The sequence below is a fragment of the Bartonella sp. LB28NMGDW genome, from assembly GCF_042194435.1.
GTDB lineage: Bacteria > Pseudomonadota > Alphaproteobacteria > Rhizobiales > Rhizobiaceae > Bartonella > Bartonella grahamii.
Window position 1 is genome coordinate 57,672 of sequence record NZ_JBHIMX010000006.1, and the last position, 57,671, is coordinate 115,342.

Annotated in this window: 45 protein-coding genes, 1 tRNA gene and 1 other RNA gene (1 of these 47 only partly in view); 12 read left to right on the forward strand and 35 right to left on the reverse strand. The window is 38.3% G+C overall.

What is annotated here, in order from left to right; translation table 11 throughout:
* Positions 1-1,325, forward strand: the 3' portion of a protein-coding gene (locus ACFIKG_RS05120) for an ATP-dependent helicase (protein ID WP_375651862.1). Its footprint begins 1,015 nt before the window's first position; 1,325 of the gene's 2,340 nt are visible here — the last part of the coding sequence; its start codon lies off the left edge, out of view; its stop codon occupies positions 1,323-1,325.
* Between the two features lie 55 nt (positions 1,326-1,380).
* Here ACFIKG_RS05120 and ACFIKG_RS05125 read toward each other — a convergent pair whose 3' ends face one another.
* Entirely contained in the window at positions 1,381-2,010 is a 630-nt protein-coding gene (locus ACFIKG_RS05125) for a DapH/DapD/GlmU-related protein (protein WP_375626101.1), read from the reverse strand.
* A gap of 136 nt (positions 2,011-2,146) precedes the next feature.
* Here ACFIKG_RS05125 and ACFIKG_RS05130 point away from each other — a divergent pair, with 136 nt between their 5' ends.
* Genes ACFIKG_RS05130 through ACFIKG_RS05140 form a run of 3 tightly spaced genes read left to right on the forward strand, consistent with a single transcriptional unit; the run spans position 2,147 to position 5,468 of the window.
* Positions 2,147-2,728, forward strand: coding sequence for an SCO family protein (locus ACFIKG_RS05130; protein ID WP_375626103.1), 582 nt, complete (start codon positions 2,147-2,149; stop codon positions 2,726-2,728).
* 26 nt (positions 2,729-2,754) lie between these two features.
* Positions 2,755-3,624, forward strand: coding sequence for a 50S ribosomal protein L11 methyltransferase (locus ACFIKG_RS05135; protein WP_375651863.1), 870 nt, complete (start codon positions 2,755-2,757; stop codon positions 3,622-3,624).
* 17 nt (positions 3,625-3,641) lie between these two features.
* Positions 3,642-5,468, forward strand: a complete 1,827-nt coding sequence (locus ACFIKG_RS05140) for an aminopeptidase P family protein (RefSeq protein WP_375651864.1) — start codon at positions 3,642-3,644, stop codon at positions 5,466-5,468.
* Positions 5,469-6,078: 610 nt separating this feature from the next.
* On the opposite strand, the gene ligA is transcribed toward ACFIKG_RS05140, so the two are convergent.
* From ligA to ettA, 24 genes are all read right to left on the reverse strand, one after another.
* On the reverse strand, positions 6,079-8,238 hold the full coding sequence (gene ligA, locus ACFIKG_RS05145; RefSeq protein ID WP_375651865.1) for an NAD-dependent DNA ligase LigA: 2,160 nt from the start codon (positions 8,236-8,238) through the stop codon (positions 6,079-6,081).
* A 113-nt stretch (positions 8,239-8,351) separates the two neighbouring features.
* Positions 8,352-10,013, reverse strand: coding sequence for a DNA repair protein RecN (recN, locus tag ACFIKG_RS05150; RefSeq protein ID WP_375651866.1), 1,662 nt, complete (start codon positions 10,011-10,013; stop codon positions 8,352-8,354).
* Between the two features lie 6 nt (positions 10,014-10,019).
* A complete protein-coding gene (locus ACFIKG_RS05155; protein ID WP_375619631.1) occupies positions 10,020-10,913 on the reverse strand; it encodes an outer membrane protein assembly factor BamD in 894 nt (297 codons plus the stop codon).
* Between the two features lie 158 nt (positions 10,914-11,071).
* Positions 11,072-11,956, reverse strand: a complete 885-nt coding sequence (gene lpxC, locus ACFIKG_RS05160; RefSeq protein ID WP_375651867.1) for a UDP-3-O-acyl-N-acetylglucosamine deacetylase — start codon at positions 11,954-11,956, stop codon at positions 11,072-11,074.
* 213 nt (positions 11,957-12,169) lie between these two features.
* Positions 12,170-13,942: a cell division protein FtsZ gene (gene ftsZ / locus ACFIKG_RS05165; protein WP_375627080.1), complete on the reverse strand. Its 1,773-nt coding sequence runs from the start codon at positions 13,940-13,942 to the stop codon at positions 12,170-12,172.
* Positions 13,943-14,005: 63 nt separating this feature from the next.
* Positions 14,006-15,307: a cell division protein FtsA gene (gene ftsA / locus ACFIKG_RS05170; protein ID WP_375627078.1), complete on the reverse strand. Its 1,302-nt coding sequence runs from the start codon at positions 15,305-15,307 to the stop codon at positions 14,006-14,008.
* The gene (locus ACFIKG_RS05175) at positions 15,304-16,215 is read right to left on the reverse strand and encodes a cell division protein FtsQ/DivIB (RefSeq protein WP_375651868.1); all 912 of its coding nucleotides are present in this window, start codon (positions 16,213-16,215) and stop codon (positions 15,304-15,306) included. Before ACFIKG_RS05175 ends, ftsA begins: the two co-directional genes overlap by 4 nt.
* A complete protein-coding gene (locus tag ACFIKG_RS05180; protein ID WP_375627075.1) occupies positions 16,203-17,123 on the reverse strand; it encodes a D-alanine--D-alanine ligase in 921 nt (306 codons plus the stop codon). Before ACFIKG_RS05180 ends, ACFIKG_RS05175 begins: the two co-directional genes overlap by 13 nt.
* Positions 17,124-17,361: 238 nt before the next feature.
* Entirely contained in the window at positions 17,362-18,339 is a 978-nt protein-coding gene (murB, locus tag ACFIKG_RS05185; RefSeq protein WP_375627073.1) for a UDP-N-acetylmuramate dehydrogenase, read from the reverse strand.
* On the reverse strand, positions 18,317-19,744 hold the full coding sequence (gene murC, locus ACFIKG_RS05190; RefSeq protein WP_375627071.1) for a UDP-N-acetylmuramate--L-alanine ligase: 1,428 nt from the start codon (positions 19,742-19,744) through the stop codon (positions 18,317-18,319). Before murC ends, murB begins: the two co-directional genes overlap by 23 nt.
* Positions 19,728-20,864 (reverse strand): undecaprenyldiphospho-muramoylpentapeptide beta-N-acetylglucosaminyltransferase, encoded by a 1,137-nt coding sequence (gene murG, locus ACFIKG_RS05195; RefSeq protein ID WP_375626126.1) that lies wholly within the window; start codon positions 20,862-20,864, stop codon positions 19,728-19,730. Before murG ends, murC begins: the two co-directional genes overlap by 17 nt.
* A complete protein-coding gene (locus tag ACFIKG_RS05200; RefSeq protein WP_375626128.1) occupies positions 20,857-22,011 on the reverse strand; it encodes an FtsW/RodA/SpoVE family cell cycle protein in 1,155 nt (384 codons plus the stop codon). The genes murG and ACFIKG_RS05200 overlap by 8 nt, the downstream gene beginning before the upstream one ends.
* 143 nt (positions 22,012-22,154) lie before the next feature.
* Positions 22,155-23,549, reverse strand: a complete 1,395-nt coding sequence (murD, locus tag ACFIKG_RS05205) for a UDP-N-acetylmuramoyl-L-alanine--D-glutamate ligase (protein ID WP_375648149.1) — start codon at positions 23,547-23,549, stop codon at positions 22,155-22,157.
* A 4-nt stretch (positions 23,550-23,553) separates the two neighbouring features.
* The gene (gene mraY / locus ACFIKG_RS05210; RefSeq protein ID WP_015856644.1) at positions 23,554-24,624 is read right to left on the reverse strand and encodes a phospho-N-acetylmuramoyl-pentapeptide-transferase; all 1,071 of its coding nucleotides are present in this window, start codon (positions 24,622-24,624) and stop codon (positions 23,554-23,556) included.
* A gap of 21 nt (positions 24,625-24,645) precedes the next feature.
* Entirely contained in the window at positions 24,646-26,067 is a 1,422-nt protein-coding gene (gene murF / locus ACFIKG_RS05215) for a UDP-N-acetylmuramoyl-tripeptide--D-alanyl-D-alanine ligase (protein ID WP_375651869.1), read from the reverse strand.
* A complete protein-coding gene (locus tag ACFIKG_RS05220; RefSeq protein ID WP_375651870.1) occupies positions 26,064-27,515 on the reverse strand; it encodes a UDP-N-acetylmuramoyl-L-alanyl-D-glutamate--2,6-diaminopimelate ligase in 1,452 nt (483 codons plus the stop codon). Before ACFIKG_RS05220 ends, murF begins: the two co-directional genes overlap by 4 nt.
* A gap of 23 nt (positions 27,516-27,538) precedes the next feature.
* Positions 27,539-29,281, reverse strand: coding sequence for a peptidoglycan D,D-transpeptidase FtsI family protein (locus ACFIKG_RS05225; protein ID WP_375651871.1), 1,743 nt, complete (start codon positions 29,279-29,281; stop codon positions 27,539-27,541).
* The gene (locus ACFIKG_RS05230) at positions 29,281-29,685 is read right to left on the reverse strand and encodes a hypothetical protein (protein ID WP_375626139.1); all 405 of its coding nucleotides are present in this window, start codon (positions 29,683-29,685) and stop codon (positions 29,281-29,283) included. The genes ACFIKG_RS05225 and ACFIKG_RS05230 overlap by 1 nt, the downstream gene beginning before the upstream one ends.
* Positions 29,682-30,680: a 16S rRNA (cytosine(1402)-N(4))-methyltransferase RsmH gene (gene rsmH / locus ACFIKG_RS05235; RefSeq protein ID WP_375651872.1), complete on the reverse strand. Its 999-nt coding sequence runs from the start codon at positions 30,678-30,680 to the stop codon at positions 29,682-29,684. The genes ACFIKG_RS05230 and rsmH overlap by 4 nt, the downstream gene beginning before the upstream one ends.
* Positions 30,681-30,944: 264 nt before the next feature.
* Positions 30,945-31,335, reverse strand: an RNA gene (gene rnpB, locus ACFIKG_RS05240) — RNase P RNA component class A.
* An 83-nt stretch (positions 31,336-31,418) separates the two neighbouring features.
* Positions 31,419-31,928, reverse strand: coding sequence for a lytic transglycosylase domain-containing protein (locus tag ACFIKG_RS05245; RefSeq protein ID WP_375651873.1), 510 nt, complete (start codon positions 31,926-31,928; stop codon positions 31,419-31,421).
* A gap of 1,315 nt (positions 31,929-33,243) precedes the next feature.
* Positions 33,244-33,621: a hypothetical protein gene (locus ACFIKG_RS05250; RefSeq protein ID WP_375651874.1), complete on the reverse strand. Its 378-nt coding sequence runs from the start codon at positions 33,619-33,621 to the stop codon at positions 33,244-33,246.
* A gap of 1,962 nt (positions 33,622-35,583) precedes the next feature.
* Entirely contained in the window at positions 35,584-36,522 is a 939-nt protein-coding gene (locus ACFIKG_RS05255; protein ID WP_375627052.1) for an ArsR/SmtB family transcription factor, read from the reverse strand.
* Positions 36,523-37,195: 673 nt separating this feature from the next.
* Entirely contained in the window at positions 37,196-38,845 is a 1,650-nt protein-coding gene (gene ettA, locus ACFIKG_RS05260) for an energy-dependent translational throttle protein EttA (protein WP_375636151.1), read from the reverse strand.
* Between the two features lie 162 nt (positions 38,846-39,007).
* On the opposite strand from ettA, the gene ACFIKG_RS05265 reads away from it, so the two are divergent.
* Positions 39,008-39,544: a hypothetical protein gene (locus ACFIKG_RS05265; protein ID WP_375627048.1), complete on the forward strand. Its 537-nt coding sequence runs from the start codon at positions 39,008-39,010 to the stop codon at positions 39,542-39,544.
* 46 nt (positions 39,545-39,590) lie between these two features.
* Positions 39,591-40,199: a bifunctional nicotinamidase/pyrazinamidase gene (gene pncA / locus ACFIKG_RS05270; protein WP_375627046.1), complete on the forward strand. Its 609-nt coding sequence runs from the start codon at positions 39,591-39,593 to the stop codon at positions 40,197-40,199.
* 455 nt (positions 40,200-40,654) lie between these two features.
* Here pncA and ACFIKG_RS05275 read toward each other — a convergent pair whose 3' ends face one another.
* Positions 40,655-41,707 (reverse strand): DUF475 domain-containing protein, encoded by a 1,053-nt coding sequence (locus ACFIKG_RS05275; protein WP_375627044.1) that lies wholly within the window; start codon positions 41,705-41,707, stop codon positions 40,655-40,657.
* Between the two features lie 362 nt (positions 41,708-42,069).
* On the opposite strand from ACFIKG_RS05275, the gene ACFIKG_RS05280 reads away from it, so the two are divergent.
* Both ACFIKG_RS05280 and ACFIKG_RS05285 read left to right on the forward strand, forming a co-directional pair.
* Complete coding sequence (locus ACFIKG_RS05280) at positions 42,070-42,609, forward strand: helix-turn-helix domain-containing protein (protein ID WP_375626155.1); 540 nt, start codon at positions 42,070-42,072, stop codon at positions 42,607-42,609.
* A gap of 389 nt (positions 42,610-42,998) precedes the next feature.
* Entirely contained in the window at positions 42,999-43,178 is a 180-nt protein-coding gene (locus ACFIKG_RS05285) for a YegP family protein (protein ID WP_375626157.1), read from the forward strand.
* Between the two features lie 509 nt (positions 43,179-43,687).
* On the opposite strand, the gene ACFIKG_RS05290 is transcribed toward ACFIKG_RS05285, so the two are convergent.
* The 4 genes from ACFIKG_RS05290 to ACFIKG_RS05305 all read right to left on the reverse strand — a co-directional run bounded on the left by ACFIKG_RS05290 (position 43,688) and on the right by ACFIKG_RS05305 (position 44,939).
* A complete protein-coding gene (locus tag ACFIKG_RS05290; protein ID WP_375626159.1) occupies positions 43,688-43,870 on the reverse strand; it encodes a hypothetical protein in 183 nt (60 codons plus the stop codon).
* Positions 43,871-43,922: 52 nt separating this feature from the next.
* Entirely contained in the window at positions 43,923-44,234 is a 312-nt protein-coding gene (locus ACFIKG_RS05295; protein WP_375626160.1) for a hypothetical protein, read from the reverse strand.
* Between the two features lie 309 nt (positions 44,235-44,543).
* A complete protein-coding gene (locus tag ACFIKG_RS05300) occupies positions 44,544-44,792 on the reverse strand; it encodes a hypothetical protein (RefSeq protein WP_375626162.1) in 249 nt (82 codons plus the stop codon).
* A gap of 21 nt (positions 44,793-44,813) precedes the next feature.
* A complete protein-coding gene (locus ACFIKG_RS05305; protein WP_375626164.1) occupies positions 44,814-44,939 on the reverse strand; it encodes a hypothetical protein in 126 nt (41 codons plus the stop codon).
* Positions 44,940-45,552: 613 nt separating this feature from the next.
* On the opposite strand from ACFIKG_RS05305, the gene ACFIKG_RS05310 reads away from it, so the two are divergent.
* Positions 45,553-45,867 (forward strand): helix-turn-helix domain-containing protein, encoded by a 315-nt coding sequence (locus ACFIKG_RS05310; protein ID WP_007347852.1) that lies wholly within the window; start codon positions 45,553-45,555, stop codon positions 45,865-45,867.
* On the opposite strand, the gene ACFIKG_RS05315 is transcribed toward ACFIKG_RS05310, so the two are convergent.
* On the reverse strand, positions 45,791-45,973 hold the full coding sequence (locus ACFIKG_RS05315) for a hypothetical protein (protein ID WP_015856659.1): 183 nt from the start codon (positions 45,971-45,973) through the stop codon (positions 45,791-45,793). The two genes, ACFIKG_RS05310 and ACFIKG_RS05315, sit on opposite strands and share 77 nt — an antisense overlap.
* Before the next feature lie 1,684 nt (positions 45,974-47,657).
* Positions 47,658-47,734, reverse strand: a tRNA-Ile gene (locus ACFIKG_RS05320).
* Between the two features lie 172 nt (positions 47,735-47,906).
* Here ACFIKG_RS05320 and ACFIKG_RS05325 point away from each other — a divergent pair.
* A complete protein-coding gene (locus ACFIKG_RS05325) occupies positions 47,907-48,650 on the forward strand; it encodes an SIMPL domain-containing protein (protein ID WP_375651875.1) in 744 nt (247 codons plus the stop codon).
* Between the two features lie 28 nt (positions 48,651-48,678).
* Here ACFIKG_RS05325 and ACFIKG_RS05330 read toward each other — a convergent pair whose 3' ends face one another.
* The 3 genes from ACFIKG_RS05330 to dnaG all read right to left on the reverse strand — a co-directional run bounded on the left by ACFIKG_RS05330 (position 48,679) and on the right by dnaG (position 54,074).
* Positions 48,679-49,140, reverse strand: a complete 462-nt coding sequence (locus ACFIKG_RS05330) for a YcgN family cysteine cluster protein (RefSeq protein WP_375651876.1) — start codon at positions 49,138-49,140, stop codon at positions 48,679-48,681.
* A 591-nt stretch (positions 49,141-49,731) separates the two neighbouring features.
* Complete coding sequence (rpoD, locus tag ACFIKG_RS05335) at positions 49,732-51,747, reverse strand: RNA polymerase sigma factor RpoD (RefSeq protein WP_273788086.1); 2,016 nt, start codon at positions 51,745-51,747, stop codon at positions 49,732-49,734.
* A gap of 389 nt (positions 51,748-52,136) precedes the next feature.
* Complete coding sequence (gene dnaG / locus ACFIKG_RS05340; RefSeq protein ID WP_375651877.1) at positions 52,137-54,074, reverse strand: DNA primase; 1,938 nt, start codon at positions 54,072-54,074, stop codon at positions 52,137-52,139.
* Positions 54,075-54,209: 135 nt separating this feature from the next.
* On the opposite strand from dnaG, the gene ACFIKG_RS05345 reads away from it, so the two are divergent.
* Together ACFIKG_RS05345 and ACFIKG_RS05350 are read left to right on the forward strand one after the other, a co-directional pair.
* Positions 54,210-55,427, forward strand: coding sequence for a mechanosensitive ion channel family protein (locus ACFIKG_RS05345; RefSeq protein ID WP_375651878.1), 1,218 nt, complete (start codon positions 54,210-54,212; stop codon positions 55,425-55,427).
* 70 nt (positions 55,428-55,497) lie between these two features.
* Positions 55,498-57,189 (forward strand): Na/Pi cotransporter family protein, encoded by a 1,692-nt coding sequence (locus tag ACFIKG_RS05350; RefSeq protein ID WP_375627032.1) that lies wholly within the window; start codon positions 55,498-55,500, stop codon positions 57,187-57,189.
* Positions 57,190-57,671 lie beyond the last annotated feature (482 nt).

The following is a 57,671-nucleotide window of genomic DNA, read 5'->3' on the forward strand; positions in this document are numbered from 1 at the left end:
TCATTGCTCATAATGAAGAAAGACTGGGCAAAGTCCTTTTTTCTGCACAAATAAAGAATGAGGAAGAAAAAGTAAAAGTTCATTCAGCATGGGATTCGCAAGAAGAGGCCCGAGCCATCGGAGAAGAAATTGAACAAGCACAACAAACAGGTCATGCATTAAATCATATGGCTATATTGGTGCGTGCATCATTCCAAATGCGTGAATTTGAAGATCGCTTTGTAACGCTTGGTCTTAACTACCGCGTCATTGGTGGTCCTCGTTTTTATGAACGAATGGAAATACGTGATGCTATGGCTTATTTACGCGTTGTTGTCCAACCTGCTGATGATTTAGCTTTTGAGCGTGTTATTAATACACCGAAACGCGGCATAGGCGATGCAACCCTGCGCATTCTTTATGAGAGTGCGCGAGCACGTGCTGTTCCTCTCTTTTCCGCGGCCGCTGACATCATTGAAACAGATGAGTTAAAGCCTAAGGCACGCAGTGCGTTACGAAGCCTTATTGAAAACTTCCGCCGCTGGCAAAATATGCTTCAAGACACTCCTCATAAAGAACTTGCCGAGATTATCCTTGATGATTCTGGTTATACAACCATGTGGTTAGAAGATCGCTCACCAGAGGCTCCTACACGTCTAGAAAATCTTAAAGAAATGATCCGTTCCATGGAACAATTTGAAAATCTTCAAAGTTTTTTGGAACATGTTGCACTGGTTATGGATGCTGAAAACAATGAAAATACCGATGCGGTCAACATCATGACACTTCATTCAGCCAAAGGGCTTGAATTTGAAACAGTTTTTCTTCCTGGCTGGGAAGAAGGACTTTTTCCCCATCAGCGCTCATTAGATGAAGGTGGACGTTCAGGATTAGAAGAAGAACGGCGTCTTGCTTATGTTGGACTTACAAGAGCAAAAAAACACCTGCATATATGGTTTGTATCTAATCGTAGAATTCATGGACTTTGGCAACCTGCTCTCCCCTCCCGTTTTCTAGATGAATTACCAGCAAAACATATAGAAGTTGTAGAAATGGAAACATCCTATGGTGGTTATGGAAAATCTTCCTTTCAACATCACGATTTCTGTTATACTGACTATGCAACAGCAAGACAAAAGCGTGCACAAAAAAACAAAACGGTTGAAGGGAAAATTATCACTCAATCAATCTCTCATGAATCATCAGATTTTTCTATCAATGATCGGATTTTTCACATAAAATTTGGTTATGGTCATATTACAGCAATAGACGATCATAAATTGACAATAATGTTTGAAAAAGCCGGAGAAAAGCGTGTACTGGATAATTTTGTAAACAAAGCTTGACTAAAAGCAAACTACATCAGTTTTTTCAAGAGACCATTTTGTTTTATTCTGATTATCATTTCCATTTGCGAACAAAGACTTCAATGGGTAAATTTTGCATATCAGGCAATGCGTCGTAAATTTTATCAAGCGACCAATCCCACCAAGCCATCTCTAAAAGGCACTCAATCACATGATCGGGAAAACGCATCCGCAAGCGTTTAGCAGGAACACCAGCGACAACCGCATAAGGCATAACATCTTTCGTTATAACAGCGTTAGCACCAATAATTGCTCCATGTCCAACTTTCACCCCAGGCATAATAACCGCGCCATGTCCAATCCACACATCATGCCCGATAATAACACGTTTTGCACAACGCCTTTCGCGAAAAGAACGATCAAGTGCCATATAACGAAAATATTCATTAGGACGATAGGTTATTTTATGCGTTGAAACGCGTTCCATAGGATGCTCCAACGCATTCATCCGTACATGAGATGCAATAGAACAAAAACGCCCAATATTGCTATAAATAGCCTCACTATTACGTTCTAAATAAGAAAAATCTCCAACGGTTACATCCCGTAAACTCACCCGTTCATTAATTTCCACATAGCGCCCTAATTTACAACCATGCAGCCGTGCTGTCGTATGGATACGAGGCTCACTTTCATGAAATCGAAGATCGTTCTCAATATTCATGCATCCCTCACCAATGTTTCATCAATAGATATGGAAAGACATACCAATCAAGCCAATAAAATCAACCATGAAACAGAGATTGCAAAACAAACCTGCCGATGTTACAATTTCGTGATCTATCTAAGAGAGTCAAACTATGAAAAATGTAATACGCATCTTGGGGCTGACAATCATATTTCTTGCAGGTATTTTTATTTATGATGCGCTGACAAATAAGCCTTTAGGTGATAATTTTACACTCACTGATTCTAATGGAAGAAATATCACTGAGGCTGATATTCGAAGCAAGCCCTCAATAGTTTTTTTCGGCTTCACTATGTGTCCTGAAATCTGCCCTACGACATTGATGAATCTTGATCGATGGCTTACAGCCCTTGGACCCAATGCCGATAAATTAGGCATATGGTTTGTTACTGTTGACCCTGAACGTGATACACCAGAAGTGCTCCATGAATATCTCAGTAATTTTAACAATAAAATCATTGGGATCAGTGGAGATCCTGATAAAGTTCATAAAATGGTCAATTCCTTTAACATCGTTGCTGAAAAAGTCCCTGGAACAGATGGAAACTATACATATAACCATACAGCAGCAATTTTTTTACTCAAAAAAGGTGGAAAATTAGCTGGCGTTATCCGTTATGACACGAAAGAAAGCGATAGCGAATTAAAAGATGAAATCGCCATTGAACGGTTAAAAAAACTCATCTTAAACTAAAAAAACCGATCAAAAGAAAGAACAGTATGTCGCAACAAATTCGCCTCTATTATACTGCTTCTAAAAATGAAGCAGAACGGTTCTATACCCTTATAGACACAGCCTTTGACGAAGAAAGTTATCCTCTTGCTCTTACAGAGATAGATGAACAAAATGCTGTATATGAACTTTCACTCTATGTAGACCAAGAAAACTACGAGCATATTTCGAAACATTTTGCTCAAATCCTTTCTATAGATCCTGATAAAATTAATATGGAAGTTTTACCCAACATTGATTGGGTACAAAAAAGCCTTGAAGGACTAAAACCTGTGCATGCTGGACCTTTTTTTCTTCATGGAAGCCATAATAGAGGCGACATTCCAGCCAATGTTTTGCCTATTGAAATTGAAGCAAATCAAGCCTTCGGTACAGGACATCATGGAACAACAGCTGGTTGTTTAGAAATGATTGCCAAAGTGATGAAACACGAAAATCCCCAAAATGCACTTGATCTTGGTACTGGGAGCGGTGTACTAGCCATTGGCATAGCAATGCTCAAACCAATTACTGTTCTTGCATCCGATATTGATCCTGTCGCTATTCAAGTTGCACAACACAATATCGAATTCAATGGCGTAAAAAAATATATCACAGCTATTACAGCAACAGGTTTTGCCCATGATGCAATTGCATCACGAGCCCCTTTTGATCTCATCGTTGCCAATATCCTTGCTAATCCGCTTATTGAACTTGCGCAAGAAGTGGTAAAAGCACTTCAAAAAGGGGGATCACTTATACTCTCTGGAATTCTTGAGGAACAACATGCCCATGTTTTGGAGACTTATATAAAACAAGGACTGAAGCACATCGAAACATACCACCGGCAAGGATGGGTTACGATACATCTGAAATAAAAGAAAAGGACGTCGTTATGTATCAATCTTTTGAGGCAACAACAAATCCTGCTTATGCTCTAGAGCGCATTGCCTCTCTTCGTAAAGAACTAGACCGCCTTGGACTCGATGGTTTTCTTGTTCCGCGGTGCGATGAACATCAAGGAGAGTATGTCCCTCCTCATGCTCAACGCCTTAGCTGGCTAACCGGCTTTACTGGATCAGCTGGGATTGCACTGATTTTAAAAAACAAAGCCATCATATTTACAGACGGGCGATATAAGCTCCAAGTTCGCCAACAAACTGATCCTGATATTTTTGATTATGAAGATCTCATAACTTGCCCTCCCTCACAATGGCTTGAAAAAAATGGTCAAAAACTTTCTATTGGTTTTGATCCATGGCTCCACACGATTGCCGCTACAGCAACGTTGAAAAAATCTTTAGAGATAGAAGCCGGTGGAAAACTTGTAGCAGTTCAACATAATCCCATTGACCTGCTCTGGCATGATCAGCCACCATTTCCACAATCTGCCTTATCAATTCACCCTCTCAAATATGCTGGGTGCGATACGGATGAAAAACTCGCTTTGATTTACAAAGATATACAGAAAACTCATGCAAATGCCTTTATTTTTACAGATCCCTCCTCTATTGCATGGATATTCAATATACGGGGCAGTGATGTTTCCAATACACCTTTTATCTTGTGTTTTGCTCTCATTCCACTTAACGAAACACCAGCCTTATTCATTAGCAGCAAAAAACTTGGTGTAGAACAGAAACAATATCTGGAACGTTATGCAAAATTATATGAACCAGAACAGCTTATTCCAAAGATCAAAGAGTATATTCAAAAAGGGACAGTGTTTGCATTAGATCCACAGCTAACATGCGAAAAATTACGAACTGTTATTGAAGAAAACAATAGCTCTTTCATCACACTTACCGATCCTGCCGCTCTACCACGTGCCATTAAAAATGACACAGAACTCAATGGTGCACGCAAAGCGCATCTACGCGATGGTGTTGCCCTAACCCGTTTTTTTTCCTGGTTAGATAAACAAACACCAGGGTCAATAAGTGAAATTTCTGCTGCGCAAAAATTAGAAGAATTTCGCATAAATACAGCAAAAGAAATGGGAGAAGAACTCAAAGATCTTTCTTTTGATACAATTTCAGCAGCAGGAGAAAATGGCGCCATTATTCATTATCGTGTAACGACACAAACAAATAAACAACTCAATGCGGGTGAACTTTATCTTGTTGATTCAGGCGGACAATATCGTGATGGAACGACAGATATCACACGTACAGTAGCAATTGGGAATATTGGAGAAGAAGAAAAGCGCTGTTTCACGCTTGTCCTCAAAGGTATGATTGCTCTTTCAACGGCTTACTTTCCAAAAGGAACCCGCGGACAAGACATTGATATTCTAGCGCGCATTGCATTGTGGAAGGCTGGTTTTGATTATGCTCATGGCACCGGTCATGGTGTTGGGTCTTATCTTTCTGTTCATGAAGGACCACAAAATATTTCCCGCAAAGGATGCCAAGAACTCATCTCCGGTATGATTCTTTCAAACGAACCAGGATATTATCGCGAAGGTGCTTTTGGTATTCGTCTTGAAAATTTGATAATTGTAAATCCAGCACAAAAAATTGATGGCGGGGATATAGAAATGCTTTCGTTTGAGACGCTTACACTTTGCCCTATTGATCGAAAACTCATTCTCCCAGAGCTTTTGACACAAGAAGAACGGCAATGGCTCAATGATTACCATGCGCGCGTTTATCAGATGAATGCACCTTACTTAAATGAAGAAGATAAAAAATGGGCAAAAGAGGCAACACTACCCCTTTAAATGAGGCAACACAAATATCTTCTAACGCTTCTTATAAAAACACCACACCCTTCTCTTTTAAAGAGAGAAGTGCGTATTTACCATCAGCAATCACAAAAAATGCTTCTATAAAATACTTCAAGTTTTTTTGCCGATAGGATAAAAGCTCTTCCCAAACTGAAACAGAGCGGAATACACTTGTAACAGATAATGCTTATCAACTATCCTCCACCATCTTCACATGAGTTATAGCCTTATTCTGCTATATAGAAATTTTCATTATATTTTGTAATCCTCCGCGTCTCATTTCTAAAATGCCTATTATAACCAGCTTATTACGCCGTTTAAATTCAAAAGTTCTGCATATTTAGTTACAATTTTTACCTTGCTTCACAGTGATAACGTATATCTTTTACTAATAATAACCTTGTATATTCTTAATCATAAGAGTTTAAGTTTAATATTTAATTTCAACGTTAATCATTTTTAATAACTTAATAAATATCAAAGTATATGGCGCTCTATTTTTGCAAAAAAAACACCCCCTATTATCCCCTTTTTGATTCCAGCCCCCAAAAATGTAAGAGAGCTAACCATACAAACAGCATACGCATCTTCTAGAAAACGCCCTCTAAACATTATGTTCCTCAATCAACTGTAGCCAAATCTCTTCATCAATAACCTCAACACCTAATTCTTCAGCTTTAGCCAATTTGGAGCCCGCTCCAGGTCCTGCAACAAGAAGATCTGTTTTTTTAGAAAGTGAACCAGATGTTTTGGCCCCTAATCGCTCTGCCAATGCTTTTGCTTCATCGCGTGACATATGCGCCAAAGTTCCTGTAAAAACAATTGTCTTCTCTGCTATTGGGGAAGAAGCTGTCATGATAGGCTCCTCATCAAGAGGGGTTACTTCTTCAAGTAAAACAGACAAAACCTCACGATTATGCGCTTCTTGATAAAAATCAACAATTGCGCTCCCTACCTGTGGTCCAATTCCTTCGATATTGGTAAGCTCTATCCAAGCCTCATTTCTTTCTGTATTAATCTCATCACATGGCATAAGTGCTTCCATAGCCGCGGTCTCAAAAGCTGTATAATTTTTATAAGTACGTGCAAGGCGGCGTGCATTCACTTCGCCAACATGGCGAATCCCCAATGCAAACAAAAAACGGCTTAAAGGAATTTCTCGGCGCGCATTAATGGCATCATACAGTTTCCGCACTGAAACAGTACCAAAACCTTCCATATTTTCTAAACGTATCAAAGATTTTTCTTGGCGACGTTCTAAAGTAAAAATATCAGCTGGTGTATGAATACAAAGCGCTTCATCTTGAGCATAGAAAAAAAACTCTACCTGTTTTTTACCCAAGCCCTCAATATCAAAAGCATTGCGCGCAACAAAATGACGAATACGCTCAATCGCCTGTGCAGGACAAATAAGCCCCCCTGTACAGCGACGCACAGCTTCTCCCACTTCACGAACAGCATGACTCCCACAAGCTGGACACAAATGAGGAAAAATAAAGACAGCAGCATCTTTCGGGCGTTTTTCAATAATAACATCAATAACTTGAGGGATCACATCACCAGCACGTTGTACAATCACGCTATCGCCTACACGGATATCACGTCCTTCACGAATAGGCTCTCCTTTATGACCAATTCCCTTAATATAATCCTCATTATGCAAACTAGCATTGGTCACCACCACTCCACCAACAGTAATAGGCGTAAGACGTGCAACAGGTGTCAAAGCTCCCGTGCGACCAACTTGAATGTCAATATCTTTCAAAAGCGCTATCGCCTTTTCTGCTGGAAATTTATGCGCGATTGCCCAACGCGGCGAACGAGAAACAAACCCCAAGCGCTTTTGGAGCATCAAATCATTAACCTTATAAACAATACCATCAATATCATAGCTTAAAGAATGACGGCATTCTTCGATATCGTGATAATAAGAAATAATTTCTTCTAACGTTTTAAAGGCTTTTGTTAATGGATTGATAACAAAGCCATATTCTTTTAGCTTTTTCATCATCTCCATTTGACTTTCTGCCAATATTTCACTCACCTCACCACAAGCATAAGCAAAAAACTGAAGCTTTCTGCTAGCGGTTATCCGTGAATCAAGCTGACGGAGTGAACCAGCTGCCGCATTTCGAGGATTGGCAAAGGTTAACTTGCCCTTCTCTTGTTGGCTGATATTTAATGCTTGGAAATCTTCCCGCCCCATATAAACTTCACCACGCACCTCAATTATATTAGGAAAATCACCTTGCAAAACTTGTGGAATATCAGCAATGGTTCGGGCATTTGCCGTCACATTTTCACCGACAGTTCCATCCCCACGCGTTGCCGCCCCCACAAGCCGCCCCTTTTCATAGCGTAAAGACAAAGATAAACCATCAATTTTTGGCTCCGCTGTTATTTCCAACACCTGTGTTTCTGGAAGCCGTAAAAAACGACGAATACGCTCAACAAATTCAGTAACATCTTCAGAGCTAAACGCATTATCCAGTGAAAGCATTGGCTGTGCATGAACAGATTTTTCAAACTTTTCAGAAATTGGTGCCCCAATTTTATGTGAAGGAGAATCAACACGAATAAGCTCTGGAAAAAGAGCTTCAATTTCTGCATTACGGCGGCGCAAAGCATCATATTCTGCATCAGAAATTTCAGGCTGATCATCACGATTATAAAGCACATCATGACGTGCAATCTCTTTTGCCAACCACTCTAATTCACTTTCTGCTTCAACAGCTGTGAGATTTTTATCTGCATCTTTGTTCATAAAATCTATTCCAAATTACGAGCACTGCCACAAGGATGATCTCCGCGCCTCCTCATAAAGTGAATCTCAGTAAATACAAGCTTTCCAGTATTTTTATCGCTGACTAATTACCTTCATGCTAGAAGCTTTTGAGCCGCTGCACGCGCTTCTTCAGTAATCTGTTCTCCTGCCAACATACGAGCAATTTCTTCTGCACGCTCATGCTCTTCCATTTTATGAATAGCAGTAACAAAGCGTCCTTTATCATGACTCTCAATTTTTGAAATAAGAAAATGACCATGCGCTTTCGATGCAACCTGTGGAGCATGCGTAATAGCGAAAACCTGAACATGTTCTGATAAGCGTTGCAACCGTTGCCCAATAGCCGCTGCAACAGCACCCCCAACGCCTGTATCAATTTCATCAAAGATCAGCGTCGGAGCTGATCCTCGATCAGATAAAACAACTTTTAATGCCAACAAAAAACGAGACAATTCACCGCCAGAAGCCACACTAAGCATCGGTCCAGCACGTGTTCCAGGATTTGTTCGCACCCAATATTCAATGCGATCACATCCCTCTGCACTCCGCTTTTCGATATCACTTTGCATTTCAACAATAAACTCAGCCCTCTCTAATTTCAATGCCGGTAACTCAGTCATCACGCTTTCAGACAAGCGCTTTGCAACCTCTTGACGTTTTACTGACAACGCTTGTGCTAACATATCATAATTTTTTTGTGCTTGTTTTGCCTCATTTTCAAAACGTGTCAATATAATCTGAGCCTCTTCAAAATCAACCAATTCAGCATCCATCTTATCGCGTAACTGAACCAATTCATCCGCAGAAACTTGATATTTACGAGCAAAACCCCGAAGAGAAAAAAGACGCTCTTCTATTCGTTCTAATTCATCAGGTTCAAAATCTAATGCTCGTATTGCCGTCTCAATACCTTCTTGTGCTGTTGCAAGTGCATGCAATGCCTCATCAATAGATTTCACCACTGGTGCAATAAGCTCTTGTGCTTCAGGAATTTTCCGCTCCAAACGCCTCACCAAATTAGAAAGCACTGGGATTGGTGATTTTTGACCCGTTAAAAGATCATCCGCTTCTTTAATATCCGTCGCTATTTTTTCTAATTTAAGCATATCGGCACGACGAAGAGAAAGAGCCTCCTCTTCACCAACTTTAAAATCAAGCTTTTCAAGCTCTTCTATACACGCACGAAGATAATCAACCTCACGTACAGCGCTCTCTACTTTAAGACGCTGCCGTTGCAAACGCTCCTCAAATTCACGCCATGTGTAATAACACTGACGCAAATTTTCCACTTCATCCTCAAGACCACCAAAGGCATCTAATAATTGGCGATGTGTAGCAACATCAACAAGCGCACGATCATCATGTTGTCCATGAATTTCAACCAGCAAACGGCCAACACTCCGCATCAATGCAACACTAGACACCTGATCATTAATAAAAACACGGCTACGTCCATCACTTGATTGCACACGTCGTAAAATAATATCACCCTCATCATCAAGACCATTCTCACGAATAAGTTGACGTGCAGGATGTGAAACAGACACATCAAAAACAGCTGTGACCTGCCCGCGCTCAGCACCATGACGCACAAGCGAAGCATCACCCCGCCCCCCTAGAGCAAGTGATAAAGCATCAAGGAGAATGGACTTCCCCGCACCTGTTTCTCCAGTTAAAACAGTCAACCCCGCCGTAAAATGAATATCGAGCGTTTCGATCAAAACAATATTATGAATCGAAAGCTGTACCAGCATAGAGAATCAACGTACCCTCTTCTTATCACCACCTAAAGCATTTGAGATCCAAGAAGATTTATGCTCGCGTGGCGATATTTTATTCTTCTGCAAGAGATTATAAGAAAATTTATACCACTCACTTTTGGGATAATTACGTCCTAAAATAGCTGCTGCCGTCTGTGCTTCCGCCGTTAAGCCGAGAGCAAGATTAACCTCAGTCAAGCGGAAAAGCGCTTCTTCAATTTGATTTGTATCGGAATACTCTTCAACCACGGTACGAAACCGTCTACTTGCCGCAAGGTAGCGCCGCCCCTCTTCATAATAACGACCAATCTGCATTTCTTTGCCAGCCAGCTGCTCGCGCCCAAAACGTATTTTATCCTTAGCATCCTTGACATATTCAGAATTAGGATAACGCTCTATAAGGAGCTGCATAGCAGCAATAGCGCGTTTCGTATCACGTTGATCACGCGTAACATCAGGAATCCGACGGAAAGAAGAAAGACCAATAATATAGTACGCATAAGCCGAGTCAGTCGACCCTGGATAAAGAGTAATATAGCGTTGAGCCATACTAATTGAATCATCATACTTTCCGAGTCGATAATTAGTAAAAGCCCCCATGACCAAAGATTTACGCCCCCAGTCTGTATAAGCATACTGCTTTTCAATCTTCAAAAACTTCTTCGATGCATCCCCAAGCTTCCCACTCTCAAGGCTAGCAAGAGCCTGATTATATAAAACATCTGGTGGCTCTATTTTCAAAACATAAGCAGATGGATCAAGAGTATTTTTCTCTTTAAAGAGGCATCCCGCCAACATACAGGTGCTTCCCAAAAGCACCACCCCCAATATCTTGCGTACAATGTTAGATTTTCTATATGTCATATTTCCAATGCACACATGAGATTTTTTCATAGTTTTCCCGGCCTCCACAGAATATCACCTTGTAGCAAAAACAAGTTATAAAAGGTCTTATACCATATCACTTTAAAATCCACATAACCAATTTAGCAGTTTAGGTCAATCATCCCCTTAAAAATCAAATAAACGATAAAAAAATCTTGTCAATTTTTTTACTCTTTCTCTAAAAAGCTTTTTTCGTAATGTGATTCGTCTGCCAAAACAGCCTTCACCAATTGCGCATTAATTCTATGTCCACTACAATAAGAACGAAATAATCCAATAAAAGGCGCCCCAAGCAAAGCAGTATCACCAATCGCATCAAGCATCTTGTGCCGAACACATTCATTCTCCCAATAAGGACCATCGGGATTTAAAATTTTATCATTAAGGTCAATAACAAGAGAATTTTCCAAAGAAGCGCCTCTCGCCTTTCCAGAAAGCCTTAATTTTTCCACGTCTTTGATAAAACCAAAAGTGCGCGCACGTGACAAATCATCTCTAAACCCTCGTGTGGTAAGGTCAAAACTGAAATGTTGCTTACCAATAGCAGAAGAAGGAAAAGAGATCGTTATATCAAAACGACGTCCATCGAATGGCAAAAGCTCTGCAACACCATGAGCTCCTTCAACCCGCAACGGTTTTTTTATAATGAAATAAGAACGTAACGCATTTTGCTGTACAATGCCGACATCTTCAAAAGCTTGGCAATATAGCCACGCTGAACCATCCAAAATAGGAATCTCATTATATGACACTTCAATAATAAGATTATCCAAATTATAAGCAGTAATTGCTGCCATCAAATGTTCAATTGTTTCAACCCTTATATCTCCATCTCCAAGTACCGTTGATAATTCAGTTTCTCCTGTTTGCGATGCATGGGCTTGAAATATTTTCTCTGTTCCGTCTAATCCACAACGCTTAAAAATAATACCACACCCAACATCCGCTGGACAAACCTTTACCACTGACAAACAACCACTGTGAACGCCAATCCCCTTAAATGTTACTGCTTTTTTAAGAGTCGACTGATATTTTGGCACCAAATTCATCATATTGTTTTATTAAATTACTTTTACATCTTTTAACAAAATTTATAAAACTATAAAAAATATTCATAGTAAATAATAAAAAAAACCGCTTATTATAAGCGGTTTTTTAAAAACAAAGTATTTTATCCAAAAAACAGCAATATATTTTACTGTATAATTTTTGACTGATCATCAAAGAGGTAATAATTTTTCTTACTTTGCCTCATTTTTCATCAATTAATTTGCCTGACGACGTAAAAATGCTGGTATTTCCAACTGATCTTCTTCACTTATAAAAGTACGCTGATCTTGTGGTACCTGAGGGTGCAGCTCACCAGAACGACGTGGAACATAAACAGAAGCATCTTGAGAAAGCGCCTGAGAATTTTTATTGTAAACACGAGACTCTTCCTGCTGAGACGATCTGACAGCAGGCTCCAGCCTCGCTTCTGGCTCGGCTTCTTCACGATTCGTCAAACTCTGTTTCAAACGCTGCCAAAGATTACGAGGACCTTGATCAGTCACAGATGTTCTTTGACTTTGTCCATGAGCAACAGGAGGAAAATCCTTTAACTCAGGCATACGCATTGGAGCGCGTGCTTGCATTTGTTGCATTTGTTTTGGTTGCACTAGCTTTTCTTTTTGCTTCACAACCCCTGTCATCTCATCAAGAACATGCGCTGTTGCCTCCATACTCACGGGAGCTGTCATAGCCGGTTGAGAACCACGACCTACTTGCATACGGGGCACATTTGATCTCTGTTCCTGAACAGCATTTGAACCATACGCAACAGCATTCGTCGCACTTCGTGTCGTCATTGCTTCTGCAGGATGTGCAAAAATTTGACTTTTTGGACGGAACTGTTCTCCGGTTGGTTTACCCTTCTCTATTTCAAGTGATTCGATCACTTCTACCATTGACTCAGAACGCAGAGGCGATGACTGAACATGAAAAGAACTGTGTGACGTTCCAGGATCGCTCTTGCGCATTGAAGAAGCAGGCCTTTGAAGCTGAGGATGAGACGACTGAACCACATCACTAACTTCACGATCAATACCGGTGGCAACCACAGAAACACGAATAACACCTTCCAATGACTCATCATCAATAGCACCAAAAATCACATTCGCATCAGCATCCACTTCTTCACGAATACGATTAGCAGCTTCATCAACCTCAAAAAGAGTCATATCACGACCACCCGTAATAGAAATCAGTAAACCACGCGCCCCACGCATAGAGGTATCATCCAACAATGGGTTTGCAATAGCAGCTTCAGCTGCAGCCAAAGCACGTCCTTCACCAGATGCCTCACCCGTTCCCATCATAGCTCGACCCATTTCGTGCATAACAGAGCGAACATCAGCGAAATCAAGGTTAATCAAACCCTCTTTAATCATCAAATCCGTAATGGAAGCAACACCAGAATAAAGCACTTGGTCAGCCATAGCAAAAGCATCAGCAAACGTTGTCTTATCATTTGCAATACGGAAAAGATTTTGATTGGGAATAACAATCAATGTATCGACAGACTTTTGTAATTCTTCAATACCAGCCTCTGCCGTTTTCATACGACGTGCGCCTTCAAACTGAAACGGCTTTGTCACAACACCAACAGTCAAAATACCTTTTTCACGTGCTGCGCGAGCAACAACAGGAGCAGCCCCTGTTCCAGTTCCTCCCCCCATACCAGCAGTAATGAAAACCATATGAGAGTCTGCAAGATGATCAATAATTTCATCAATACATTCCTCTGCCGCCGCTTGTCCAACTTCCGGTAAAGCACCAGCACCCAAACCCTCTGTCACAGCTGCTCCAAGTTGGATAACACGTTCAGCCTTTGACATAGCCAAAGCCTGTGCATCCGTATTTGCAACAACAAAATCAACTCCCTGAAGACCAGCATTTATCATATTATTCACGGCATTCCCGCCACCACCTCCAACACCAAAAACGGTAATGCGTGGCTTCAATTCCGCGATATCTGGCCGATGCAGATTAATCGTCATTTTCTTTTCCTTCTCATAAGACACCGCAAGCCAAAGCGATGAAATTTATCCAACTAGACTTAACTAAAAACTCTCACGCAACCACTGACCAACACGCTGAAAATACCCACGCGTGCCCATCGATAAATGATTTCCTGCCGCCTGCATTGTTTTTTCTTCAAAACCCACCAATTGCGGATAAATTAACAACCCAACAGCAGATGTAAACGCCGCCCCTTTTGCAAGAGAAGGAAGCCTCGAAATACCTAAAGGCCGCCCGATACGAACATTTCTTCCTAATATAGTACGTGCCATTTCTGGCAATCCTGTTAACTGGCTTGCTCCCCCAGTCAAAATAACACGTTTACCAATGATGTGACCAAAACCAGAACGATTTAAACAATCACGGACCATTTCTAAAATTTCTTCAACACGCGCACGAATAATACGCCCAAGAACCGCGCGAGGATATTGAGTTTCACGCTGTTCATTCCCAATTTCTGCTACATTAATCATTTGCCGCTCATCAGCGCTTGTTAGAAGTGCTGAACCATAAACAACTTTTAAACGTTCCGCCTCTGTTAAAGACATAGAAAATCCGCGCGCAACATCAAGAGTGACATGATGCCCCCCAACAGCAAGAGCATCCGCATGAATAAATTTTCCCTCAAAAAACACTGAAAATGTTGTTGTTCCACCACCAAAATCAATACATGCAGCCCCTAAATGCGCCTCATCATTCATCAAGACAGCAAGACCACTTGCAAAGGGAGTAGCAACCATTGCTTCAACACTCAAATGTGCACGATTAATACAAGTTTCTAAATTACGCAAAGAAGCTGTTTCTGCTGTTACCACATGCACGTCAACACCAAATGTTTCCCCTGCCATTCCAACAGGGTCAGAAATTCCTTTATCTCCATCCAATACATAAGAAACTGGAACTGAGTGCATAACATGACGTTCAGCATCAAAAGCTTTACGCGAAACATCTGAAAAGGCCATACGCATATCACGCTTGGTGACTTCACGACCATTCAAATGGACCTTTCCATTAATCAAAGCACTTTGTAATCGACTTGAGGAAAAATTCACAATCACTGAATCCACCACCAAACCTGCCATTTTTTCTGCCGCATCAACAGCCAATCTTATTGATTGTTCTGCTGCAAACATATCCATGACAACACCAGATTTAATACCACGTGAACGCTGCACTCCAAAGCCTAGAATTTCCGTAGAATGTGTACGACCATGTAAATAGTGCGCATGCTTCAAAGGACGCAAACAAGCAATAAGACAAACAATCTTACTTGAACCGACATCAAGCACCGTTAAAAAACGTGTTTTACGCCCTCCCAGATGATGTGATCTAAGCAACATCATGGGTTTCCTGCCTTTCGTGCCTTTAAAATACGTTCTTCTTCTGCTACAGTAGCGTTATAACGCTCCAACGTTTCATCTGACAAAGAAACAGTAATTCGATCAGCAAGACGTAAATCAACACTGAGAATATCGCGCGATAAAAGATCCTGCATTGTACCGGACGAAATAAGAGAGGAAAGCCTTTCAAGTGCACCATTTTCAGGCAACATAACGCGCATTCCATTATCCAAAACAAGATCCCAACGTCGATTACCTACCCGCACAAAAGCACGAATACGATCATATACTTCTGGATAAACTGACAGCGCTTGAATAAATCCTTTAGCAGCATTTTGCGCACCCTGCCCCACCACAAGAGGCAAATCCCGAGAAATTTCTCCTTTAAAGGGTACAATGACGCGCCCTGTATTATCAACAATATCCACTATGCTATCATGTTGCCAAATGGCATAGGGTTCACGCTCCACGATGGAAATGCGCATTCTATTGGGATAAATTTTCTGAACATTAGCCGATTGCACCCAAGCCTGTTTTTCCAAAAGAGAACGTGCTCTTTCAACATCAAAAGTGAATATAGAAGGCGCAACATCAAGTTTTAAAATTTTAAAAATATCCTGCTTTGTTAAGCGCTTATTACCGCTTATATCGACATGAGTGACCACAAAACTACTATCCAATATGATCGTGTTTACGATCACAGCCATCTGACCACTCGATGAAAGTCCATAAAAAGCCGTAACAAAGAAAAACCATACAACAGCAAAAGAGCCGAAATGGCGTGGAATATGAATATTGACAAAAACAAACTCAAACATAAACCGAAGAAAACGACGATAAAGACGTGGCAAAGCCGGCACTGAAAGCACCTCCATCGGAACATTTGTTTTATTAACATTCAACGCATACATGATGCGTCCTCCACCATCCATTGAACAATATCGCCGTAAGTACGGCCGCTCGCTTTTGCAATATCAGGAAGAAGAGACGTCGATGTCATACCGGGTTGCGTATTAATTTCAAGCCAAACCAATTCTCCCGTTTTCTCATCAAAACGAAAATCAGAACGGCTAACACCTCGACACCCTATCGCCTGATGGGCTGCTAAAGACATTCTTTGCACACTTTGGTAAATATTTAGTGAAAGTTGTGCAGGACAAATATGAAGAGAACCACCCATTTTATATTTCGAGTCATAATCGTAGAATGGAAAGTGTTTATCGGGAAGAATTTCACACACATCCAGCACTTCATTCCCCAAAACAGCACAAGTCAATTCACGACCAGGAATATATTTTTCAATCATCACCTCATCGGCATACCCCCACTCAGCTCCCCCAATATTATGCGGCGGTACAGCTTCATTTTCCTGGACAATAACAACACCAAAACTTGATCCTTCACACACAGGTTTAATTACATAAGGAGGCTCCATGGGGTGTGTTTGTCCCAAAGCAAAGCGGCTCATGATACGAGAAGGAGCAACACAAACCCCAACATTTTCAACGATAATTTTTGCACGTCCCTTATCCATTGCCAAAGCGGATGCCATCACACCAGAATGGGTATAAGGAATTTTTAAATATTCAAGAATCCCCTGAATCCGACCATCTTCACCAAATGGACCATGCAATGCATTGAAGACAATATCGGGCTGCAACTTTTCAAGAACAGAAGCAATATGAGCGTCAACATCCACGCGGCTCACGCGATACCCCTGCAGCTCTAGAACATCAGCACAAGCCGCCCCTGAAGATAAACTTACAGACCGTTCAGAAGAAAAACCTCCCATTAACACAGCTATATGTTTATCTCTCATAATAAATCACCCTCTTTCGCATACTATATGTAGTCTATATAAAATACATCAGCACCACATACAGAAAAAACAAGGTTTATCCTTGCGAATCAATAACCTAGCATTTTGCATAATGAATCAGACTCAAAAGCCTGATGCAAGAGATTCTTTGTTAATTTATTGATTCTTAATAGAAATTTTTTATTATCTCTTTGAAATGACTCAATTTTTTATTTGCACTTTTTTAGTGAACAATAAATCAATGAAATGGATCAAAAGGAGAAACACTTCGACCACGCTCAAATTGACCGATACGCTCTATTTCCCACTGTAAAAGGTGGGCTGAATTTGCAAAAACACGCGCACGCACTGTTTCTCCCAATGCTTCAAGATCATATCCTGTTGCTTGCCCTGTATTAATCATAAAATTACAGTGCATTTCACTCATTTGAGCGCCACCAATCCGTAAACCACGACACCCTGCTTCATCAATCACGCGCCACGCAGATCCATTCTCAGGATTTTTGAAAGTTGATCCTCCTGTCTTTTCACGAATAGGTTGTACAGTTTCTCTGTGGAGGGAAACTTCATCCATAGCAGCACGAATATCATCTTTATTACCAAGTTTTCCTTCCAATAAAGCAGCTGTAAAAATAAAATCTTTAGGAATATCACAATGGCGATAGGAATAATGCATATCTTTCAAACTCAAGATATGACGTTGTCCTTTACGATCCAGCGCATAGACCTCGACAACACGCGCTGCGGTTTCAACACCATTCGCCCCAGCGTTCATTTTGAGAGCTCCTCCAAGAGCACCAGGAATACCATGATAAAAATGAAAACCTGCAACTTCTGCCTTTAAAGCGGCAGCAGCTAAATGTTTATCCGCCGTACCAGCACCAACTAAAAAGCCTTTTGGAGAAACTTGCTGCACTTGCCCAAAATTTTTTGGCGAAAGACGAATCACAACACCAGGAACGCCCCCATCACGCACCAGAAGATTAGAACCAATTCCCACAATTGTTACAGGGATAGATTCAGGAAGATTTTGCAGAAAAACTGCTAAATCTGCCTCATCAACAGGCTGATAAAAAAGCTCTGCCAACCCGCCCGTGCGAAACCACGTTACCTTACGCATTTCAACATTAGGTGTAAGTTTGCCTCTCACGCCACCCAACAGCGGTTGCAATTGCGCCAATAGCGCCTCACCATCAATGTGCTGAAAATTTATCATGACCATCCAATACCGCTAACTGATGAGGCAACGCACAAGCCCATTGTGTGATATTGCCAGCACCAAGAAAAACAACATAATCCTCTGCCTGAGCAAGTTTTGAGACAAGAGACACGACATCTTCCAGACTATGTATCAAGCGCACATCACGATGACCCACCATTTTAATATGCTCTACCAATTCTTGAGAACCAAATCCTACAATAGGCTCTTCACCAGCCGCATAAACAGGCGTAATCAACACTGTATCTGCATCATTAAAACAAGCAGCAAAATCATCAAATAAATGATACAAACGTGAATACCGATGGGGTTGTGCAATGGCAATAACACGCCCTTTTGCACTCTCACGTGCTGCACGCAAAACAGCCTTTATTTCAACAGGATGATGTCCATAATCATCAAATATTTCAATACCCCGCCAACTTCCTGTTCGCGTAAAACGCCGTTTTACTCCGCCAAATTCTGCTAAGCCCCTTTTTATAGCTTCATTTGAAATGCCAAGTTCATGCGCAATAGCAATAGCCGCCGTTGCATTAGCAACATTATGCTGTCCTGCCATGGGCAAAAGCAAATTTTTCAACTCAATCTTTCTTCCTGTTTTGCGTGAGCGAACAAGAACATCAAAATGCGTTTTTTGACCATCCATCGAAAGATTAAGAAAACGAACATCCGCTTGTGGATTTGCACCATAAGTGATCACCCAACGATCATCAATACGGCCCGCCAATGACTGAACCTCTGGATGATCAAGGCACAAAACAGCAAAACCATAAAAAGGAACATTTTCTACGAATTGCCGAAAAGCGTCACGCACAGCATCAAAACTTCCATAATGATCCAAATGCTCAGCGTCAATATTAGTAATAACAGCAATATCAGCAGGCAGCTTTAAAAATGTACCATCACTCTCATCAGCTTCAACAATCATCCAATCGCCATCTCCTGTACGAGAATTCGTACCATAAGCATTAATAATACCACCATTAATTACCACTGGATCAAAATGACCGGCATCAAGAAGGGCTGCGACCATTGATGTGGTTGTTGTTTTACCATGTGTACCACCCACCGCAATTGCACGCCGAAACCGCATCAGCTCCGCCAGCATTTCTGCACGTCTAACAAGCGGCAAATGTCTTTCCTTTGCAGCAATATACTCAGGATTTGTTTTTTTAACGGCAGTAGAAAAAACAACAACCTCTGCATTCCCTAAGTTTTCAGCACAATGACCTATATGAACGTTAATTCCTTTTTTCCGCAAACGTTCAACATTTGTACTTTCAACTTGATCTGACCCTTGAACTTTATAGCCAAGATTATAAAAAACCTCCGCAATTCCACTCATACCGATCCCCCCGATTCCGATAAAATGGATAACGCCTATATCAAGTGGCATTTTCATTTAAAAGCTCCTCTTTTATATCTGACAACAATCGCCCTGCAATTAAGGATTCAGCCATATCAGCAAGGCAACGGGTTGCATGAGGTTGCCCAACTTTTTTTGCAGCAAGCGCTTGTTTTTCCAATAAATGGGGCGCACAACAAGCGTGCATTAAAAGAGAAAAAAGCTTTTGTGCATTTAAATCTTTTTCTGATACAATTTGCGCACCACCTACACGAGCAAGCAGAGCTGCATTGGCAGCCTGATCATGATCTAAAGCATGGGGATAGGGAACAAGCAAAGCAGGTCTACCAATCACCGCTATCTCACAAACAGATGAAGCCCCAGCACGCGACAAAATAAAATGGGCATGTGCCATACGTTCAGCCATATCATCAAAAAAAGGAGCTACCTCTGCTTGTACGCCCATATCACGATAGATTTTGATTAACCCTTCTGCTTCCCCTCGAACTTGCTGCACAATTCGTAAACGTTTACGGTTCTTATCATCGAATAAAGCAATAGCTTCTGGAACAATATGTGAAAAAGCAGAAGCCCCTTGGCTACCTCCAAAAATCAAAAAATGAAATGGCTCTTCACCAGTTGAGGGATGATAAGGAATTTTGGCCGCCTTCAGCACAGCCTCACGGACAGGATTCCCCGTCAAAAGTATTTTACGAGCATAAGCGCCATTTGGCGACAACAAACCACCAGCGATTGCACGCACAAAAATTGCCAACACCCGATTGGCACGCCCCATAATAGCATTTTGTTCATGAATAAATGTTACACGCCTCGTTAGGGCCGCAATAAAAAGAGGAGGAAAGCTAGGATACCCCCCAAATCCTCCAACAAGAGCAGGACGTAATTTATAAAACAACGCCAACGATTGCCCCATACCCCTTAGCAAAGACCAAAATGTCTTTATCAGAGCAAAAGGATGGCGTCGTATAAATGTTGCCGATGAAACGATATGAATATGCTCTTCATCAAAACACTGAACAAAAGGTCGTGCTCTTTCATCTGTTATTAAATGAACATCATATCCACGCTGCCTTAATTCAACAGAAAGGGCTTCAGCAGGAAAAAGATGTCCACCTGTACCACCAGCCACCAAAACAATAACTTTTTTATCATTCATAAGGGGTATCCAAGACAGAAGAGGAAGAAAAAGCTGAAAGGCGTGCTTCTGGCCAACGACGTGTTAAACTAAGCAAAATGCCCATTGAAAACGCAATCGCCACCATCGAAGAACCACCATAAGAAATAAAAGGCAATGTCATGCCTTTTGGAGGAATTAAGTGAAGATTAACGGCCATATTAATCGCTGATTGAAAGCCAATCATCATTGCTATGCCAGTAATACCAAGACGTATAAAGGAATCACGTGTATTCATGGCTATATACAATGAACGCATAACGATAAAGCCAAAAAGCATCATAATTAATAAACAAAGGATAATACCATATTCTTCAGCAGCGACGGAAAACACAAAATCTGTATGGCTATCAGGAATGATACGTTTTACTGTTCCCTCCCCAGGACCTTGCCCAAACCAACCACCATTCAAAATAGCCTCACGTCCTACATCCACTTGAAAAGTATCCCCTTCACCTGTCAAAAAACCATTGATACGCTCGCGCACATGATGCAGAAAAAGATAAGCTAAAATAATTCCTACAACGCCTAAAATGAGAAAGAGAAAAATAATGGTAAGAGGTACACCAGCAATAAAAAACAGCCCCCCCCATGTTGCACTTATTAAAACTGTTTGTCCAATATCAGGCTGCAAAACCAGAAGCACACAACAAATGGCATAAAGTAGAATCGCTAACGTATAACCCAGAATTCCCCTCCTGCGTATCTGTTCTGAAAAAAGCCAAGCAGACATAACCACAAAAGCTGGCTTCATAAACTCTGAAGCCTGTACAGAAAAACCAAATAGCTGAATCCACCTCCGTGCTCCCTTTAATTCTGGACCAAAAAATAAGGTTGCAACCATAAGAGCAAGCGTTACAATGAGCAAAAGAGCACATAAACGACGAATATTAGAAAGCGAAAAAAAAGAAATGGTAACCATCGTAAAAAATGCTGAAATGCTAAAAATGATATGCCACCGAACAAAATAAAAACTATCAGCAATTCCGATTTTTTTTGCAATAATAGGGCTGGCAGCAAAAGATAGCATAATGCCAATACCCATTAAAATTAAACAAGCTGCAAAGATAGAGCGATCAATCGTCCACCACCAATTAGCAATTGGATCTCTATCTGCACGCGTAACCATGGTATCCACCTTATCCATTTTATAAATTATCTTAAAGTGATATGGTTCCCCAGCCTATTTAACAAACACTTTAAAAACTAAATTACACAAAAAAAGATTCTGGAGTCTTAACGCAAAAATATTTTTTTATAACTGATGCTTTTTTATTGTAACTGCATCACAAAAGAGACAAATGCTTCACCTCGCATTTCATAATTTTTAAATTGGTCATAACTTGCACAAGCAGGTGACAAAAGAACCGTTACCTCTTTTTCCTTACAACCCATTGCGTCAACAGCTGCTTCATGCACCGCATTTTTCAAAGTTAAGCTCATAGAAAAGGGAAAAGCAGATCCAATGGTGCGGGCAAATTCTTCCGCCGCGCTCCCAATCAAATAGGCTTTACGAATTTTAGGAAAAAATTCTCTAAGAGACTCTATTCCTCCCTGTTTTGCCTCTCCCCCAACAATCCAAAAAATATCATTAAAGGTGGAAAGCGCAGGAGCTGTTGCATCTGCATTAGTCGCCTTGCTGTCATTGATAAACAAAACCGCCCCCATTTTACGCACCTGCTGCATACGATGATCCAGCCCTTTATAGCTTGCTAAACAGTTCTCTATATGTGGATCGGTTATTTTTAAAGCCTGCAACGTTGCTAATGCCATAAGGGCATTTTGCGCATTATGACATCCGCGCAAAGCAGTCATAGACGCCAGATCTGCAAGCATATGACGCTGTCCTTGACAAACAGAAAAGAGCTTAGTCCCATCTGCATAAAAACCATTTTCAACAAAATGATCCTTGGAAATTGCCCAAATTTTCTTCCCCTCATGAAGCAACTGTTGATATAAAACCCGACAAGCTGCATCATCAACTGAAATAAAAGCCTGAGAAGCCTGAGCAATCAGATGCCTTTTGGTTTGCACATAACAGGCAAAACTCCCATGTCGATCAATATGATCAGGTGTCAAATTCAATAAAAGTCCAATGGTCGGCTGAAGAGAGGGTGTAAGATCAATTTGAAATGATGAACATTCAATCACATAGATACGTTTTTTAACAAATGGCTTAAGCGTCAATATTGCCTTTCCAATATTTCCCCCCATCTGCACATCATAGCCCATTTTTTCCAACAAATGGGCAAGTAAAGCCGTTGTAGTTGACTTCCCATTCGTCCCCGTAATCGCAATGAAAGGAACATCTTGGTCACAAAAACCATAATGCTGTAAAAAATGCTGGCGCGCACGAACAAATAATTCAATATCACCGATAATTTCTATATTTTTTTTTCGTGCTTTTTCAACAACCCAATGGGGTTGAGGACAATTTAAAGGAACTCCAGGAGCTACAATCAATGCAACAAATTCTGACCAATCTTCATAACGGAGATCTCGCGTTGGAATATTGTGCCGAAAAGCCATTTGCACGCTTGAAGGACTATCATCCCACGCCACCACTTCTGCACCGCCACGCATCAATGCTTGTGCCGTTGCTAGTCCAGACTTCCCCAATCCAAATAAAGCAACTTTTTGTCCTTTATAACACGCAACAGAAATCAAAATCTCACCGCAATTTAAGTGTTGAAAGACCAATAAGAGCAAGAACAATTGAAATAATCCAAAAGCGTATCACGACTTGGCTTTCAGTCCAGCCTTTTTTCTCAAAATGATGATGTATCGGTGCCATAAGAAACACGCGTTTTCTTGTTAATTTGAAATAACCAACCTGAATAACGACCGAAAAAGCTTCCACAACAAAAAGCCCACCAATAAGAGCCAAAACAATTTCGTGCTTCGTAGCGACTGCAACAGTCCCTAATAATCCTCCAAGAGCCAACGAACCAGTATCTCCCATAAAAATAGCTGCAGGTGGTGCATTAAACCATAAAAAACCAAGCCCTGCCCCAACAACAGCTCCCAATAAAACAGCCAATTCACCTGCTCCCGATACATAATGGATTTGGAGATAATCAGCAAAATTCATATTACCAGAAAGATAAGCAATCAGAGCAAAAGATAAGGCTGCAACCATCACAGGAACAATAGCAAGGCCATCAAGTCCATCCGTCAAATTAACCGCATTACCGGTCGCGACAATAACAAAAGCAGAAAAAGGAATAAAAAACCAGCCCAAATTGATAAGATAATCTTTCAAAAAAGGCAAAGCGAATCCAGATGAGCCAATTTGTAAGATGACAAAAGCAGCAATTGCGGCAACACAAAACTCCAAACTTAACCGTGCTTTCCCAGAAAATCCTTTGTCTGTTTGTTTTGTGACCTTAAGATAATCGTCATAAAATCCAATTGCCCCAAAAGAAAGCATAACCAATAGCGATACCCAAAAATAAATATTCGATAAATTACACCACAAAAATGCCGATACCACAATACCGGTTAAAATCATCAATCCACCCATTGTAGGTGTTCCAGCCTTTTTAAAATGTGTTTGAGGACCATCCGCACGAATCGGTTGCCCCTTACCCTGCCGCAATTTAAGAGAAGCAATGATGCTAGGTCCAAACAAAAAGACGATGAGCCCCGAAGTAAGCATAGCCGCTATCGTGCGAAAAGTAATGTAACGAAATACATTCACACCTGGAAGCCAATCACTAAACGAAGAAAAAAACAGCATCATGGTACAAAAAACCTCTTAAAACTATGAAGAAACCGCTTTATAGCGGTCAAGCAATGCAGTCACAATATCTGATGAACAAAGGCTATTGGATGATTTAACCATAAGCAGATCCCCAGAAGAAATTTCTGCTAAAAGGAGAGATAAAATTTTCTCAATATTTTCAGCATAATGAACCTTAACACCAGCAGACAAATCACTGACTAAAGATTTCATCGCCTCACCAAATAGAAAAACCGGATTAGCACCGGAAAGACGTATTGGCTTTATTAAATCACGATGAAGCTTTTCACTATACTCCCCTAACTCTAGCATATCTCCTAAAATAGCAATTCGCCGCCCCTCTTCTCCGACTGGTCCTGTAGCAAGAAGCTCAAGCGCAGCACGCATAGAAGCAGGATTTGCATTATAGCTTTCATCAATGAGATAAAATTCACCCCCATTTGATAAAGACAGTCGATAACGAACACCTCGCCCCTTTTGAGAAGAAAAATGGCGAAAAGAAAGAAGAACAGGCTCTAACTCAACTCCCATAGCATCACAAGCAGCAATAACCCCTAAACTATTTTGCACAATATGGCGTCCGGGAGCACCAATTTGAACCTCCCTATCCCGCTCCCTAATACGTACAATCATAGAAGAATGATCAGTTAGAAGACGTATATCTCGCGCTTGATAATCAGCATTTTTGCTCTCACCAAAGCTTAAGATATTCTTTACACCGCATTTCTTTGCTTCTTGAACGAGATAAGAAAAAAAATCACTATCCGCATTTAAAATGGCAATGCCTTTCTCATCTAATCCTTCAAAAATTTCAGCTTTTGCCTTTGCTATTTCTTCAAGATTTTTGAAAAAACCCATATGTCCTGCACAAATATGCGTAATGAGAGCAACATGCGGACAAACCAGTTTGACTAGAGGGCGAATTTCATCTCTATGATTCATGCCAATTTCAAAGATACCATAATCACTCTCTATAGGCATCCGCGCTAAAGTGAGTGGAACCCCCCAGCAATTGTTTAAAGAAGCAAGATTCGCATGAACGTTCCCAGTCGTTGCAAGTGCTTGTTTCAAAGCTTCTTTTGTCGTTGTTTTTCCCACCGATCCTGTTATCGCGATAATCTTAGCTCTTGAACGTTTGCGTGCAGCTTGTGCAAGTTTTTCTAAGGCTTGCAAAACATCAGGAACAACAATAAGTGGGGCCGATATTTTTTTCATATCCCTCAAACGGTGTTCCGCAACGATAAGAACGCCTGCACCTCGTTCATAAGCTTGCGCAGCAAAATCATGACCATCAAGATGATGCCCTTTAATGCAGAAAAAAATATCACCTTCCGCAAGAGTACGACTATCAATGGAAACCCCAGAAAAAGTTTCTGGCATGCTTCCCATTACAACACCATTAATTGCAGCAACAAGTGCTTGCTTATCCCATAAAGCTGTCATTTCTTTCGGTCCTCTAGAGCTTCTATCGCTTTCAAACGATCTGAAAAAGGATACGTTGTCTGCCCTATAATTTGGCCATCCTCATGACCTTTTCCCGCAATGATGAGTGTATCACCAGCTTTCAAAAGCTCCACCGCGTAAGAAATAGCCTCACCACGATCTGCTATCTCTATTGCTGTTGGCACTGCCTGTAAAATATCCTTGCGTATTTTTTCTGGCATTTCTGTGCGAGGATTATCATCGGTTACAATAACAATATCCGCTTTATCCGCCGCAATTTTTCCCATCAAAGGTCTTTTTCCTTGATCACGATCTCCTCCACAACCAAAAACAACAATTAAACGCCCTTGCGTAAAGGGACGAACAGAAAGCAAAACCTGCTCCAAAGCTTCTGGTTTATGAGCATAATCAATATAAACAGGCGCATTATTTTCTGTCTTTCCGACAAATTCTAACCGCCCAGGCGCCCCCTGCAAAGTTTCAAGCGCAGAAAAAACCTTACGAGGTGAAACACCCGTTGCAATTGCTAACCCCGCTGCCATAAGCGCATTGGCTACCTGAAAATCTCCAGCCAAAGGCAAATCAAATGTATAAATATTATTTTCCACACGACACTCAATACACTGTTTTGAGCGTTGATGTTCAACACGATTAATCGTGATAAATTGCCCCTTACGACCAATTGTCAAGACACGGCGGCGCGCTTGTGTAACAACATCAATAACCTTTTGTGAATAGACATCATCAGCAAAAATCAAAGCGGGAGCAGATACAGGCAAAAGTGTATCAAACAACTTCATTTTAGCCCGCAAATAATCCTCTACCCCCGTGTGATAATCCATGTGATCTCGCCCTAAATTGGTAAAGGCACCAGCCGTTAAACGAACTCCATCAAGTCGTCCTTGATCAAGCCCATGCGAAGATGCTTCAAGGGCTGCATGCGTCACACCTTCATGAGAAATTTCACAAAGAAGACGGTGCAAGGCAACCGGATCAGGTGTTGTGAGAGAACCATAAACATTCCGTTTAGGAGAAACAACACCAACCGTTCCTATACTCGCAGCACAAAATCCAACATGAGTCCAAATTTGCCGAATAAAAGAAACAACAGATGTTTTACCACTTGTACCAGTCACAGCAACGACCGTTTCAGGCTGAGAACCGTAAAAACGTGCAGCTGCCAACGCTAAACTATGACGAACATTAGAAACACGTAAAATGGGAACAGATAAATCCTCAAGAACAGCATGACAATCTGTAACAATTGCTCGTGCGCCACGCTTTATCGCATCATCTATATAGTGCCTTCCATCACTTTTTTTTCCTTGAACAGCGACAAAAACATAGCCTGGCAAGACTTGTCGAGAATCTGCACTGATTCCTGTTATTTCCATTGAAGAAAGATTCTGATCTTCAAGACATTCTGTAAAAACTGTTCCAAACAACATAACGCTGCACCTTTGTATTCATTTTACCGTTGTTTAACGAAACTTGAATTACTCTTTTTACTTAAAAGAGGCTCATATTCTTTTTTAAAATCGGATTTTACACCAAGAAAACTAGCTGTGCGACGAACAATATTAGCAAGCATTGGTCCAGCATTCATCCCCGCTGTTGCTGAACGCTGTCCCTCTGCAGGCTTTGGTTCATCAATAATTGTTAAAACAACGTAAACAGGATCATCAATAGGAAAAGCAGCAAGAAAACTATTGAAATTTTTTGTTTTAGAATATTTTCCATTTTCAACTTTTTCAGCTGTTCCTGTCTTACCACCTACACGATAACCTTCGACTTTTGCATTACGTCCAGAACCAATATCACTATTTAATTTATAAAGGTAACGCATATTTTGACTTGTTTTAGCCTGCAAAACCCGTTTTGCATGGTGCAACGTTTGTCCTTTTGTACGTTTTAAAAATGTCGGAGCAATTAACCAACCACCATTCATTAAAGCAGCAGCCCCAACAGCTGTTTGCAAAGGTGTTGTTGCCATACCATGCCCAAAAGAAATCGTCATAGAATGGATATCCTTCCAATGATGAGGCACAATAGGATGGGCAACTTCAGGCAATTCTGTTGTCAATCGATCCAGTAAACCAAGTCGTTTCAAAAAATTACGATGTCCATCAATCCCCACCGCCAATGCCTCTTTAGCAGAACCAATATTGGAGGAATAAATAAAAACCTCCCATAACGTTAAGGGACGATTTTTCCCATGAAAATCATGAATAGTATACCCACTACTTGCTTTTATTGGCTTTGAAGCATCAATAATACTGTTTAAATGAAAAATATCGGAATCAAGAGCCATAGCAGTTGTAAAACTTTTAATGATTGATCCCATTTCAAAAGCTCCTGCCGTCATCCGATTGAGACGATCACTTTTTAAAGCTTCAATAGGATTTCCAGGATCAAAATCTGGTAGTGATGCCAAAGCCAAAACTTCCCCCGTATGTATATTTAAAATAATAGCTCCTGCAGCAATTGCCCTATAACGCTTCATAGCCTGAATAAGTTCATCATGAACAATTGCCTGAACACGCACATCAATCGAAAGCTGAACTTGTTTTAATGATTCTTCCATAGCAAGACCAGCGGCACGCAAAGCACTCAACCCCGCATCATCAATATATTTTTCCATACCTGCAATGCCCTGATTATCAACATTCACCATACCGAGAATATGGGAAGTTACAGGTCCATCAGGATAAAAACGACGAATTTCAGTCCGAAAACCAATTCCTGGTATACCAAGAGCCATAATTTTCGTCTTTTGCATTGGTGTTAACCCACGCTGTATCCAAGAAAAACCAGATTTTCTTTTTAAGCGCTTATAGGTTTCCTGCCAATTAAGATCAGGCAAAACTGTTGAGAGCAATTCAATTGTTTCATCCACATCAATAATACGTCGTGGCTCAGCAAAAAGTGAATAAGTTTTAATATCTGTTGCCAATAAACGACCATTACGATCAACAATATCAGGCCGTGCCATCAATTGAAGAACTCCTGGCCCCTTTGCTTCTTCAATCTGTCCACCTTCCAACCCATAAGAAATAAGGCAAGCCCCCATGATGCCATATAAAATTAAAAAGCAGAACAACGAAAAAAGCAAACGTGGACGACTAGAATAGGGACGACGAACAGAAACATTATGATTATTCAACGAATTCTTTAAGCGCTTTTTCTTCTGTGAGAATAAAAAAGTCGATTTCATTACTGCGCGCCTTTTTGGACAACATCATTTATCTGAGAAGCCCGATTATTTGTCAAAATATCCTGATTATCTTCCAAGATATTTTGTTTAATCACTTCTTCAATTTGATCATGTACCCGTACCGGAATATCTTTAAACGCCACGATTTGACGCGGCTGTATAACCTCTAACTCAAGTTCTTTTTGATAACGTTTTGCAAGTTTTTGCATGCGTGAAGGCCTTATCATCACAGCCCACTCAGCACGAAGCAAACTTACCGTATTTTTTGCTGCAGCAATTTCATGCTCAAGATGACGAACTTCGTTCATTCGTTTTTGAACATCATATTTTACTTTATAAGTAAGACCTGCCATACAAATCATAATCATCACTAAGATCATATCAAATGTACGAAAAACTGTCATTTCTTGCCGCCTTCAAAACTGGCAATCTCTGCTAAACCAAATAATTTCATATCTGCTGCAAGAGCCTCTGCTTTAGTTCGTACACCAACACGCAACCGCGCAGAACGTGAACGAGGATTTTGCTGTAACTCCTCTTCACTTGCAGTTATCCCCCCTTTAAACAAAGGAAAAAATGTTGCTGGAGGCGTTTTTATTTCAGGAAGATAGCGTGATCTCATACACTCTCCTGAACGAAAAGAAAAAAATCTTTTGACCATACGATCTTCAAGAGAATGAAAACTGACAACCCCCAAACGACCACCCGGTTTCAAAATGCGTTCAGCAGCAAATAAGCCACGTGCAAGTTCACCAATTTCATCATTAACATAAATGCGAAGAGCCTGAAATACACGTGTTGCAGGATGAATGCGATCTCCTGGCTTACGTCCTATCAACGCTTCGATAGCATACGCCAAATCACCTGTACGCAAAAAAGGCTGAACAACACGACGCTTTTCAATCATCCGTGCAATTCGCCCCGCATAGCGCTCTTCTCCTAATATCTTAAAGATACGTGCCAAATCCCTTGCTTTTAAGTGATTTACAACATCGCCAGCAGTAAAACCAGTCTGAGCCATTCGCATATCTAATGGACCATCTTTTTGAAAAGAAAATCCCCTTTCAGCTTCATCAAGCTGCATTGAAGAGACACCAATATCCAAAATAACGGCGTCTACCTTCTCTTCAACAACGCGATCCAACTGTGAAAATTCCATTTGCACCAAACGAAGTCGTGGAAAAAATTCTTCAACAAGCGATTGTCCCGCACTAATAGCATGAGGATCACGATCAAGAGCGATCACCTCCGCCCCTGCCTTTAACAAAGCGCGCGTGTAACCACCAGCACCAAAGGTGCCATCAATCACTTTTGCTCCAACCAATGGCATAAGCCCAGCCAAAACTGGCTGCAACAACACTGGGATATGGCGTTCAGCTCTTTGATCCTGCTTTATCAAAATAATCCGTCTTGAAGTTATGCTGTCTCAAATCAACAGCTCTCTCATAGCAACTGATTTTAGAGTAACCTAGCCTTCAACTTTCATATTAATCACAATGAACGAAAAAACTAAAGTTATCCCAAGACAGATCCTAACGCATTATACTTAAAGAAATGTTATAATTTTTTAAAATACTCTTTGCTCAAGTGTCCATTTCAAACACATAGAATCCATAAAAGACCATATATAATTGATCTTATAAAATATCGCGTATCATCATGAAATATCAGTCGGCCTATAAGCCGGGTTCTGTAGAGTAAAGCTTACACTTTACATGGCAACCATTCATCTGGGACGGATGTTACCATCCGCCTCGTGCAACCTACCCGAATGACTCGCCCGGAAATCGGCTGCAAATTAAATTTTGCACGTCATTTCTATTTGGTCTTGCTCCCGGTGGGGTTTACCTTGCCACATTCATTACTGAATGCGCGGTGGGCTCTTACTCCACCCTTTCACCCTTACCTATAAAAATAGGCGGTTTACTTTCTGTGGCACTTTCCCTAGGGTCACCCCCGCCGGGTGTTACCCGGCACCGTCTTTCCATGGAGCCCGGACTTTCCTCACCTGCCGCATTTTAGCATTAGACAAGCGCGGCTGCCCAGCCGACTGACGCATTAATTTATAAAACATTTTCTGCTCCGTGAAAATAGCATCTTAAAATATTTTATAGCAAACCTGTCTAAAAAGATGTTTTTATTTTAATGAAGCCAGATAAGTTTTCACTTTTGCGCAATATTTCGCCGAAATGGAATTCATTTTTTTTGCAGCATGACCTGCGTTATATTTAAGGATTGTACCACACGTACTTCCACCACTGAGTTTATACGCCCGTGCCAAATAACGCATACCATATTCAAGATTGGTCGCAGGATCGTACAAATCCTGTACAGAACCACTAAAGCCCAACCCTCGTGCCGTAGAGGGTTTAATTTGCATCAAACCTATTTCGCCAGCAGCCCCCCTTATACCTGCCTTATAATTACTTTCAACTTTTACAACAGCATGTGCTAAATTAACGGGAACATTATATTTATTCGCAAGTTTCTGAATAAGAAACTCATAAGGACGATCAGGAATCTTAGAAGCAACAATCACTGAGGCTTCTCCTGATTCCGCAACATTTAAGACACTATGAGTCCAACTTACATCAAATACAAAAAATACAGCACACGCTGTATTTAACAAGATTTTCAAAAATTGCATTTTCTTTCTCTTCACTCAAACATTCTCAAATTCTAGTTGCAAATAATTTGCAAACGTATTGTACAAAAAAAGAAAGCAAAAGAACGGCTTGAAAAAGGAAAGAGTAAGACAATTTCAAGATAAAATTCTGCAACAAAAGAAAATCTCTTTATGCACAAATTATAGATTTATCTATATCATAAAATAAAAAAAATAAAGAGACTATAATTAATCTTATAGCGTATTAAATAAAATGATATAATCTGTAAGTTTCTGCTATCACTATTGTATCACTCAATTTTTATATTTAAAAAATAGCATCTTAAAGAGAGACAAGAACATCTTTTTACCGAAGATCCTCAATATCAAAAAAGTTTCACAAAAAATATAAACTGTTATCAACACTTCTCTCTGGTTAATAAACACCCACAGCACTCTTTATGTCCGATAAAACCCCAACAAATCATAAAACAAATCCCCACTCCCATCATTGCGCATAAAAAATTCATAAATATACTAAAACCATCATACTCTTTACCAATTCAAAATATTGCAACAGACTTTTAGCTCTCAAGATGCCTCAAAGAAGCTTTTTACTTCTTCTTTTGAAAGAGCTTTTATCCACACAAACCTCTCACTTGTAGTGTACAAGAAACTAATTTTGATTTTTTCACCATGAATAAATTTAAAACGAGAGAATTTTACAATTCTTAAGATTCTCACTCAATATGAAAATGACAAATTATCATTACAAAACAATATGCTAAAAAAGCTATATCCGTCTTTGTCTCTACAACAAAGCTTAACAATTACTTTTGTCTGTTTTTTGAAAAATGTTAGGAAACTCAATACCCCCAAAGCCTTTTAAATAAAAATAAACCCTCATCTTCATTCAAATATTTTTTTCTTTGTCACAGACAATCACCTTATCAGCCTTGCACCTCATTTTCAGAAATCATACAAGTGAATAAATATTCTAAAATCCGTAGAACAAAGGAATCTTAAATCCTTTTAAAATTTTCTATTTTCTCATATCAAATAAAAAAATAACCGGCATATAAAACGCGATTAACGTGTTTTATTATAGCCAATACTGCTTTTGCTTTTGTTATTGTCGCGATTGATAATACAATTAACTCGACCAATACCCTTGACAGACTTTCTTTCACTCCTGTAATGATTGCATCATTATCGTTATACTTTGATTGCTTACCTTTTGAGTAAGATAAATTTTGCTAATTATCCTACAAATTGATTATCTCCTCGCACTTTTCAAAAATTCATGAAAAGCTCTTGCTGCTTAAAATAAAACCCAAAAGCGCGATTAAAAAAACAGCTAAAAATAAGCATTAGCAATGGAAGGACGAGAAATCGCTTTTGAGAGAGCCATAGCAACAGTTTCACCAGATTTTTGAGCCTGCTCACGACTCTGACCACTTTTAGCAGCAAGCGCAATTACATCACGACGCAGCTGCGCAATAAACAACTCTTGCTGTTGAGGGTCCATCTTAGAAAGATGCTTGATAATATCTGGAAAAGATACGGACAATCTCTCTAACAACTCCTCCTCTGTTACATCAAGATTCTGAGAAGAAAAAGAAGGGCGACCGGAAAAAAACTGATAAACAGTACCGCTTTGAGAAGCAAAAAAGACAGCGCCAAAAATAAAAAATACGAATAAAATAAAAATAATACGACGCGAAAAAGATTCCATTATCTCTTACCTAAAGATCACAGAACACAAACATAGATTCCTTTTATGATTCTCTTTATAGCATTCAACAATGCCTAAATAAAGAAAAATCAAATTATTGAAAATGAATACGCCAACACTATCCGCCCAACAAGACCTGCCCCTCTGTGTATTCAGGCACCATAGGCTAAACTAATAACAGACCTTACAATTCCCCCTAATAACACCTTACAACACCCCCTAAGCAATTATAAAAAGCCTGACTGAGGAAATCCTCAGTCAGGCCAGACAATCTAGGGGATCCACGCGGGGGGGGGGGGAGGAGGTTCCCCGATCGTCCTCTCACATCAACCACTAAGATAGCCGATGCAATATTCTTGCTATGGAATAAAATTCTTTAAACGACAAGGAATTCTTATCATCTTCTACGCAAAAGAACATAAAAGAGTTATAAATTGTTTAAAAATGTTTAAATTTAGGCAAAAAAAGTTCACAATGACCCAATTTGAAGCAATTTTATTTCAAGAATCATCAATTAGAATCTACGATCATTATAACTTTTAAATAGTTTCTTTCATAACTCCGATGACCATAATTAAAAAACCGTAATTTCTACGTATCCACCTTATAAAAATCAAACTATGTAAAAGTAGAATCACTTTTCCAACAGCAATCACCACAAAAAGAAAAACGTAGATTTTTAAAATCTTACACAAATAACCGTAAAAAATGAAAAACATCTTCTTGCAAGAAAACAATAAATTTAGAGAAATAAAATCTTATCTATCTTCATAAAAAACTCTGTAAATGATTATTAAAATATTGTCGCATCTCTCATGTAACAATCAATGAAGAATTTAAACAGCTTAATTTTATGAAAAAATGAGAACTCTGAAGGTATTTGTTTCGAATCACGTGCTATAATCATTCCAAATAACGATAAACTATTTTACAATAACCAACAGGCTCTAACGCATTTTAACATAACAAACCGAGATCAATGCAGACAGTTTCTCTTAATCTCTATCATTTAAATGATTCCGTAAAATAATACACACAGTAGTTTCTACACTCAAAAATTGTTATAGTCTGTTCTTCTAACGTAAATAATGCATTGATTTACAATCATAACGCATCATTTTACAACTTACATGAGAGATCTCAAGAACGTAAGATCCCTTATTTTAAATCTTCGTCCATTGAATCAATGAATAGCCATACTATGGCACATCACAAACAAGAAAAAGCATATGGATAAAAAACATAAAAGCCCAAAAATAAAAACCTATTGCCGTCTTTACCATCCCTTTCATTTGCCTTTACGAATTTCAAACATGCTCATAACGCTGTGTTTTAAATAATGAAAATCATGCATTGTCTTACCCTTTTACCCCTTCGTCTTTTTAGAGCATCTTTTTGCACCACTCACTAAAAATTCCAAGGTACTTCTTATCTAAGCACCTGTTTTAAAGAGACATCGTAAGATCTATTGGGTACCACCATTTTTGACATTTATGAAGGTATGAGCCATCACTATATTATATTGTGCGCTATTACATCATATCGCCGCCGCTCTCATATTTAGAAATATGTATTTCCTTTTACAAACGCTATTATTTAGATAAATATCTTCTCTTGTAACAAACAAACAGACTCTTTTGGATTCTGAAACAGGAAATTTGAAATGAAAAAATATTCCTATATTCGAGCCTCTCATTGAAATCTAAAAAATCAATATATTGGCTAATAAAACAAATATGATATCAAGACACCTTAAATAACGATCCTCATAGGCTTATCTCTATAGAAGGTGCTTTCATTACACAGTACACAGCCACCAAGCCCCTGTAAAACACCAATACTCTCATATAAAAACATAATACAAATGTAAAAAACAATAGATTATCAATGATTGAATAAAGTTTTATCTCTACGCTATTCCTTAAGAAAAATCAGAGAATAAAGCAGGTCAACAAACGCGATTTATGCAAAATCGACTTGTTTATCTTTGATATCGTCAACTAATAAACGCGGATCACGAGCAAGCCAAAGCGTAACCATACCCTTCTCACTGTTTTCATTTTGTATAGGAGTAAGACAAACCGTTTGTTCTAGAACAAGTCCCGTATTTTTAAGCCATTGTTCTATTTGTAAAGCCGAAAATCCAAAACGCGTATGTGCTTGATCAGAATATGAAGACTCAATTTTATGATAACCAAAATCCACAATCAATAAACGTCCATGAGGACGCAAAACACTTGATATCTCATGAAGAAACATTTCAGGATTTTCAAGAAAATGTAAAACCCAATGAAGAATAACTAAATCAAAAGTTGTATCTCCAACAGACAAGTGAAAAACATTGCTATCAAGCACAACTTCAACCGCATGCGTATAAAGATTAGAAAACAATTTTAAGACAGAGTCTCCACCTATTCCAATATTCAGCATCGTTTGAAACGGTTTATCGCCAATGATTTCAAGTAAAGCGTTTTCCACACCATGATCTGCCATATAGGATGACCGTAATACATCCCATTGCAACGTATTTTGTAAAAAATGCTTCTTCCTCGTTTTTTGACGCTGCTTTTTAACATCCTTCAAACGTTCTAAATCATGCGCTAACAACATATCATGCTTTGGTAAAGCCGAAAGAACACCCATCACAATGTCTTTACCCAAAAAATCATGACAAAGCTTAAAATAAAGGCTATCTCCCTTCTGATAACGCTCAATCAATCGTGCTTCGTACAACAAACGTAAATATCGTGATATACACGCTTGCGACTGATCAAGAATAAAAATAAAATCAGGAATTGTTAAATCTTCATGACGCAAGAGCGTAAGAACACGTAAATGGTTTATTTCTGCGACCGCTTTTAGCAGCACAATCATTGCATCTAAACTTGCACTTTTTTTCATAATTATCCCTTAAACATTCTTATAAACATTTGTTTACAGAAAAAAAAAGTCAAGCATAAAACGCATATTCTCATCTATTTTGTTCTCTCTATTTTATTATACTATAAAAAAATAGGCTACTGTAAAAAACGAACAGATCTCATCTCTCTGCTTCTCGTTATAATGATAATGCATTGATTTATAATAACAATTAATCATTTTCAACTTGAATAAAACATCGGAATACCGTAAATTTTCCTCATTTCAAATCGATTCATGATAAATCAATCCAAATTATTCTCTTACAGCTCATAAACAGAGGAGACATATGGATAAAAATACTTTTTATAGTCATCTCAAAACAAGAACTGCGTACCATTGAGAAAAAATAAATAACATGATGGTGCCAGCTTGCATTTTTATTAAGTAAAGATGACAATGCTCAATGACCAGAGCATTTGTAGAAATAGTACTATACTCTTCATCCACTCCTTTTCATTGCAATTTTACAAGCAATAACCGGTTATATATCATGAGTAGAATAACCCTATTTAGGTCATAATTTCATAAAGTGTCTCTTACTCTTTTCAATGAATAAAAACTTACACAGAGTACACACGCACTTTATTTATGAAATAAAAAACGCAATAAAACACACTATTATTCCAACAAAGTTGAGATAAGATAAAAAATTCTAGCGTGTAAGAGGTTTATAATTTGCATGCTTAGGATTAAGAGATTCCGCCCCAAGACGACGAACTTTATCAGCCTCATATTCAGCAAAATTACCTTCAAACCATTCTACATGACCATCACCTTCAAAGGCTAAAATATGTGTTGCCAATCGATCAAGAAACATACGATCATGCGATATGATAACTGCACAACCAGCAAAATTTTCCAATGCATCTTCCAATGCACCCAATGTTTCAGTATCAAGATCATTTGTCGGTTCATCAAGAAGAAGCACATTCCCCCCCTCTTTTAGAAGTTTCGCCAAATGTACGCGATTGCGCTGGCCTCCTGATAAATTTGCCACCTTCTGCTGTTGATCTGCCCCCTTGAAATTAAAAGCCCCGCAATAAGCGCGACTATTCATCTCATATTTGCCTAATTTAATAATGTCATTTCCACCAGAAATTTCCTCCCAAACAGTTTTATTCCCCACCAAGGAATCGCGACTCTGATCCACATAACTCATGTGAACTGTTTCACCGATACGTATTTGACCTGAATCGGGCTGTTCCTGTCCCGTCAACATTTTAAACAAGGTCGACTTTCCCATACCATTGGCCCCAATAACGCCGACAATACCACCAGCAGGAAGTTTAAAAGAAAGAGAATCAATCAATACACGCTCACCATAAGCTTTAGAGAGATTATCAACTTCAATAACAACCTGTCCTAATCTTTCTCCAATAGGGATAATGATTTGCGCCTCTCCAGGACGGCGCTCACGTGCTGCTTGAACCAACTCATCATAAGCCTTAATCCGAGCTTTTGACTTTGCTTGTCGCCCTTTTGGACTAGAAGCGATCCATTCTTGCTCACGTGATAAAGCACGTTGACGCGCTGCCTCTTCACGGCCTTCTTGAGCCAAACGCTTAGCTTTAGCCCCCAAATAAGCAGAATAGTTCCCCTCATAAGGAATACCTCTCCCACGATCTAACTCTAAAATCCAACCCGTTACATTGTCGAGAAAATAACGATCATGGGTTATCAAAAGCACAGCCCCAGGATATTCACGTAGATGCCTTTCAAGCCAAGCCGTCGTTTCAGCATCTAAATGGTTTGTCGGTTCATCCAAAAGTAACAAATCAGGTTTTGACAAAAGCAATTTACAAAGTGCAACACGCCGCTTCTCACCACCCGAAAGTTTTGTTACATCCCCATCGGCTGGCGGACAACCAAGAGCAGCCATAGCCATTTCCACTTGACTTTCTAAATCCCAAAGATTCTGACTGTCAATAATGTCCTGAAGCCGTGCACTTTCATCAGCCGTTTCCTCGCTATAATTCATCATCAATTCGTTATAACGCTCAAGAATTTCTTGTTTATCTGCAACACCTTCCATCACATTGCCACGCACATCTTTGCTCGCATCAAGCAAAGGTTCTTGTGGTAGATAGCCACAGCGTGCTCCTTCAGAAATCCATGCTTCTCCCGTATATTCCTTATCTAGCCCAGCCATAATACGTAAAATAGTTGACTTCCCTGCACCATTCGGCCCTAAAATACCGATCTTCGCATCTGGATAAAAAGACAAATGAATATTTTCTAGAACTTTTTTATTGCCGTAAGACTTGTTAAGCCCAGCCATATGATAGATAAATTGACGTGCCATAAATTTCTCTTTATATTGTGCGATATTAAAGATTAGGATTTTGAAAAAAACTGCTTTTGCTTTTTGAAACTGTACAGTAAATAGCACTTACATCGTATCAAAAGCTTTTCGCCTTATATTGGTATATTTTTTCTAATCTCACAAGCCCCAGTATGGTTCTGAATGCAAAAAAACATCCCCCCAAAAAGCAAAAAGCAAATCTTTTTAGCTGTACCTGAAACCTGTTATCAAACATTGCCTCTCTTTTCCATACCAGATATAACATTGTATTTTTATCGTATTAAACCAACTTATCAATGTAATATGGTACCACAAAGAAAAGCAATTCTCTATGCGCCTTCTTTTTTCGCTTTATGGGCTTTATATTACGCAGTAAAAAATCCTTCTCTTTTTTCATCGATTTTTTGCTACGGGAAGCAATGGACTTCACCCCTTGCCTTGATATGGCTTAAATTACGTTTACAAAACGACCGCCGCCTTATGGGATCTGACGTCCCAAGCCCAATGATCATGAAAGCTTTGCATCAACACGTAGCAAAAAATGAATACAGTGCACTTCCCATTGGTACGTGGTTACAATTCGTAAAAAACTATAAAACCAATTGTAAAAACTTATCCATCCCCCTCTTTTGGCTTGATAATTATAAAAATAATATCAATATCCAACACATCATTTCAAAACTTCAAGACGACATATAGCTTTTTTAAAATACGATAAAAGCTCATCTCGTATAGGAATATATTTATGGAAAAAAAAGCCTTAATCGTCATTGATGTTCAAAATGACTTCTTACTAGGTGGAGCACTTGCCGTACCACAAGGTGATGCTATTTTACCCGCCATCAATAATCTCATAAATCATTTTGACCACGTTATCTTAACCCAAGACTGGCATCCCAAAAACCATTGCAGCTTTGCTTCCTGCTATCCTGAAAAAAAGCCCTATGATACCATCATTCTTGACTACGGTCCTCAAATACTTTGGCCTGATCATTGCATACAAGGAACACAAGGAGCAGAATTTCATCCATCTCTTAGAGTGGAAAAGGCACAACTTATCCTTAGAAAAGGCTATAATCAAAAAATGGATAGCTATTCTGCTTTTCTTGAAAATGATCAAAAAACACCAACAGGTTTACAAGTTTATCTCAAAGAACATGGTTTTACCAAGCTCATTATGTGTGGCTTAGCAACTGATTTTTGTGTCGGATTTTCTGCTCTTCACGCTATACAATGCGGTTTTAAAGTCAGTGTTTCATTAAATGCCTGTGCTGGTATTGATGTAAACGGATCACTAAACACTATGCTTAAAACGATGAACGAAGCTGGTATAGAACTTTTAATGGTCTCTTAAAATATTCTTCTCTAATCTACTATTATAATATACTGATTTATAAAGGATAAATTATTTTTCACATATTTAAGTGAAAGTCTAGAATATCGTAAATTCTCTGATTTCAAACCTGTTTCAAAACCATTCTCTTACACGTTACAAAGAGAATCAATGTATGAATAAAAATCATTCAAAAAAACAGTAAAAATGCTTCTTATGAACCATTAAATACAAGAACTTATCATAATATTGAAAGCTGGTAAAAAGTATAGCATCAGCTTTCTGTCTTATATTTAGGTCAAAAAGTACCCTAAAGATTTTACACTATTCCCTTCATGAGTAGTATCATGCAATGGACTCAACTTTAAAATAAAAACACAAATAAGCAATAAAATAGTATTTTATTTTGCATAAAAGACCTCTTTCTATTCAAAGATATGTGATAAACAAAAGCCTGAGAAAAGAAGAAATCTCCATTACTTAGACACAACATGTTTATCCAATTGACGATGCTTAAAACGAATCGAAGAATATAATGCCATTCCAATAATACAGACTCCCACAAGTCCTGTTAAAACTTCAGGAACCGATATAATCGTTTGCAGATACATAATCACTGCAAGAACTAAAATTGCATAAAAAGCACCATGCTCTAAATAACGATAATGCAATAATGTTCCTGATTCAACCAACATAATTGTCATAGAACGAACGTAAAATGCACCGATACCAAGACCTATCGCAATAATAAAAAGGTTATGTGAAAAGGCAAAAGCACCAACCACGCCATCGAAAGAAAAACTAGCATCAAGAACTTCTAAATAAAGAAACGCCCCTACTCCCCCGTGAGTTACTGTTGTTAAAGTCTTTTGAGGGGTATCCAAGAGATGACCGACAACTTCAACACCGATAAAGGTCAAAAGTCCATAAAGGGCTGCCAATAAAAAAGTCATTTTATCTTCTGTGTCAATCTGCCCTGAAACAAACAAGATCAAAATCAAAACAATTGCAATATCAATCCCAACAAGCGCCCCAAACTTTTGAGCAGGTCTCTCTATAACATTAAGCCAATGTACCTCTTTTTCAGAATCAAAAAAATATTTTAAGCCAACCATCATAAGGAAAGTGCCTCCAAAAGCAGCAATCCCCATATGCGCATCGATTAAAACTTCAGCATATCGATGTGGTTCCCATATCGCTAATTTTACTGCCGCAATTGGATTAATCCCAACAGCAACGACAACCACCAATAATGGAAAAACAATTCGCATCCCAAATACAGCTATCAAAATGCCCCATATAAGAAAACGACGACGCCACAACGGATCCATTCTACTAAGAACACGCGCATTGATAATAGAATTATCAAACGATAAAGAAATTTCCAAAACTCCTAAAACAAAGCAAATAAAAAAATATTTAAGAAAACCAGTAATACTTTCCGTTTCAAACCAACCAATAACCCCTCCTAAAAAGACACCAATAATCGTGAAAAAAAAAGCAAACCCAAAATAGCGTAATAGGGCCATGATCATTCCTCAAAGTTTATTTTCTAATTCATCTAAAGCACACCCAGTACAAATCCAAAGTTTGAATCTCTTTAAAGTTGCATCTATTAATGCAGAGGTGTATAGAATATATATGGTAAAGTTACATGAAAATTCTCTCAAAAAAAGCAAGAGACAAATGTAGCAAACAGAGAATTTTGTTTTGAAATGAATATCAATTGTCAATACAGTAAACGAAAGATTTCTTTCTATCCACGAAAAATAAAAAAATAAAAAGAAATTAAAGCTATAAATATTGACATTATATCATAGAATATTAATACATAGTGTGCTTTTATTATTTAATGATTTATACCATGATGATTTACTGAGGGAGATAATTCGTGGCACGTCCTGAAACTGAATCAAAAACCATATTTGGAAAACGTTTGCGTTATGTACGTCTTGCTTTAGGCGATCCATCACGTGAAACCTTAGCTAAAAATTTTAGCATGACAAAAAATTCTATTGCTTTTTATGAGCGTGGGGAGAGAGAACCCAATCTTAGTGTTTTACAAACATACCGCACGTTATATGGTGTCAATATTAATTGGCTCTTAACTGGACAAGGAAAAATGTTTGACACCGAATATACAAAAGGTGATTTTGACTGGAATTATTTTATTAAAAAAATCGAAGGACTGGAAGAAACACTTGCCAATGGTGAGCGTAACGAAAAACTAAATAAAGAGAAAATCGACAGCTCTTATGAAAAATTGCAGCAATATTTGTCAAGACAAGGTTTATCTAATGGCCTTAACCCTAAAACTACAACCTCTCTGATCGACATGAAAGCTAAAATGGCCAATTCTTATACTCTTAGCTTATTCATTGATTTACTCATTCGAAGCGTATCCCAAAAAGAGGTTATCGCTAATCAATAAACATCTATTTTAAAAGAAAAAACAAGAAATGATTAAGCTCTACCAGTATGGAGAAAAATATTTTTCACTTTATCCATGCTGGTAAGATTTTGTATAATTTATAAAATTTGTTTCTATAACGACAATAAAAATATTTCCATTGTAAATAAAAGTATAATGTCTTTAAATTAAAAAAATAATTTTTAGTATAAAATTTTCATTCATATCTTATTGACAAGAAATTTTTTCTTGTTAAAAGAATAACAGCTCTCATAGAAATTATTTTTTAAGGTCAGAAAATTTAAGGGAAATATATTGACGACTTCCTATAGAGACATACATTAATGTTCAAAAAGGGATTAGTTAAATATTTATCCTGAAAATTATCAGCTATTTTATGAGGTGGAAGCATGTATTTTGAGGTGTTTCAAGGAGTTCACAATCAATGGTACTGGCGTTTAATCTCAGGAGATGCACAAAAAATTGCTTTTTCTAGTAAAGGTTATCCAACAAAACAAGATATCCTAATCAATATTGAACAAATCAAAGAAATTACACATAAGGCTCTTATTAGAGAACTACAGTTCTAACGTTCTTTACCATTAGAACAAGCGTTTATTTTATATAATGGTATGTGAGTTACTTTTGTGACAAATAAAAAGTGATTGTTTTTCCCTCAGTGGGATGAATCTTTTGTGTTATTTCTAACACTCATAAATAACAGTCAAATTCTTGCATATTACTATATGTTTGTTTTCAATCATACTTAACTCTCTGTAGCACTTATAAAAAAGAAACTCTTTTAAGTCTTTTATTTTTTATAAAAATAAACGCACATGAAAAGAAGATGAATCATCAACGATGAAATACAATTACTCTACCAAATATTAATATCTTTTACCTTTATATTCCTCTTCTGTATCTGATAATCATAACTGACTTACCCATTTCATCTTCATAAAAAGCAAATATCTCTTTCTTTCTATTACCATGCAATTTTTTAGACATATTAGCTGAAACTATCGTCGCATTTATATCTTATATCTAAAAGGAACGTGCAAAATTGTTTCAAGCATAATGGATTGTATAGACGCGCTTTTTAATAACCAGCATACCTATAAACTGGTTTATCATCATAAACTCTTATTTTATAATCAAAGACGCTCTGTCTTATAAACTTAAATGTTTTCATAAAATCAGAGTAAACTTGAATATTCTCTTTCAATACAATCCCTCCATCAGCATCATAATTGGCTTCATTAAAGTTTATCTCTCTCGTCATTCCAATCTTCCTAACACATTTCCAAGCCCTTTAATGCAAAATATAAATACAATCACTCTTTATCATCTTCAGATTTAAGCATTTTTTGATATTTCTTTTCATTTTTTTCATATTGTTTAATTTGTTTTTTCAGTTTTTCAATTGCTTGGTCACGTCTTTTAATCACCATACTTTGCTCTCTAATAGCTCTATCTCGTTCTTCAGTCATCTTCATAGAATCTCTTAAAAACTCATGCTTTATTCTTCTAGATTCCTCTTTTAAAATTTTCACTTGACTGCGATAATATAAAGAAAACCGAAATATAACCCCACTGCACAACAAAACAACAACCATTGCTCCCAATAAAATTTCGTTTACACTCATTTGGATCTCCCTTAATTGTCGCTCAAGTGATCATCTTGACCAATTTGTTTCATCCTCAATCAAAAAAAGAATGCAATAAACCGCATGTTCCAAGTGTGAACAATCACTCTCGGCATTCTTATTTTCTCCATTAAAGCCATTGATAAATGACGCAAAAAAAATCCCTGAAAGCGGCTAAATCTACACGCTTACACCAATTATTTGCGACACATTTATTGACACAAAAAACAAAAAATAAGGAACGTCAAATAAAACTAACGACGCAACGCAATCGTACAAGCCTTGCCCAAATCGTTCCTATCTTCCTTTTTACGCCATGGGGAATGCGGCTATATATGAAAGTTCTTCATTATTACAAAAATCATCAGTGTCACAAAGCACAGCATTTCTGTAAAATTTTGCCTTCCCAAAAATCTTTACATCACCATAAATTAAAGCATCACTATAAACTCGAGCCTTTCTATAATCACGAGTATCACCATAAAATTCAATACATTGAGCATTCAAAACTTGATCAAAAAAGACCGCATTAACGTAAACATATGCATCTCCACTCATATTCGAATAACTATAAAGTTCTTATCTTTCATAAACATGCAAACTCTTACGAACGACTACACAACCATATGTTAATGCATTGTTATCAATAACAATATCATTGTAAACACAGACTTCATTATAAACCGCAGCATCATAAAAACACACTCACCCCCATAAGGGCATTAATCGAATGTACCCCCCCTCCCAAACAACCACTTTTGTGACTCAGATTACCTTCCTGTTTAATAAAATATCCAAGATCACTTTTTTGATATTTCCCAATTTTTTTAACGCATATATACGATATACCATCTGATAGTGATCTAATTTATTACAATAGAGGAGAAATCAGTATTCTTTGCCTATGAATTTACATTTTTTCTACAGCCATTATCCTATCTCTTAAGGCTCTAAAGCTTCGTTATACTCACACACCACCTCAACGCAGAATTTTTTTTTACAAATTCTGATGTTGGGGTATATCTTGATTTATAATGCTGCTACGTATACTATCACAGTGAAATCTCATAAACATACGAGTGTGTATCGCCGTTTCCGGTATACACATTTACTTCTTCACAACCGTGGAACTAAGCAACCATTTTTTATTGATTCGAATCTGAAAGTGTATGGGGACATTTTGTTATTAGTTAAAAACAACTCTATATGCTTCATTAGCGAAGAGCTACACATGGATATTTTCACGCTCCTTGTATCATATATTCTGGATTCGCAGCGCAATATTAACGCTATAGCGTAAATATGTAAAGGTCTAAAAATGACAAAGACTGAAAAAGATTGGTTCCAACGCTTAGTTGAATTGATTAAAAGTGACGGACGAACAATGATTGAAATAAGCAGAGCTGCAGGCTGTGGACAAAATTACGTCCAACAAATGATAAATGGAGGAAAGAGGCCTTCAGTAGATAAACTCATGGCTATTTTGAACACACTGGGAAATGCTAGTGCCATATATGTAATAACTGGTTTCAACATCTCCGATGAAGACTTAAAACTCATAACTTTGATTTCGTCTGGAGATAAAAAGAAGATTGAAGCCTTAAATGTTCTGTTGAATGAGCAGAATCTGTAGAATTTTCTACTCTATCCAATATCGCTTGCTTTTGAGACGTCGACAAAGACTCCCATTTCACAATAATATCAGATAAAGTTGTTTCAAATTTTTTATCATTCTTCATAGTCATACTCCATGTAGTCAAACTATATAACGCTAAAGCGTTTAAATATATCTCATACCTTAGAAAAAAATATTTGCAATAGGCAGTATGGAAGCAATTGTGTACAAACTTATTTTACAAAATCAGATGAAGTTCTATTAGTCATGTACCATGGTGAAACAGAAAGCATCACACGATCCAGATCTTCTTATGAAAATTGGTATGATCTATCAAAAATGCGAATAATGTTACGCATATCTTGTGATTCGGACCAATAACAAACTAATGTGAAAATATCCCTAAAGACACTCCTGAACTCTATATAAGAGAACACGAAAAAACTTTTTGAAAAAAAATATATCACAATTTTATTCTACATAGCACCATCTATGTTTTTTAAACAATATTGCAAAGCAAGAATATAACAATGTTATAGGAATAAATTCTTATAAACAGAGCCACACTACCTAAAACTCTGTAACACGTTTATAGGTAACCTCCCCTCTAAACGCACCTTGTAAATACTAATATAAGTCTCTACCATAAGCAAAAATGATACTATTAAAAAATAAAACGAATCACCACGCATACTCTTTGCACGTAAATTGTATTGCAGATTTACAACAAGAGAGAAATTCCCTTATGTAAATGAAGAATTATATTTTCAAAGTATGATTTTGAAGAAAAGTATACTTTTCCAAAAAAAATTACCCTCTCTGCCAATAATTTTTCATAAGAGAGAAAACTCTCTACACAATCAATACGAGAAAAATATTAGCAATACCAAAAAGTGCTAGCTTTACCGAAATATTGCCAATCCCTTATGAGAGTAAAATCAAAAAAGACTTCTGCTCTTCAATAATAATTTGGATTACATGAAAACTCTATAATTTGAGCATTAAGCGAAAAATACACAAAAACAGGAAATGGCATTTTAACGAATTTTCCAATATCATAGAAAACATTTCTTACAGAATAATAAAATTCCTATTACAATAAAATCTAGATAATGCAAAGCGATAGAAACAATCGCTCAATTGACTTTTCAAAGAACGATTGATGAAATTCTTTTCAGAGAACACGCCACCGTCATTATGAACAATATTTCTCAAAAATCAAATAGAACGCCTCTCTTGGGAAAAAGAAAATATCAACAAATGCTATCATCGTTGCCCCCATGATATATGTGAACACCTATGGATCACATTCTCTTATATACAACCTTTCATCACGATAATGCTATTCGAACGTCTAAAAGACATTAACATCACCCAGAAAAAAGCAAATTTACCCTAAATGTTTTTTGAGCCATTTGTTCTAAAAAAGTACAATCTTTAAAATTGGTCTTATTGGGATCTGTTTATTTGCAGAACAAGCATAAATAAACTTATTCAATGAAGCTTTTAGCCTTCTATTTTATGAAAAACATCATACAGAAAAAGTACAAAACAGTATATGAATTAAGAAAGTAAATAGCGCCACATATTAGTTAATCCAAATGCTACAATGTTTAAAATGAGAGCACTTCTTTAATGAGACTAAAAAACATACCATCACTTTATATTAAAGCGACTGATAGAAAAAAACAGCAACAAACAATGACAAAGGATTTTAGAACAAACAGGAAAATAAATAAAAAACGAAAAAGGTAGAATCCCAAAATTTTTATATAAGCGACCCATTTTTCTATTGGCCATTTCCCTATTGGTGGGCCCGGAGGGACTCGAACCCCCAACCAAGCGGTTATGAGCCGCTGGCTCTAACCAATTGAGCTACAGGCCCCATATATAGGTTGTTTCTCTCTAAACTAAAATGCCCTATGATACAAGAGCTGACAAAGATTATAACCCATCTTTTTCTCTTTTCTATTGGTTTTTTTTTCAGTGCCCTAATTTCTTTACAAGAACTCTTAAAAATGAGAGAATAGTTAACTGACAAATATAAAGGTATAGATATGATAGAAAAGAAAATTCAACCACTGAAGGGTTCTCTGGTTAAAGCAGTTATATTAGCATTTACACTCTTAGCCACATCGTTGACTGTACGTGCTTATGCTGAAGAAAATAAAATGAAAAATGCAACGATTACAGTGACTGCAATCGGAGAAAGTCAAGCTGCACCGGATATGGCAATTATTAATCTAGCCGTTGTTACCTATGACAAAACTGCCCAAAAGGCATTAGCTTCCAATAATCAATCCATCAATGATATTATACAAGCTTTTAAAAACAATGGCATCCAAGCAAATGATTTGCAAACATCAGGTTTATCCATTTATCAGTCGACTTCTGATAAACACCACGAAAAAAAGAATAATGAAAAACTCTATCATGTTTCAAATTCTTTAACCGTGCGCATTCGTGATCTTACCAATGCTGGTAAAATCTTTGATCAAGCGATGACTCTAGGTGTTAATTCAGTTAACGGCATTACTTTTACCAACGCAGATACAAAGCCATTTTATCAAGAAGCACGTAAAAAAGCCATTACTGAAGCCATTGAAAAAGCGCAAACGATAGCGCAAGCAGCAAATTTAAAATTAGGAAAAATTATTGAAATCAATGAAAAGGATGATTACTACCACCCAACACCACGTCTCATGAGTAGAGCAGCAGATGCAAGCTACGCAAATACAAATTTTGCAGCTGGTGAATTAAATTATAATGTGAGCGTCACTGTCGTCTTTGCGATCGATTAAATCACCAACTGTTGTATAAAAAATCATATTACTGGCCTTTACATAGAAGACCAGTAATGTGATGAAGATAATCTTCCTCAGATAATAATTCGTCTTCGTAAACCTCTATCTGTCCGCGTGCAGAAATATGCGCTGTATGTACTGTCTGGCAATCTCCTGATACCAATGGATGCCACCAATGAAGATCTTTTCCCTCATAAATTAATCTATAAGCACAACTTTCTGGAAGCCAGCGCGCTGTTTTAACTGTTGTAATGTCTAGCGATATACAATCTGGTACAATTGATTTACGATGAGCATAATCTCGACAACTACAAGTTTCCCCATCTAAAAGACGACAAGCAATACTGGTTGCATAAAGGTCACCCGTATCATCGTCCTCAACTTTATGGAGACAACAACGGCCACAGCCATCACAAAGGCTCTCCCACTCAGAAATGGAAATCTCTTCTAATTTTTTTACTTTCCAAAAGGGAAGCTCTCCACTCATAAACTCAGACACACCTTTTTTAATTAAGACGATCTATAAAAATGAAACGTTTAATTTCTATAATTTCATCTATTTCTGTCTCTTAAAAAGATTCAACTCAATGTATGCTTTAAACCGTTTTCTTAAAATCTATCTGAATAAAAAGAAAATATTCAAAAAATAGAGCATATAAATGAACATAATCTATTGAAACATTCCTTTATAAACTGACGAAGAATAAAATGCGTCACCTAAAATGATAAAAAAATTCCGCAACGAATACACATTTCTCATCAAAAAGTCCGTATGTTGCAATATAAGTTTATTCTTAATAGATCCTATTTCTTAAGAAACAAGCCGCTACACACAAGATAATGTTTTTCGTTCATTTTTTCAAATGACTACCACACCGGTCTTTGCCCTACATCTGTTATTTTCAGAAAAAGAAATACAAAATTCAAAAGCTAAGAAAAACATTAAACATCGTAAACTTTCTGGATTATTCAAATTCTTCCCATATTTTCTCAAAAAAGCATCCAAGTACAATGTGACACACCTCCCCTTCATTAAGAAGAAAGAGAGATTTATTAAAATGCACACGAATTTCTTTATTTAAGAATCGAGAAAACTGCGCAATTTTCGTGAACGGCTAGGATGTTTTAATTTACGAAGTGCCTTTGCTTCAATCTGACGAATACGCTCTCTTGTAACTGAAAATTGTTGTCCTACTTCTTCCAACGTGTGATCTGTATTCATCCCTATTCCAAAACGCATCCGCAAAACACGTTCTTCCCGCGGTGTTAATGAAGCAAGAACGCGTGTTGTCGTATCTCGCAGATTAGCTTGGATAGCTGCATCAATTGGTAATAACGCATTCCTATCCTCAATAAAATCACCCAAATGGGAATCATCTTCATCACCAACGGGCGTTTCGAGTGAAATGGGTTCTTTTGCAATTTTAAGAACTTTTCGTACTTTTTCTAACGGCATAGAAAGCTTGCTAGATAATTCTTCTGGTGTTGGTTCTCGTCCAATTTCATGGAGAATCTGACGCGATGTACGAACGATTTTATTAATTGTTTCAATCATATGAACAGGGATACGAATAGTACGCGCCTGATCAGCAATTGAACGTGTAATCGCCTGACGAATCCACCATGTTGCATAAGTTGAAAACTTGTAGCCGCGCCGATATTCAAACTTATCCACAGCCTTCATCAAACCGATATTGCCTTCTTGAATAAGATCAAGAAACTGCAAACCACGATTAGTGTATTTTTTTGCAATTGAAATGACAAGACGCAAATTAGATTCTACCATCTCTTTTTTCGCAATTGTTGATTCGCGTTCACCTTTCTGCACCTGCATAACAATCCGACGAAATTCACCAATCGAAATAGCCGTTTCTTGCGCAAGATTTTGTATCTCACTTCGCAGTTTTTGGATTTCTTTTGCTTCCCGCATCGAAAATTCTTTCCAACCAGGTGTAGGCAAAGCAGCAATATAATTCATCCAATCTGCGTCCAATTCACGCCCTTGGTATTCTTTTAAAAAATCCTCATGGCCAATACCATAGCTGTTGGCAATCCGTTTCAGCTTACCTTCATTATGAATCAATCTCTTATTGATGTCATAAAGCTGTTCAACCAAAGCCTCGATACGATTTTGGTTTAAAGAAAGAGATTTTACTGCTTGAATCAACTCACCCTTTAATTGAATATATTTCTTTTTCTGAGAAGATGTAAGGGCCCCCTCTTTACGCTCTGCCAAACTGCTTTCAACATGCTGATCTTGTAATTTTCGTAATTTCACATAGGTTTGAGCAATAAAATCCAATGTTTCCATAACTTGAGGACAAAGTTCATTTTCCATTGCAGCAAGCGATAAGTTAACATCGTCATCGTCTTCTTCATCATCGTCTTCAATGTTTCTCTCTCCTGCGCTCTCCCCCATATTACGTATACCAGAAGACATTTTTTCTTCTTCTGTCTTATTCACTTCACTTCGCTCAATAACAGGAGCCTGCTTTGCTTCTGGACCAGCATAAGTCGTTTCAAGATCAATAATTTCACGAAGAAGAATACGCTGTTCTTTTAACTCGTCACGCCATATAATAAGAGCCTGAAAAGTTAAAGGACTCTCACAAAGTCCCGCAATCATTGTCTCACGCCCTGCTTCAATACGCTTAGCAATAGCAATTTCACCTTCCCGTGAAAGAAGCTCAACAGCTCCCATTTCACGCAAATACATACGCACCGGATCATCCGTACGATCTGTTACTTCGCGTTTATTCGTTGTCGTTGCAATTGCGTGGCTAGAGGCTTCTACTAAATCACCACCCTCTACTGTAACTTCTTCTTCATAATTTTCAGACTCAACTTCATCCTCATCATCCACAACATTAACCCCCATCTCAGAGAACATCGCCAAGATATCTTCAATTTGTTCGGATGTAACCTCGTCAGAAGGAAGAACAGCATTGAGTTCATCCATTGTTACGTAACCATTTTTTTTGGCAAGTTTAATCATTTTCTTGATGGCATCATCAGAAAAATCAAGAAGAGGACCATCCAAACTTGCTTGGCTTGTTACTTCTGCATTATCTTTCTGTTTAACCTTTGTTGCCATACCATAACTCCACTCGACCACTTCACAGTTTCCATGTAACCATAGTTTCCATGTGACCAGTTTTTTTGCTCTCACTAAAATCTACCAATAGTTTCTCATATATACTTCCTTTTAAGAGATTACTATTGGAAAGAATACATTTTGTATACGCCTTAACATCCAGACAAACTTGACATCCAGACAAAAACGCGGGAAAACTCCAGAAGTTTCCCCGACACCTCTCAGCCCTTCTGAGATAATCTCTGTACCCTATCGTAAGAACCAATTTCCCGCTTTTCCTAAAATTTACCCGCTTTTCCTAAAATTTAATTGCCATCTTTATGAAAATGTCACTCCCATAAACTTCCTCATCTAAAATTTAAGTGACTGATTCGCATTAAAAAAGCGAATCATTTTATCGTATCTTGTGTATTCCCGTCTATTTTTTCATCCAACCAACTTCCAAACCCTTCAATTAACGCTTCTGTTGCCTGCATCTGCTCCAGCTCATTTTTTACCTCACGAAGCAGATCAAAAACCTCACTCTTAGGATTTTCTACAAGTTGCTCTTTAATATCCTGTAATCTCTTATGTAGGTGGTGTTCTTGAAGATGCAAGTAGACAGCTTGTTTTAATATCGCACGTGCATCCTCTATAGAAGCTCTACCAAAAATAATATGCATACCAATATTTTGCACAAGATGTTTCATACGCTCTAACAGAGCCTTTTGCCCTCTTTTTTCTAAGAGCGCAACCATCGTCTCCTTATCATGAAGCTGTTGATTCCCAAGAATTTCCAACATAGCTTGATGAAAGCACATCAATTGAGTATTTTTTAATTCTAACTCAGAAAGATTTTCAAAATTTTCATACCACAACTCAGGATAGTAAGCTAAAGTGAGTAAAATCACTGCTTCTCGCAAAGGAATAGATTGCGAAGAATTTCGTACTATTTCAGAATTTGCTAACAGAGAAAAGGATTGATCTTTAAAGATCCTATTTGGTGAAGATTGATCATATCGCCCTTCCCCCCTTTTTTTCGAAAAAGAGGGACGAAAAAAATCAAAAAGGCGTTTTTTTACATCTTGCAAATAATAACGACGGACATCTTCATCCTTAATCGTAAAAATTTGTTGTTTTAGTTGTTTTTCTAGCGCTGCTCGTGTCTCTGGAGTTTCAAAATGCTTTCCATAGGTAGCACGCCACCATAAAAGCTCACTCAAAGGAATTTCTTTTTGCAAAAAAGAAGAAAAAAGTTGTGCTCCACCAGCACAAACAATTTCATCAGGATCTTTTCCTTGTGGCAACAAAACAAAGCGTACACAAACCCCAGCCTTTAAAAGAGGCAACACACGATCAGCAACACGAAAAGCAGCGTTTAAACCAGCAGCATCACCATCAAAACACAAAATGGGCTCCTTCCCCATCTGCCATAAAAGCTCAATTTGCGCTTCCGTTAATGCTGTCCCTAAGGGTGCTACGACTCCTTCAAAACCAGCTTTAGTCAATGCAATGACATCCATATACCCCTCAACAACAAGGAGTGAATGATTTTTTTCATCGCCAACAAAGCGACTGTTTTTGCGAGCCGCTACCGCGTTATAAAGTATATTTCCTTTATGAAACAGCACTGTTTCAGGGCTATTGAGATATTTTGCTCGTGTCTCTGTCTCTAATGCACGCCCTCCGAAAGCCACCACACGTCCGCGCAAATCTTCGATAGGAAACATAATACGATTTCTAAATCGGTCATAAGAATCCGCACTCCCCTCATGCACTGTGAGAAGTCCACATTCTTCCATTTGCTTTATTGAAATGCCCCGTGCACTCAAAGCTTCTTTCAAAGCTGTACGCCTTACCGGTGCAAAACCAATGCGGAAACGCTCTACGAGCTCTGGTGTCACACCACGTGCATCCAGATAACGACGTGCTTGCACACCCCCTTTATCACGTAAATTATATTGAAAAAAATCTGTAGCAATTTTCATCACATCATAAAGCTCAGCTTTTTCCAGTTGACGTTTATGACTTTGTGAATCCCAAATAGGGAGTTTCATTCCCGCAAAATCAGCCAAACGCTCTACACTTTCTGAAAAGTGCAATCCATCAAGCTCACACAAAAAGGTAAAAATATCTCCACTTACACCACAACCAAAACAATAATAGCGCCCTTTATGATCATCACAATGAAAACTTGGCGTTTTTTCACCATGAAATGGACAACAACACCAAAAGTCTCCCCGTGAAGGCTTACTTTTTCGAGGATCAAAATCCACCCGTTGACCAATCACTGTTGAAATTGGGAGTCTCGTACGCAGTTCATTAAGGAAATCGGGCGGGAAACGCATTATCTCTCACAAAGTTTGAAAATTCTTTTTTGCATATTTAACGACTTTAGAGCATAATTCCAATACTTCCTCTTAAGCAGTTGTAAAATTTTAAACTCTTAACTGCATATAATTTCAGAAATGGAGAGTAGAAAAGTGATCGAATTTATTGTTCAATATCCGTGGTTAGAGGCTATTTCTTGGCTTGTTATTCTTACTATATTTGCCCTTTTAGTCAACTTTCTAGGACGAAAATTACTTATTCACGGAGCAAAAAAACTCTCTTCTTTTCTCCCCCAAAATACAACGGTGGATATTAATAATGCTATTCAATACATAGCGGATATCATTTCAGCCTTTATTATTTCAGTTGGTGTTAATTTTATACCAACATTGCCCAATGCATTCAGTACTGTCATCGGTAATGTTGCTAACGCCTTCATTATCTTTTTTGTTGTTCTGACAATTTCTGCCTGTCTGAATGTCATTAATATCCTCTACGAACAACGACCAACAGCACGGTTAAAACCAATAAAAGGTTATATTCAAATTGCTAAAATTGCACTTTTTGCTGTTGCGACAGTTTTAATGGTCGCTACATTGATTGACCGCTCCCCTCTTATTCTCTTCTCCGGTCTTGGTGCAATGGCCGCGGTTCTCATGTTAATTTTTCAAGATACGCTTCTTTCTCTCGTTGCCGGTATTCAAATTTCATCCACTGATATGGTTCGCGTTGGTGATTGGATTGAAATCCCCAATCTCGGCGCCGATGGTGATGTTATTGAAATTGCCCTGCATACTGTTAAAGTTCAAAATTTCGACAACACCATCACCTCAGTTCCTATCCGTAAACTTGTAACCGACCCTTTTAAAAATTGGCGTGGAATGCAAGAATCGGGTGGAAGACGCATCAAACGCTCCCTTTTTATTGATCAATCAAGTATCCATTTTCTCACAGAAGAAGAACAAAAATATCTTTCCCGATTTAATTTATTAGAAAATTATTTCACACAAAAAGTAGCAGAAATTGACCAATGGAACGCTCAATTAGATAAAAATCATGATGTCTTAGCCAATACGCGCCGTTTAACCAACATTGGAACTTTTCGTGCTTATGTTTTTGCTTATCTACAACAGCATATAAACATCAACCCTAATATGACCTTTATGGCACGGCAATTACCTCCTACAGAAAATGGTTTACCATTGGAAATTTATTGCTTTACGAACACCACCGTTTGGATAGACTACGAACAAATTCAAGGTGATATTTTTGATCACCTTTATTCCATTCTTCCTTGTTTTGGTCTAAAGGTTTTTCAAAATCCAAGCGGTTATGATTTTAATCAAGTATTAAAAGCAAAAGTGAAATAAAAACGATAAACTTTAATTTATCAATTTTGAGGCAAACATACTCATAACAACAGAGAAAGAATAAAGTATCATGAATGGTTCATTGGTACTCCTTCATCTTGCCGGCGCTATTTCTTTACTTCTCTGGGCCACACGCATGGTGCGCACAGGAATTGAACGCGCCTATGGTGACAGACTTAAATATAAAATGTGCCACGTCATTTCAAAACCATTGTTTGCGGTAAGTTTTGGGCTTTTTACAGCAATGATTTTACAAAGCTCTACAGCAATAACGCTCCTTGTTGGTTCTTTCGTTGAATCTGGTTTTGTCTCTGGAGTAGCGGGACTTATGGCTGTACGCGGAGGAGAATTAGGATCAGCAATCGTTGTTAAAATTCTCACCTATGATCTCACACTTGTTGTGCCCCTTTGTCTTTTAATTGGCACTTGTATCTTCATGACAACAGAAAAACGTGAGTGGCGTCAAATAGGACGTATTGTCATCGGTATTGGTCTTTTGATTTTATCTTTAGAGATGATAAGTACAGCGACAGAACCTTTACGTGAAAGCGAAATTTTGCCTAGCATCATTCGTTATCTTTCAACCGATCCTGTTTCCACTTTTTTGTTGGCTGCTGGCTTAACCTACCTCTTACATTCATCTATTGCAGGAATCATTTTGCTGGTCAATTTTGCCAACTACGATCTTATCCATACGCAACTCTGTGTTGTCATGGTTCTTGGTGTCAACTTTGGCTCTTCTCTTATAGCACCACTTTTAACGCGCAACGCCTCTCCTAATACCCGCCTCGTTCCCTTAGGAAACTTACTCATGCGTGGGGCCGGTTCAATCCTTGTACTTATCTTATTTCTCTCCTTTCGCCCTCCCATCACATGGCTTGGCAATAACGCCCCTACTCAAGTGATCAACGCCCACATTATTTTTAATGTTTTCATTCTCCTTGCTGGAATACCGCTTTCAAAATGGGTTTTAAAATTAACCACTCAAATTGTTCATATAAGTGCAAAAAAAACGCAAACCGACAAAACGCTCAATTTATCGGATCAAACAGCTCTTGATGACAGTGTGCTTGAACGCCCCTCTCTCGCTCTCTCGAATGTCATGCGTGAAGTCATTCATATTTGTGATCTTGTGGACATCATGCTAGAAAAAATCATGGGACTTTATGAAAGTCCTGATCCCAATATTATTCGTGAACTTAACCAACTCAACACCATATTGGACAAAAAACATATCGCCATCAAACTTTATCTTGCACGATTAGCGGGACAAAAATTATCTGACGAAGAAGCTCTTCAAACGCAAGAACTTCTAGGCGCCTGTATAAAATTAGACCAAGCAGGCGATATCATTATTCATAATATGCTGATGCTGGTTAAAAAGAAACAACAAAAAGGTTTACAGTTCAGCAGTGAGGGCTGGAATGATCTCCTTCGTTTCCACGCCATTGTACTAGCCAACGCGCATATAGCATTTAACGTTCTCGTCTCACGCGATACACACACTGCACACCTATTGGTACAAAAAAAAGATCAACTACGAAACTTAGAAAAAGAGATGAGTTTAAAACATTTTAAACGTTTGCGTGAAGGGGATCTCAAAAATGTAGAATCATCCAGTCTTCATCTCGACACTGTCCGCGACCTTAAACAAATCAACTCTCTTTTGACCTCAATGATCTACCCCATTTTAGAAGAACAGGGACTTCTTCAAAGTTCTCGCCTACGCAACCCTGCTGAAGAACAAACAGAAAAACCTTAAACTTTTAAATAACTTGAATAAGAAATACATCACATCGATTACTCGATTTGGAATATGGTCAAGATATTGATTTAATCAAAATATTTTATTATTTGACAATTTAAATGAGTTTTCTGCATCGTAAATTTCTTTCATTTAAAATCTATTCATGATGAATTACTCAAAGTCATTTGCTTGCACATTATAAACAAAGCAGCATGTAGAATAGAATTCTTGAAGAAAGACGTAAAAATGCCTAATCATCTCAAAGCCAAGACTGTTAAACACATAAAGAGAAAGTCAAGAGTATGATGGTTCCAACCTAAACTCGCCTTGTAAAAAGGAACTGCCCCGCAGTAGCAGCAAAAACAGAAATACTCTATAAGGAATGCAAAACCCCACAAAAATGCAACGTTTATATCAAGATTGGTAGAGGCTCAACCTATACAGCCATTCTATAACGTGTCAACAAAACAGTTTTAATTTCATTTCAAACATCATTG

Bases quoted from the DNA above. Each gene is read 5' to 3' on its own strand.
- ACFIKG_RS05125 (WP_375626101.1), bottom strand. From the start codon at position 2,010: ATGAATATTGAGAACGATCTTCGATTTCATGAAAGTGAGCCTCGTATC.
- ACFIKG_RS05130 (WP_375626103.1), top strand. From the start codon at position 2,147: ATGAAAAATGTAATACGCATCTTGGGGCTGACAATCATATTTCTTGCA.
- ACFIKG_RS05135 (WP_375651863.1), top strand. From the start codon at position 2,755: ATGTCGCAACAAATTCGCCTCTATTATACTGCTTCTAAAAATGAAGCA.
- ACFIKG_RS05140 (WP_375651864.1), top strand. From the start codon at position 3,642: ATGTATCAATCTTTTGAGGCAACAACAAATCCTGCTTATGCTCTAGAG.
- ligA (WP_375651865.1), bottom strand. From the start codon at position 8,238: ATGAACAAAGATGCAGATAAAAATCTCACAGCTGTTGAAGCAGAAAGT.
- recN (WP_375651866.1), bottom strand. From the start codon at position 10,013: ATGCTGGTACAGCTTTCGATTCATAATATTGTTTTGATCGAAACGCTC.
- ACFIKG_RS05155 (WP_375619631.1), bottom strand. From the start codon at position 10,913: ATGAAAAAATCTCATGTGTGCATTGGAAATATGACATATAGAAAATCT.
- lpxC (WP_375651867.1), bottom strand. From the start codon at position 11,956: ATGATGAATTTGGTGCCAAAATATCAGTCGACTCTTAAAAAAGCAGTA.
- ftsZ (WP_375627080.1), bottom strand. From the start codon at position 13,942: ATGACGATTAATCTGCATCGGCCAGATATCGCGGAATTGAAGCCACGC.
- ftsA (WP_375627078.1), bottom strand. From the start codon at position 15,307: ATGATGTTGCTTAGATCACATCATCTGGGAGGGCGTAAAACACGTTTT.
- ACFIKG_RS05175 (WP_375651868.1), bottom strand. From the start codon at position 16,215: ATGTATGCGTTGAATGTTAATAAAACAAATGTTCCGATGGAGGTGCTT.
- ACFIKG_RS05180 (WP_375627075.1), bottom strand. From the start codon at position 17,123: ATGAGAGATAAACATATAGCTGTGTTAATGGGAGGTTTTTCTTCTGAA.
- murB (WP_375627073.1), bottom strand. From the start codon at position 18,339: ATGATAAATTTTCAGCACATTGATGGTGAGGCGCTATTGGCGCAATTG.
- murC (WP_375627071.1), bottom strand. From the start codon at position 19,744: ATGAAAATGCCACTTGATATAGGCGTTATCCATTTTATCGGAATCGGG.
- murG (WP_375626126.1), bottom strand. From the start codon at position 20,864: ATGAATGATAAAAAAGTTATTGTTTTGGTGGCTGGTGGTACAGGTGGA.
- ACFIKG_RS05200 (WP_375626128.1), bottom strand. From the start codon at position 22,011: ATGGTTACGCGTGCAGATAGAGATCCAATTGCTAATTGGTGGTGGACG.
- mraY (WP_015856644.1), bottom strand. From the start codon at position 24,624: ATGATGCTGTTTTTTTCTTCGTTTAGTGATTGGCTTCCAGGTGTGAAT.
- murF (WP_375651869.1), bottom strand. From the start codon at position 26,067: ATGACAGCTTTATGGGATAAGCAAGCACTTGTTGCTGCAATTAATGGT.
- ACFIKG_RS05220 (WP_375651870.1), bottom strand. From the start codon at position 27,515: ATGTTGTTTGGAACAGTTTTTACAGAATGTCTTGAAGATCAGAATCTT.
- ACFIKG_RS05225 (WP_375651871.1), bottom strand. From the start codon at position 29,281: ATGAAATCGACTTTTTTATTCTCACAGAAGAAAAAGCGCTTAAAGAAT.
- ACFIKG_RS05230 (WP_375626139.1), bottom strand. From the start codon at position 29,685: ATGACAGTTTTTCGTACATTTGATATGATCTTAGTGATGATTATGATT.
- ACFIKG_RS05245 (WP_375651873.1), bottom strand. From the start codon at position 31,928: ATGCAATTTTTGAAAATCTTGTTAAATACAGCGTGTGCTGTATTTTTT.
- ACFIKG_RS05250 (WP_375651874.1), bottom strand. From the start codon at position 33,621: ATGGAATCTTTTTCGCGTCGTATTATTTTTATTTTATTCGTATTTTTT.
- ACFIKG_RS05255 (WP_375627052.1), bottom strand. From the start codon at position 36,522: ATGAAAAAAAGTGCAAGTTTAGATGCAATGATTGTGCTGCTAAAAGCG.
- ettA (WP_375636151.1), bottom strand. From the start codon at position 38,845: ATGGCACGTCAATTTATCTATCATATGGCTGGGCTTAACAAGTCTTAC.
- ACFIKG_RS05265 (WP_375627048.1), top strand. From the start codon at position 39,008: ATGCAAAAAAACATCCCCCCAAAAAGCAAAAAGCAAATCTTTTTAGCT.
- pncA (WP_375627046.1), top strand. From the start codon at position 39,591: ATGGAAAAAAAAGCCTTAATCGTCATTGATGTTCAAAATGACTTCTTA.
- ACFIKG_RS05275 (WP_375627044.1), bottom strand. From the start codon at position 41,707: ATGGCCCTATTACGCTATTTTGGGTTTGCTTTTTTTTTCACGATTATT.
- ACFIKG_RS05285 (WP_375626157.1), top strand. From the start codon at position 42,999: ATGTATTTTGAGGTGTTTCAAGGAGTTCACAATCAATGGTACTGGCGT.
- ACFIKG_RS05290 (WP_375626159.1), bottom strand. From the start codon at position 43,870: ATGACGAGAGAGATAAACTTTAATGAAGCCAATTATGATGCTGATGGA.
- ACFIKG_RS05295 (WP_375626160.1), bottom strand. From the start codon at position 44,234: ATGAGTGTAAACGAAATTTTATTGGGAGCAATGGTTGTTGTTTTGTTG.
- ACFIKG_RS05300 (WP_375626162.1), bottom strand. From the start codon at position 44,792: ATGAGTGGAGATGCATATGTTTACGTTAATGCGGTCTTTTTTGATCAA.
- ACFIKG_RS05310 (WP_007347852.1), top strand. From the start codon at position 45,553: ATGACAAAGACTGAAAAAGATTGGTTCCAACGCTTAGTTGAATTGATT.
- ACFIKG_RS05315 (WP_015856659.1), bottom strand. From the start codon at position 45,973: ATGAAGAATGATAAAAAATTTGAAACAACTTTATCTGATATTATTGTG.
- ACFIKG_RS05325 (WP_375651875.1), top strand. From the start codon at position 47,907: ATGATAGAAAAGAAAATTCAACCACTGAAGGGTTCTCTGGTTAAAGCA.
- ACFIKG_RS05330 (WP_375651876.1), bottom strand. From the start codon at position 49,140: ATGAGTGGAGAGCTTCCCTTTTGGAAAGTAAAAAAATTAGAAGAGATT.
- rpoD (WP_273788086.1), bottom strand. From the start codon at position 51,747: ATGGCAACAAAGGTTAAACAGAAAGATAATGCAGAAGTAACAAGCCAA.
- dnaG (WP_375651877.1), bottom strand. From the start codon at position 54,074: ATGCGTTTCCCGCCCGATTTCCTTAATGAACTGCGTACGAGACTCCCA.
- ACFIKG_RS05350 (WP_375627032.1), top strand. From the start codon at position 55,498: ATGAATGGTTCATTGGTACTCCTTCATCTTGCCGGCGCTATTTCTTTA.